The organism is Paragemmobacter kunshanensis, from assembly GCF_011059185.1.
Classification (GTDB): Bacteria; Pseudomonadota; Alphaproteobacteria; order Rhodobacterales; family Rhodobacteraceae; genus Paragemmobacter; species Paragemmobacter kunshanensis.
Genome location: NZ_JAALFE010000011.1, coordinates 111380 through 153869, shown reverse-complemented (window position 1 = coordinate 153869; position 42490 = coordinate 111380). Strand labels below are relative to the sequence as shown.

Annotated in this window: 32 protein-coding genes (1 of these 32 only partly in view); 17 read left to right on the top strand and 15 right to left on the bottom strand. The window is 66.9% G+C overall.

Annotation, left to right across the window (positions count from 1 at the left end; translation table 11 throughout):
* Positions 1-54: 54 nt before the first annotated feature.
* Entirely contained in the window at positions 55-486 is a 432-nt protein-coding gene (locus tag G5V65_RS12760; protein WP_165050665.1) for a 2-oxoglutarate and iron-dependent oxygenase domain-containing protein, read from the bottom strand.
* Positions 487-602: 116 nt separating this feature from the next.
* On the bottom strand, positions 603-2168 hold the full coding sequence (locus tag G5V65_RS12755) for a trimethylamine methyltransferase family protein (protein ID WP_165050662.1): 1566 nt from the start codon (positions 2166-2168) through the stop codon (positions 603-605).
* A 92-nt stretch (positions 2169-2260) separates the two neighbouring features.
* Between G5V65_RS12755 and G5V65_RS12750 the strand changes: the two genes are divergently transcribed.
* Entirely contained in the window at positions 2261-3169 is a 909-nt protein-coding gene (locus tag G5V65_RS12750; protein WP_165050661.1) for a LysR substrate-binding domain-containing protein, read from the top strand.
* Here the strand turns inward: G5V65_RS12750 and G5V65_RS12745 are convergent.
* Both G5V65_RS12745 and G5V65_RS12740 read right to left on the bottom strand, forming a co-directional pair.
* The gene (locus G5V65_RS12745) at positions 3166-4227 is read right to left on the bottom strand and encodes a hybrid-cluster NAD(P)-dependent oxidoreductase (RefSeq protein WP_165050659.1); all 1062 of its coding nucleotides are present in this window, start codon (positions 4225-4227) and stop codon (positions 3166-3168) included. The two genes, G5V65_RS12750 and G5V65_RS12745, sit on opposite strands and share 4 nt — an antisense overlap.
* A 5-nt stretch (positions 4228-4232) precedes the next feature.
* The gene (locus tag G5V65_RS12740) at positions 4233-5468 is read right to left on the bottom strand and encodes an aromatic ring-hydroxylating oxygenase subunit alpha (protein WP_165050657.1); all 1236 of its coding nucleotides are present in this window, start codon (positions 5466-5468) and stop codon (positions 4233-4235) included.
* 155 nt (positions 5469-5623) lie between these two features.
* Between G5V65_RS12740 and G5V65_RS12735 the strand changes: the two genes are divergently transcribed.
* From G5V65_RS12735 to G5V65_RS12715, 5 genes are all read left to right on the top strand, one after another.
* The gene (locus tag G5V65_RS12735) at positions 5624-6550 is read left to right on the top strand and encodes a LysR substrate-binding domain-containing protein (protein WP_165050655.1); all 927 of its coding nucleotides are present in this window, start codon (positions 5624-5626) and stop codon (positions 6548-6550) included.
* A 134-nt stretch (positions 6551-6684) separates the two neighbouring features.
* Positions 6685-8238 (top strand): trimethylamine methyltransferase family protein, encoded by a 1554-nt coding sequence (locus G5V65_RS12730; protein ID WP_165050653.1) that lies wholly within the window; start codon positions 6685-6687, stop codon positions 8236-8238.
* Between the two features lie 64 nt (positions 8239-8302).
* A complete protein-coding gene (locus G5V65_RS12725; protein WP_165050650.1) occupies positions 8303-9409 on the top strand; it encodes a mandelate racemase/muconate lactonizing enzyme family protein in 1107 nt (368 codons plus the stop codon).
* A gap of 9 nt (positions 9410-9418) precedes the next feature.
* Positions 9419-10153 (top strand): SDR family NAD(P)-dependent oxidoreductase, encoded by a 735-nt coding sequence (locus G5V65_RS12720; protein ID WP_165050648.1) that lies wholly within the window; start codon positions 9419-9421, stop codon positions 10151-10153.
* Complete coding sequence (locus G5V65_RS12715; RefSeq protein ID WP_165050646.1) at positions 10150-10884, top strand: SDR family NAD(P)-dependent oxidoreductase; 735 nt, start codon at positions 10150-10152, stop codon at positions 10882-10884. Before G5V65_RS12720 ends, G5V65_RS12715 begins: the two co-directional genes overlap by 4 nt.
* 15 nt (positions 10885-10899) lie before the next feature.
* Here G5V65_RS12715 and G5V65_RS12710 read toward each other — a convergent pair whose 3' ends face one another.
* Genes G5V65_RS12710 through G5V65_RS12685 form a run of 6 tightly spaced genes read right to left on the bottom strand, consistent with a single transcriptional unit; the run spans position 10900 to position 17159 of the window.
* Positions 10900-11928, bottom strand: coding sequence for a trans-3-hydroxy-L-proline dehydratase (locus tag G5V65_RS12710; RefSeq protein WP_165050644.1), 1029 nt, complete (start codon positions 11926-11928; stop codon positions 10900-10902).
* A 4-nt stretch (positions 11929-11932) separates the two neighbouring features.
* A complete protein-coding gene (locus tag G5V65_RS12705; RefSeq protein ID WP_165050642.1) occupies positions 11933-13273 on the bottom strand; it encodes an NAD(P)/FAD-dependent oxidoreductase in 1341 nt (446 codons plus the stop codon).
* Positions 13270-14037, bottom strand: coding sequence for an NAD(P)-binding domain-containing protein (locus G5V65_RS12700; protein WP_165050640.1), 768 nt, complete (start codon positions 14035-14037; stop codon positions 13270-13272). Before G5V65_RS12700 ends, G5V65_RS12705 begins: the two co-directional genes overlap by 4 nt.
* Positions 14037-15533 carry an aldehyde dehydrogenase gene (locus G5V65_RS12695; RefSeq protein WP_165050637.1) on the bottom strand — a complete coding sequence of 499 codons (1497 nt, stop codon included), beginning with the start codon at positions 15531-15533 and terminating at the stop codon, positions 14037-14039. The genes G5V65_RS12700 and G5V65_RS12695 overlap by 1 nt, the downstream gene beginning before the upstream one ends.
* A gap of 4 nt (positions 15534-15537) precedes the next feature.
* Complete coding sequence (locus G5V65_RS12690) at positions 15538-16440, bottom strand: dihydrodipicolinate synthase family protein (RefSeq protein WP_165050635.1); 903 nt, start codon at positions 16438-16440, stop codon at positions 15538-15540.
* Between the two features lie 14 nt (positions 16441-16454).
* The gene (locus tag G5V65_RS12685) at positions 16455-17159 is read right to left on the bottom strand and encodes a GntR family transcriptional regulator (RefSeq protein ID WP_165050632.1); all 705 of its coding nucleotides are present in this window, start codon (positions 17157-17159) and stop codon (positions 16455-16457) included.
* Positions 17160-17295: 136 nt separating this feature from the next.
* Here G5V65_RS12685 and G5V65_RS12680 point away from each other — a divergent pair, with 136 nt between their 5' ends.
* From G5V65_RS12680 to G5V65_RS12640, 9 genes are all read left to right on the top strand, one after another.
* Entirely contained in the window at positions 17296-18363 is a 1068-nt protein-coding gene (locus G5V65_RS12680) for a quaternary amine ABC transporter ATP-binding protein (RefSeq protein WP_165050630.1), read from the top strand.
* Positions 18363-19301 (top strand): ABC transporter permease, encoded by a 939-nt coding sequence (locus tag G5V65_RS12675; protein WP_165050627.1) that lies wholly within the window; start codon positions 18363-18365, stop codon positions 19299-19301. Before G5V65_RS12680 ends, G5V65_RS12675 begins: the two co-directional genes overlap by 1 nt.
* A 52-nt stretch (positions 19302-19353) precedes the next feature.
* Positions 19354-20337, top strand: a complete 984-nt coding sequence (gene proX / locus G5V65_RS12670; RefSeq protein WP_165050625.1) for a glycine betaine/L-proline ABC transporter substrate-binding protein ProX — start codon at positions 19354-19356, stop codon at positions 20335-20337.
* 67 nt (positions 20338-20404) lie between these two features.
* Entirely contained in the window at positions 20405-21355 is a 951-nt protein-coding gene (locus tag G5V65_RS12665) for a GlxA family transcriptional regulator (RefSeq protein ID WP_165050622.1), read from the top strand.
* A 247-nt stretch (positions 21356-21602) separates the two neighbouring features.
* Positions 21603-31019 (top strand): peroxidase family protein, encoded by a 9417-nt coding sequence (locus tag G5V65_RS12660; protein WP_165050620.1) that lies wholly within the window; start codon positions 21603-21605, stop codon positions 31017-31019.
* Positions 31020-31256: 237 nt separating this feature from the next.
* Positions 31257-33080: a type I secretion system permease/ATPase gene (locus G5V65_RS12655; RefSeq protein ID WP_165050618.1), complete on the top strand. Its 1824-nt coding sequence runs from the start codon at positions 31257-31259 to the stop codon at positions 33078-33080.
* Positions 33081-33084: 4 nt separating this feature from the next.
* Complete coding sequence (locus tag G5V65_RS12650) at positions 33085-34041, top strand: hypothetical protein (protein ID WP_165050615.1); 957 nt, start codon at positions 33085-33087, stop codon at positions 34039-34041.
* Between the two features lie 64 nt (positions 34042-34105).
* Entirely contained in the window at positions 34106-35431 is a 1326-nt protein-coding gene (locus G5V65_RS12645; RefSeq protein ID WP_165050613.1) for an HlyD family type I secretion periplasmic adaptor subunit, read from the top strand.
* A gap of 211 nt (positions 35432-35642) precedes the next feature.
* Positions 35643-37118 carry a sensor histidine kinase gene (locus tag G5V65_RS12640; RefSeq protein ID WP_165050611.1) on the top strand — a complete coding sequence of 492 codons (1476 nt, stop codon included), beginning with the start codon at positions 35643-35645 and terminating at the stop codon, positions 37116-37118.
* Between the two features lie 101 nt (positions 37119-37219).
* Here G5V65_RS12640 and G5V65_RS12635 read toward each other — a convergent pair whose 3' ends face one another.
* Positions 37220-37867: a response regulator gene (locus tag G5V65_RS12635; protein ID WP_165050609.1), complete on the bottom strand. Its 648-nt coding sequence runs from the start codon at positions 37865-37867 to the stop codon at positions 37220-37222.
* Positions 37868-38374: 507 nt separating this feature from the next.
* On the opposite strand from G5V65_RS12635, the gene G5V65_RS12630 reads away from it, so the two are divergent.
* The gene (locus G5V65_RS12630) at positions 38375-39232 is read left to right on the top strand and encodes a hypothetical protein (RefSeq protein WP_165050607.1); all 858 of its coding nucleotides are present in this window, start codon (positions 38375-38377) and stop codon (positions 39230-39232) included.
* A gap of 9 nt (positions 39233-39241) precedes the next feature.
* Here the strand turns inward: G5V65_RS12630 and G5V65_RS12625 are convergent, their stop codons facing one another.
* Positions 39242-40384: an alpha-D-ribose 1-methylphosphonate 5-triphosphate diphosphatase gene (locus G5V65_RS12625; protein WP_165050604.1), complete on the bottom strand. Its 1143-nt coding sequence runs from the start codon at positions 40382-40384 to the stop codon at positions 39242-39244.
* An 86-nt stretch (positions 40385-40470) separates the two neighbouring features.
* On the opposite strand from G5V65_RS12625, the gene G5V65_RS12620 reads away from it, so the two are divergent.
* Positions 40471-41163, top strand: a complete 693-nt coding sequence (locus G5V65_RS12620) for a DUF1045 domain-containing protein (protein ID WP_165050602.1) — start codon at positions 40471-40473, stop codon at positions 41161-41163.
* On the opposite strand, the gene phnN is transcribed toward G5V65_RS12620, so the two are convergent.
* The 3 genes in view from phnN to phnK are tightly spaced (at most 1 nt apart) and all read right to left on the bottom strand, a layout consistent with a single transcriptional unit that may run on beyond the window.
* Entirely contained in the window at positions 41145-41693 is a 549-nt protein-coding gene (gene phnN / locus G5V65_RS12615) for a phosphonate metabolism protein/1,5-bisphosphokinase (PRPP-forming) PhnN (RefSeq protein WP_165050600.1), read from the bottom strand. The two genes, G5V65_RS12620 and phnN, sit on opposite strands and share 19 nt — an antisense overlap.
* A complete protein-coding gene (phnL, locus tag G5V65_RS12610; RefSeq protein ID WP_165050597.1) occupies positions 41690-42373 on the bottom strand; it encodes a phosphonate C-P lyase system protein PhnL in 684 nt (227 codons plus the stop codon). The genes phnN and phnL overlap by 4 nt, the downstream gene beginning before the upstream one ends.
* Position 42374: 1 nt before the next feature.
* Positions 42375-42490, bottom strand: the end of a protein-coding gene (gene phnK, locus G5V65_RS12605; protein ID WP_165050695.1) for a phosphonate C-P lyase system protein PhnK. 661 nt of this gene lie beyond the right edge of the window; the window shows 116 of its 777 coding nt (coding positions 662-777); its start codon lies beyond the right edge, outside the window; the stop codon is at positions 42375-42377.

Here is a 42490-nt window from a genome sequence, read left to right as displayed (position 1 = left end):
TCGGGGAAGGGTCACATGGGTCAAATCTCAATGGAAATCTTCAGCCCAACCGGGTCAGCTCTCAGCGCAAATCAACAGGTTCGGGCCGAAGAAGGGCCCTTCAAGGGCCGCGCGTTCGGGGCCGATGTCGAAGCCTTCCGTCAGGTCGCGGATGCGGCCGGGATCCGTGGCCCTGTCGAAAGGCCCGGTATAGCCCCGCATTGCCGGGCCGGACTTGCCAAGATGCAGCGCCATCTTGTCGGATCCGGGCAGATCGAAGAAGCGGCGTGTCACATCGAAAAGGTCTTCCACCATGGCCTGCGGGATGCCGTGATTGCGGACCTGCATGAAACCCGCATTGGACAGCGCCCAGCGGATCGCCCGGGCGACGGCCATCTTGTCGGATCCGTCCAGCAGCGGGGCCAGGTCGATGACAGGGATCCGGTCAAAGCTTTCGCGCCTGTCGCGCAGCCTGTCATCCAGTCGGGCGATCAGGTCCTGGCTCATCTCGATGCTCTCCCTTGGGCGTGGCGTGGGAACATGTCACAGGGCCGCAACCCGGCCGTGTCGGGCGTCAGCAGGATAGAGACGGGGGAAGGGGCGGGCTTAGCCCGCCCGCGCGATCAGTACCACATGTCGGCCATCTGGGCCTTGCGGCGGGCCATGAAATCCAGCAGTGCCTCGTCCACCCCCGCATCCAGCGGCGGGGCCTCGTAGTCGCGCAGGATCTTCTTCCAGCGGGCATTGGCGCGCTGGGCATAGTCGATGCCGCCCTGTTCATCCCAGGTTTCCCAGGGCTGGTTGTCATCCAGCGCGCTGTCCCAATAGGCGGTTTCGTAATGCCGCAGCGTGTGCTGGGTGGAAAACAGATGCTGGCCGGGGCCGAGTTCGGCCAGCGCGTCGAAGGCCAGCGTATCCTCGTTCACGGCCATCCCGTCGAGATAGGCATGCAGCGCGCCGCACATGTCGGTGTCCATCACCAGCTTTTCGTAGGACATGGACAGAAGGCCATCGAGGAAGCCCGCCGAATGCAGCACATAGTTCGCGCCCCCCTGCACGGCGGACATCATCGACATCATGCTTTGCTGCATCGCCTGCCCGTCGGGCAGTTTCGAGGTGGAGAAGTTCCCCGCGCAGCGCAGGGGCAGGTTCAGGCGGCGCGCAAGCTGACCCATGGCGAGCGAGCCGATCGCCGGTTCGGGCGTGCCGAAGGTGGGCGAGCCGGAACGCAGCGACATGGAGGAAAAGAACGAGGCAAGGATCGCGGGCGATCCGGGCCGGACAAGCTGTGTCAGCGCGCAGGAGGCCATGGATTCCGCCAGACCCTGCGCCACCATGCCCGCGATTGTCAGCGGGGCCACCGCGCCGCCCAGCAGGAAGGGCAGGTGGATGGATCCCTGGTTCGCCGCGGCATAGGTGCGGATGCCCGCCGCCGTGACCCCGTCGATCACCAGGGGCGAGGTGGTGTTGAAATTGCCCATCACCACGCAATTGGCATCGGTGAAGGCCTCGCCGAACAGGATGCGCGCCATCTCCACGCTGTCGGCCGCCCGTTCCGGCGCGGTGATGGAGCCGAGGAACCCCCGGTCGGAATAGCGGATATGGGAATAGACCATGTCCAGATGGCGCTTGTTCACCGGCACGTCGGTCGGTTCGCAGACCGTGCCGCCGGAATGGTGCAGCCAGGGCGAGGATTGCGACAGCTTGATGAAGTTGCGGAAGTCCTCGATCGTGCCGTAGCGGCGGCCCCGGTCCAGATCCATCACGAAGGGCGATCCGTACGAGGGCGCGAAGACCACGTTCCGCCCGCCGATCCGCACGCTGTTGGCGGGGTTGCGGGCGTGCTGGGTGAATTCGGCGGGGGCCGTCTTCAGCACCTCGCGCAGCATTCCGGGTTCAAAGCGGATGCGCCAGATGCCTTCGGTCTGTTCGGTGACCTCCGCCCCGGCCTGCCTGTAAAGCCGCATCGCTTCGGCATCTTCGCGCAGTTCGATCCCGATCTCGGCAAGGATGCGGTCGGCGGTCGCCTCGATCGCGGTCAGGCTTTCGTCGGACAGGATGTCATAGGTGGGAATGCCGCGCTGGATATAGGGGCGGTGGGTGCCCTGTTCGACGCCGACCCGCGCCTCGCGCCGCTGCGACCGCCCGCCCCGCTGGCGCCGCGTGTCCTGTTGTTCCCCATCCGCCATGACCGGCCCTTTCGATAACCTGGCAGCAGGTTACGGCCATGGTGCCTTGCTGTGACGCTGGAAAGTTCTGATAGACTTGATAAACTGTGTTTATGGAAACCCTGCGCAGCCTGATCCCCTCGATCAACAGCCTTGTCGTGTTCGAAGCGGCGGGGCGGTTGTCCAGCTTTACCGCCGCCGCGCGCGAGCTTGGGATGACGCAGGCCGCCGTCAGCTATGCCATCGCCCGGCTGGAGGATCATCTGGGAACCCCGCTCTTCCTGCGCGAATACCGCCGCGTGCGGCTGAGCGAGGCGGGCGAGCAGTTCCATGCCGATGTCGCCATCGGGCTGTCGCATATCCGCCGCTCGGCGCGCGATCTGCGGGCGGTGGCGACGGGCAGCCATGTCACCCTGTCCTGTTCCACGGCCTTTGCCGCGTTCTGGATGGTGCCGCGCATGGCGCGGTTCCGGGCCGAACTGCCCGAGATCGACCTGCGCATCCAGACATCGGACCGGGATCTGGATCTGGTGGGCGAGGGGATTCCGCTGGCCGTGCGCGGCGGCGATCCGGCCGACTGGCCGCAGTATCACGCCGAGCCGCTGGCCCCGGAAGAGATCTATCCCGTCTGCGGGGCAAGTTACCTGAGCCAGGTGGCGCGGCCCGGCCGGGCCGGGGATCTGCTGTCCTGCCAGTTGATCCATCTGGAAGAGCCGTTCCGCACCGCCGCGACCTGGGCCGACTGGTTCGCCTCGGCCGGGATTTCCGGGCGACTGGCACCGAAGGGATTGCAGATCAACGATTACGTGCTGGTCGTGCAATCGGTGATCGAAGGGCAGGGGGTGGCGCTGGGCTGGCGCCATCTGGTCGAGGGGCTGGTGGAAAAGGGCGTTCTGGTGCGGCTGACCGATCACGCCCTGGCGACGGGGCTGAACTTCCACGTCATCTGGCCGCGCGACGGGGCGCTTGCGCCCCCCGCCATTGCCGTGCGCGACTGGCTGCTGGCCCAGTCGCGCCCCTAGACCGCCAGGCTGACCTTGCCCTGCGGGCGCGAACAGCAGGCCAGGATCAGGCCGGACTCGATTTCCTCGTCCGAGATGCCGCCGTTATGGACCATGACCACCTCGCCGCCGGTCTTCTGCACCTTGCAGGTGCCGCAGAGGCCGAAATTGCAGCTTGAGGGGATGTTCAGCCCCGCGCGCCGCGCCACGGCGAGGACGGTTTCCGCCCCGTCGCAGGAGACCGTCTTGCCCGCGCCTTCGAAGGTGATCTCGGCCGCGCCGGTGGGGGCGGCGGTCTCGACCGGCACTTCCTCCAGCGCGGGGGCGGCGAAGCTTTCCTCGTGATAGCGCGCCATGTCATAGCCGAGCGAGGCCAGCATTTCCCGCACCGAACGCATGAAGGGTTCGGGGCCGCAGCAGAACACCTCGCGCTCCAGATAGTCAGGCGCCATGAGGCCCAGCATGATCTGGCTCAGCCGCCCCCTGAACCCGGACCAGACTTCGAACGGGTCCACCTCTTCGACGGTGAAGCGCAGTTGCAGCCCCGGCACGCGGGCGGCGAACTGTTCCAGGCGGCGCTTGAAGATGATGTCGGCAGGCTTGCGCGCGGCATGGACGAAGGCGATGTCGGGCATCTCGCCGGAATCCCAGGCCCACATCGTCATCGACATCATGGGCGTGATGCCGGAACCGGCGGAAATGAACAGGTATTTCTTCGCCGGATGGCGGTGGAAGGTGAACTGTCCCGCCGGGCCATGCGCCTTGATCCGCATGCCGGGTTTCAGGTTGTCAAGCATCCAGCGGGTGCCGATGGAGCCGGGCTGCGCCTTGACGGTGATCGAGATCGACAGCGGCCGCGAAGGCGAGGAGGAGATGGTATAGGTCCGCGACAAGGGCCCGCCCGGAACGGGCAGGTCCAGCGTCAGGAACTGGCCCGGCTGATAGTCGAACCAGGCGCCCGAGGGCGCGCGGAAGGCGATGGTCACGGTATCGGCCGTTTCCGGGATGACCATGGCGACTTCCAGCTCTTCGCGGTCGTCCCAGGGGGCGGCGGTCCAGTTCTGGCGCTGCTTGCCCATGCGCGTCACTCCGCCGCCATGGCCTGCCCCTTGGGGGCGAGGCTGCGGATCATGCTGCGGACATACCAGTCGACGAACTGGATCACGCCGCTTTCCTGTTTCACCGAATAGGGCCCTGGTTCATAGGCGGGCGAGTTGATGCCCATCTGGTTTTCCTCGACCACGCGGCGATCCTCGTCATTCGTGGCTTCCCAGACTTCGGTCAGGCGCGTCAGATCGTAATCGCGCCCCTCGACCGCATCCTTGTGGACCAGCCATGTCGTGGTGACTTCGGTTTCCGTCGCGCTGATCGGCAGGACGCGGAAGTTCAGCACGTGGTCCGACAGGAAGTGGTTCCAGGTGTTGGGATAGTGGAAGAAGAGCAGCGTTCCCGCATTGGCAAAGGGCATCCCGGGGATCAGGGGGGCGGCGGCCTTGCCATCCATTGTGTAGCTGACGGCATCGCCCACGAAGGGGATGCGGACCAGCCGCCATTGCTCATCGCCGCCGATGACATAGCGCGAGGGCAGCCCCGCCTCTTCGCAGCGGTTCACATGGGCGGCCCCGGCGGGCGAGGAGAGGCTGTCATCGGCCCCCACAAGATCGGGATTGTCGTCGAAGGTGCGGCAGAGCGAGGGGTGCGATCCCGCGCAGTGATAGCATTCGCGGTTGTTCTCCAGCACCAGCTTCCAGTTGCCGTTCTCAATGATGCGCGACTGGTGGGCGACCTTCAGATCGGCCATGCGATGGGGGGCGGCATAACGGTCGGCGGCGGCCTTGACTTCGGCGAAATCGGGCGCGGTCTCGGCCAGGCAGACAAAGACCATGCCCGCCGCCTGCGTGCAGTGGACGGGCTTCAGCCCGTGTTTCGAGGCGTCGAATTCCGGCCCCATGTCGCGCGCCCACAGAAGGCGGCCATCGGTTTCATAGGTCCATTGGTGATAGGGGCAGACGAGTTTCACCGTATTGCCCGATGCCTTGGGGCAAAGCCGCTGGCCCCGGTGGCGGCAGACATTGTGAAAGGCGCGGATCTCGCCATCCGCGCCGCGCACGATCACCACGGGATATTTGCCCAGTTGCAGCGTGACATAGGCCCCCGGTTTGGCCAGCTCGGCGATGGAGGCGGCGAAGATCCATTCCCGGTGCCAGATCCTGTCCAGATCGGCCTCGAACAAAGCGGGGTCGGTGTAGAAGGGGCGTGCCAGCGACATGCCGGAACGCTGGGCCGAAAGAAGCGGAAGAAGATCGCTCTGGCTGGTCATCTGAAGGGTCTCCGATGGGCTGCCCGGATCGCGCCGGGCGGTGGTGCTGGCGTGAAGCTGCCCAAGCTGCGGGCGCGCTTCAACGGCATAAATCCTCGACAAAACCATAAGTCATGCTAATGCTACTTGCGGCCTTCATCAAAAAGCGACCCTCCATGGCACCCTTGCGCCGCAGCCTGCCCACCTTGAACCTGCTGTCCACCTTCGAAAGTGCTGCGCGGCTGGGAAGCTTTACGCTGGCCGCCGGGGAACTGGGCGTCACGCAGGCCGCCGTCAGCCAGCAAATCAAGGCGCTTGAACAGGAATTGAACAAGACGCTGTTCCTGCGGGCGCATCGCCGGGTGATCCTGACCCCGGCCGGGGCGGCGCTGGCCTCGACCGTGGGGGTGGCCTTTGCCCGCATGGCCGAGATGATCGAAACCCTGCGCCAGCCCGAGGTGCCCGATACCGTGGCCATCGGGGTGACGCTGGCCTTCAATCAGTTCTGGCTTATGCCAAGACTGCCCGATTTCCGGGCACGTTTTCCGCATGTCCGCCTCAGATTGGTCGCCGATGACATGCCGATGGACCTGCGGCAGGCGCGGCTTGACGTGGCGATCCGCTATGGCCTTGCGCCCTTCGAGGATGCCGTCAGCCATGCCGACAGGCCCGAATGCGCCTTTCCCGTCGCCAGCCCCGCGCTGCTGGCGCGTCTGGGCATCGAACCTGCCCGCGCCGATATCCTGCACATGCCGCTGATCGCGTCCGATATCGTGAACCCGGCCTGGATGCCCTGGCGGCAATGGGCGCGGGCGCTGCGGCTTGGCCCCGCGCTGGGGCGGGCCTCGGACATGAGCAGGCTGCGCTTCAACCACTATTCCGACACGGTGCAGGCCGCGCTGAACGGTGAAGGCGTAACGATGGGCTGGGAGGTGCTGCTGGAGGACACGCTGCGCGAGGGGCGCCTTGTGCGGCTTGGCAGCGACAGCGTGGTGCCGGAAGAGCGGTATCACCTCGTCACGCCCATCGGCCGCCAGCCCAATCCGGCGGCGCGGATCTTTCTGGACTGGATGATCGAACGGCTGGTGCCGCAGGCGGCCTGAGCGCCCCTGAAGCCTTGGGAAAACGACAGGCCGGGCGGCGATGTCGCTTTTCGGGCGGATTGCTTCGCGCCGCTTGCTGTGGCCGGGGGCCTTCGCGGCCTTTGATCCGGGCATCAGGCAGCGGGGATCATGGCATGAATGACGGGCAGGGCAGGGTGGCGCGGGCAGGCGGGCGCGGGGCGCGGCGCGCGATGCGCGCGGCCCCGGATTTCGAGATGTTGCCCGCGCTGAAGCGCGGCCTGCCGGAATGCGAACCGATGACGCCGGAACAGGTGGCGCGGATCGACGATGCGTCGATGTCGATCCTGGAAGAGGTGGGGGTGATCTTCCGCGACGACATCGCCCTTGCCGACTGGCGGCGCGCGGGGGCAAGGGTCGTGGGCGACCGGGTCTACCTGGACCGCGAGATGGTGCGCGACCTGATCTCAACCATCCCTTCGGGCTGGACCTATCGCGCGCGCAACGCCGACCGCAGCCTTCCCTTCGGAGGCAGGCATTCGATCTTTGTCCCGATGACCGGCGCGCCTTTCCTGCGCGATCTGGATGATGTGCGCCGCTGGCCCACGATTGGCGATCTGAACATGTTCCACAAACTCTCGCACATGTCGCCCGCGCTGCATTCCAGCGCGCATCACATCGTGGAGCCGATGGATGTGAAGGTCAGCCACCGCCACCTGCACATCACCTATTCCTCGATGAAATATTCCGACAAGACCTTCATGGGCATGACCACGAGCGGCAAGAACGCCGAGGACGTCATGGCCATGTGCGAGATCCTTTTCGGGCGCGAGGTGATGGAAGAAACCCCCGTCACCACCGGCAATTGCAACGGCAACTCGCCGCTTGTGTGGGATGAGACGATGCTGTCCGCCATGCGCGCCTTCATCCGGCGCAACCAGCCGGTCCTCTGCTCTCCCTTCGTGCTTGGCGGGGCGAACACGCCCGCATCTGTTGCCCCCGCCGTGGCGCAACTGAATGCCGAGGCGCTGTCGGCGCTGGCCTATACGCAGGTCATCCGCAAGGGGGCGCCTGCGATCTATGGGCATTACCTGTCGACGGTTTCCATGAAATCCGGCGCGCCGATGGCGGGGACGCCGGAGATTTCCCTGATGAACTTCATGATCGGGCAGATGGCGCGCTTCTATGGCGTGCCGTGGCGGACAAGCAACCTGCTGGGCGGGGCCAAGACCTTTGACGCGCAGGCGGGCTATGAATCGGCGATGACGATGAACGCCGTCCTGCATGCGGGGGCGAATTACATCTGGCATTCGGCGGGCTGGAACGAGGCGGGCATGCATTGTTCGGTCGCCAAGTTCGTGGTGGATGCCGAAATCTGCGCCATGGGCTATCGCATGGCCGAAGGCCCGCGCTGGGACGATTTCGAGGCAGGCCTGGCGGCGGTGCGCGATATCGGCCCCGGCGGGCATTACCTTGGCCATCCCCATACGCTGGAGAATTTCGAGCGGGCCTTCTTCATGCCCAGGCTCTTTGACAACAACTCCATCGAGCAATGGCAGGCGGAGGGATCGGTCGAGATCACCGCCCGTGCGCTGGCGCATGCCAGGGCCCTGCTGCGCGACTATGAGGAACCGAAGCTGGATGCGGGCGTGGATGAGGCGCTGCGCGATTTCATCGCCCGGCGCGAGCGCGAGATCCCGGCCGAAGACGCGCTGAATACCGAATACTGACCCCTCTCCCCACTGGCCGCCCTGCGGGGCGGCCGCTCTTTTCCCTTCAGAACACGGACTTCCCATGAAGATCGTCGAAATCCACATCCATGCCCATGATCTGCCGGTGCAGAACGGCCCCTATCGCATGTCGATGACCGAAGTCTGGACCCTGCCCACGACGCTGGTGAAGCTTGTGTCGGATACGGGCCATGTCGGCTGGGGCGAAACCTGCCCGGTGGGCGCGACCTATGCCGAGATGCATGTCGGTGGCGCACGGGCGGCGCTGGCCGCGATGGGCGAAGGCCTGATCGGCTGCGAGGTTGCCCCCCTGCCGCTGCACCGGCGTATGGACAGCCTGCTGAACGGCCACAACTATGCCAAGGCCGCCATCGACATCGCCGCGCATGATCTGATGGGCCGCGCGCTGGGCGTGCCGGTGGCCACCCTGCTGGGCGGGGCGCTGACGGATCGGATTCCGTCCTATTATTCCACCATCGTGGACAGCCCTGATGAGACCGCCCGCCTGGCCGCCGAAAAGGCGGATGAGGGCTATCCGCGCCTGCAGATCAAGGTGGGCGGCCGCCCGGTCGAGATCGACATCGAGGCCGTCCGCAAGGTGTGGGAGCGGATCCGGGGAAGGGGCATCCGCATGGCGGTGGATGGCAACCGCAGCCTGACCACGCGGGATGCGCTGACGCTGTCGCGCGAATGCCCCGACATCCCCTTCGTCATGGAACAGCCCTGCAACACGGTCGAGGATCTGCAGAAGATCCGCCCGATGCTGCGCCACGCGATCTATATGGACGAGAACAGCGTGAACCTGAACACGGTCCTCTCGGCGGTGGGAACCGGGCTGGTGGATGGGTTCGGTATGAAGGTCACGCGGATCGGTGGCCTGCAGCCGATGCGCGCCTTCCGCGACATCTGCGCCGCGCGCAACCTGCCCCATACCTGCGATGACAGTTGGGGCGGCGACATCATCGCCGCCGCCTGCGCCCATGTCGGCGCGACGGTCACCCCCCGCCTGATGGAGGGGGCATGGCTGGCCCAGCCCTATATCGAGGGGCATTACGACGACAGGAACGGGATTCGGATCGTCGGGGGACATATCGCCCTGCCCGAGGGGCCGGGTCTGGGGATCGTCCCCGATGAGGGGCTGTTCGGCGCGCCTGTGGCTTCCTACGGATAAGGGGATCGGATGATGGAATTTGCAGGAAAGACAGCGCTGGTCACGGGGGCTGCGGGCGGGATCGGGGCGGCGGTGGTGCGCGCGCTTCGGGCGCAAGGGGCCCGCGTGGCCGTGGCCGACCGCGACACCGCCGGGATCGAGGCCGAGGCGCATCTGGATGGCAACCTGCTGGACGCGGGTTATGCCGACGGGCTGGCCGCGGCGGCGGCACGGGCGCTGGGGCGGCTGGACATCGTCGTGAACAATGCGGGCGTCATCACGCGCGGCACGGTCACCGAGACCGGCGATGACGACTGGGATCTGTCGGTCGGCGTCAATGTCCAGGCCCCCTTCCGCATCAGCCGCGCGGCCATCCCGATCATGGCGGGGCAGGGCGGCGGGGCCATCATCAATGTCGCCTCCTGCTGGGGGCTGCGCCCCGGCCCGGGTCATGCCGTCTATTGCATGACGAAGGCGGCCATCGCCTCGCTCACGCAATGCATGGGGATGGATCATGCGCATCAGGGCATCCGCATCAATGCCGTCGCCCCGAACGAGGTGAACACCCCGATGCTGCGCACGGGCTTTGCGCGGCGCGGCTTCGATCCCGATACGGCGGTGGCGGAACTGGGCCGGACCGTGCCCCTGGGGCGCATCGCAGAGCCCGAGGATATCGCCGATGTGATCCTCTTCCTCGCCTCTGACGCCGCGCGCTACATGGTGGGGGCGGTGGTCGAGGTGAATGGCGGGAAGCCCGTCAAATGACGCGCTTTTCGGGAAAGGTCGCGCTGGTCACCGGTGGGCGCAGCGGCATCGGGCAGGCCATCGCGCGGCGGCTGGCGGAGGAGGGCGCGCGCGTCTTTACCGCGCAGCGCGGCAGGGATGCGGGCTTTGAGGCGATCGAGGCCGATTTCACCGATACCGCCAGCCCGGCGCAGGTGGTGGCCACGGTCATCGCCCGCGCAGGGCGGCTGGATCTGCTGGTGAACAATGCGGGCGTCATGCAGGAGGCGCGGGCGGAGGACATGCCGCTTGCCGATTGGGAACGGACGATCACCGTCAACCTGACCGCGCCCTTCCTGCTGATCCGGGCGGCGCTGCCGCATCTGCGGGCGGTGCGCGGGGCCATCGTCAATATCGGCTCCATCGAGGGGCTGGGATCGAACCCGCAACACGCGGCCTATTGCGCGTCAAAGGCCGGGTTGCACGGGCTGACGCGGGCCATTGCGGTGGATCACGGCGGCGAAGGGATCCGCTGCAATGCCGTGGCGCCGGGCTGGATCGACACGGATCTGAATGTCGGCTTCATCGAGGCGATGCCCGATCCCGTGGCCTTTCGCCGCGATATCGGCCGCATACACCCGGTCGGCCGGACGGGGCGGCCGGAAGAGGTGGCGGCGCTGGTGGCCTGGCTTGGATCGGAGGAGGCGGGCTTCGTGACAGGCCAGGTCTGGACGGTGGATGGCGGGCGCATGGCCAAGCTGAGCCTGCCCTGAAGGCGCGCCGCCGCCCTATCGCGCGCCCCATGTATCGGACAGGCGATAGCCTTCGGGCCAGGGATCGGTCGGGTCCAGCATGTGCTGATGGATGCCGGTGATCCAGCCCCGCCCGCTGATCTCGGGCAGGATGGCGGGAAGATCGCCCAGCATCGTGGTGCCAAGGATGCGCCCGGTGAAGGTGGAGCCGATGAGCGAGACCTGTGTCAGCCGGTCATCCAGCCCCATCAGCCCCCTGGCATGCAACAGCGCCATCCGCGCCGAAAGGGCCGTGCCGGTGGGCGAGCGGTCGATCTTGCCCGGCTGGATCGCCACGGCAGAACCCATGCGCAGGCCCTCTGGCCCGCGTTCCAACGGCCCGGCGAACTGGCAGAAGGAGAAATGCCGCCAGTCGGGATTGGTGGGGTGGTGGAAACCCAGCGCCTCGGTCCCCGCCTTCGCGATCCGCGCGCCCAGCACGGCCAGATCATGCGCCTCGTCCGGGGTGAGCGAAAAGCCAAGCGCCTGCGCATCCACCATCACGAAACTGTCGCCGCCAAAGGCCGTGTCCACGCTCAGCGTGCCCAGGCCTTCCACTTCAAGCGGGACGCCGATCTTCTGGGCGAAGCTGGGCAGGTTCTGCACGAAGATCCGCCGTGCCTTGCCGCCCGCGCATTCGGCACGCACCTTCACAAGGCCGCCGGGGGCCTCCAGCAGGAATTCGGTCACGGGTTCCTGCATGGGCAGGATGCCTGCATCCAGCAGGACGGTGGCCACGCAGATGGAGTTGGAGCCGGACATGGGCGGCGTGTCTTCGGGTTCCATTATGATGAAGGCCGCCGCCGCATCGGGATGTTTCGGCGGCACCAGCAGGTTCACATGGCGAAAGACCCCGCCGCGCGGTTCGTTCAGCACGAAGTTCCGAAGCCTGCCGTCGCGGGCGATGAAGCGCGACTGGTCCCAGAGCGTGGCCCCGGGCGGCGGGGCCACGCCACCCACGATCACATCGCCGACCTCGCCCTCGGCATGGGCCGAGATGACATGGATGATCCTGCCGGTCTGCATGCCCCTATTCCCGTCCCGCGCGCCATTCCTTCCAGCGCAGATAAAGGGTCGCGCCCAGGGTGGAAAGCGGTTCCGGCGGCAGGCGGGCGGGGTCCGGCTCGGACAGGAAATGCGCCGTCAGCGCGCTTTGCCGGCCGCTGGCAAGTTCGGCGGCGGCGATCCCGGTCAGCGTGCTGCGCGCGGTGCCAAGCCCGTTGCAGACGGCGGCGGCATAGAGGCCCGGTTCAAGTTCGCGCATGAGAGAGACCGCGTTCTTCGTCAGGCACAGATGCCCGGCCCAGGTGTATTCCATCGCCATGCCGCGCAGTTGCGGAAAACGGTCCGCGAATTTGCGGCGATGCACGGCGGCGGCGCGCTTCAGGGTGGCGCCTGTCGGCTCCATCCCCGGCTCGAAGCTGGCGCAGGTGCGGGTGATGATGCGGTGGCCGCCCTGGCCTGTGTCGATCCGGCGCATGGTGGTTCCCATCGGATCCGCGGGCGTGACCCCCCATCGCGGCTGTCCGCCAAGGGCCCTTTGCGCCGAGGCATCCAGTTCGCCCGTCATCGAGGCATAGAGGAAAACATGCATCAGCCGGTTGCGGGCAAAGCCAAAGCTTTCCAGATGGCCGTTATTGGCAAGGATCACCCGCCCGGCGCTGACGCGCCCCGCGGGGGTGGCGATCTGCCAGCCCGCGCCCTGACGGCTGATCGCGGTGACGGGGGTTCGTTCGCAGACCACGACCCCCGCGCGGCGCAGCCCTTCGCCCAGGCCCCGGATATATCCCGCCGGTTGCAGCATCACCGTGCCGGGCGTGTAAAGCCCCGAGACATAATGCCTGCTGCCCGTCACCTCGGCCATGGCCTGCGCGTCAAGGTGCTGGCTGGCTTCGCCCAGCCCTGCCAGATGCCGGGCATAGGAGCGGTTCAGCGCATCCGCCGCCTCGCTGGCCGCGCCATTGATCTTGCCAGCCGGATCAAAGAAGTTCGGGTCGATCCCGAATTCCTCGACCGCGCGGGCGGCAAAGGCGATGGCCTGACGGTTCAGCGCGATCATCGCGCGATCGTCGCCATGGCCGGCATAATCGTCCGAGGTCAGTTCGTGTGGCAGGTCGATCATGAAGCCGGAATTGCGCCCTGATGCCCCTTCGGCCAGTCGGCCCGCCTCCAGCACCGCGATCCGCGCGCCGGGGTTCAGCGCGCGCAGGGCCTGCGCGGCGGACAGGCCCGCAAAACCGCCGCCGATGATGGCGAAATCGGCGGTCATGTCGCCCTGCAACGGGATCGGGGCGGGCTGCCCGGGCAGGATGGCCGACCAGGCGGCCGTGCCCTTCTGCGAAGGTGTCCTGCGGGCCTGATGCAGGGTCATTCCGGATCCCCGGTGCCGCGGGTCAGGCCAAGCCGCGGGCGAAAGCTGTCCAGCCCGCGGATCAGGTCGGCCTTGGCGGGCGCCATCGCGGCCCGCAGCGTGGCGTTCAATCCGCCCTCGGTCGAAAGCTTGCGCAGCGCCTCGGCCAATTCGCCGCCCTGCGCGCGGGCGGGAAGATAGCAGCGGATCATGGCGGCGACATGGGCCTCGGCCCCGGCCGGATCGCCGGTGAAACCCGCCAGCCATCCCGCTGCGGCCTGCAACTGGTCAAGGATCGGCGAGCAGAGGGCCGATACCCCCAGATGGGCCTGAAGTGCCTCTTCGTCCGGCACGGCAAGGACGGGGTTGCGCGCGCCGAACAGCGCCTCAAGCACGGGGGAGGGCGGATAGACGGGCAGGGGGCAGCCCCCATCGACGATGGGGGGCAGCGGAATGGTGATCGCGATGTCGGTGGCAGGCGCGCAGAGGCGGCGAAGCATGGCAAGGGGCGCGTCCACCATCACCGAAATCACGCTCTGGCCTTGGCGGAAGGGCAGGCCGGGCAGCACGTCCTCCGCGACACGCGCCAGCAGGCAGAGGAAGACGATATCCGATCCCTCCACCACCCTTTCGTTGGGGGCGATGCGCACCTCCGGCAGTTCGGCCAGCGCCGCCGCCACCGCCGCATTGCGGGGCGAGATCAGGAAGCTGTGCCCCTGGCCCTGCAAGGCCCGCAGCAGGGCCGAGGCGATCTCTCCCGTGCCGAGAAAGCCGATCCGTGCCATCAGGCCACCGCCGCGTCGCCGTCATCGGCCAGATCGACCCAGATGGTCTTGATCTGGGTATACTGGTCATGCGCATGGATGCCATTGTCGCGGCCCCCGAAGCCCGAGGCCTTGAACCCGCCGAAGGGGGTGGAGATGTCGCCTTCGCCGAAGCTGTTCACGGTGACGGTTCCGGCGCGGATCGCCCGCGCGCCACGGATGGCACGTTTGACATTCGCCGTGAAGATCGAGGCGGCGAGGCCGTATTCCGTGTCATTGGCCAGCGCGATGGCCTCGTCAAGGCTGTCCACGGTCAGGACTGACAGGACGGGGCCGAAGATTTCCTCGCGCGCCTGTTTCGCCGCGCGGTCGGTGACGTCGAGGATGGTGGGTTCAACGAAACCGCCTTCGGCCTTGCCGCCCATGACGACCTTGGGCCCTTTCGACAGGTAGGAGGCCACCTTGTCGAAATGCGCCCGGCTGACCAGCGCGCCCACGCGGTTGACGGGATCCAGCGGGTCGCCCATCGGCCATTCGCGCAGGTGCGCCTTGATGCGGTCCAGAAGCGCGTCCTTCACGCCCCGCTGCACGATCAGGCGGGAGGTGGCCGAGCAGTTCTCGCCCATGTTCCAGAAGGCCCCGTTCACGATATGGGCGGCGACGCGATCCAGGTTCTCGGCATCGTCCAGAACCACGGCGGGGTTCTTGCCGCCCATTTCCAGCGTGACTTCCTTCATGTTGGACTCGGCTGCATAGCGCAGGAAGCGGCGGCCCGTCGCGGTGGACCCGGTGAAGGAAACCGCGTCAATGTCCATGTGCCGGCCGATGGGTTCGCCCACCTCGGCCCCGCCGCCCGGCAACACGTTGAACACGCCCGCCGGGATCCCTGCCTCCATCGCCAGTTCGGCGACGCGCAGCGTGGTGAGCGAGGTTTCCAGCGCCGGCTTCACGATCACCGAACAGCCCGCCGCCAATGCAGGGCCGATTTTCCATGCAAGCATCAGAAGTGGAAAGTTCCACGGCAGGACGAGGCCCACCACACCCACGGGTTCACGCAGGATCATGGCGATGTGGTTGTCCGAGGCGGGGGCGACCTGATCATAGATCTTGTCGATCAGTTCCGCATGCCATGTCAGGCAGTGGATGGTTTCGGGAAGGTCCACCTGTTCGCAGTCAAAGATGGTCTTGCCACTGTCGAGGCTTTCCATGACGGCGAGTTCGCGGGCGTTGCGCTTGATCAGCTTTGCCAGCCTGATCAGCACCTCTTTCCGGTCGCGCGGGTGCAGGCGGGACCAGCGGCCATCCTCGAAGGCGTCGCGGGCCTTCTGCGCGGCAAGGTCCACGTCCGCGGCGTCGCAGGATGCGACACGCGCCAGCACCTCGCCCGTGGCGGGATTGACCGTGTCGAAGGTCTTGCCGGAAAGGGCAGGGCGGAAGCTGCCGTCGATGAAGGCTTGCGTCGGGAAGGTCAGACCCTTGGCGATGGCCTTGTATTCTTCGGTTGTCAGAAGGGTCATCGTCTTACTCCGCCTCGATCTCGGCCACGGTGCGTTGCAGCACGCGCACCACCTGTTCCAGTTGCCGCTTGTCGTCCTTGTTCAGCCCCTTCAGGGGCGGGCGCGGCGGGCCTGCGTATTGGCCCCGCATCTCGCAGCCGTGCTTGATGCACTGGATGAACTTGCCGCCCTGTTCCAGCACCCGCATCAGGGGCATCATGGCCGACATGATGCGCCGCCCCTTGGCGAAATCGCCCTCCACCGCGCAAGCGCGCCAGAGGGCCAGGTGTTCCTTCGCCAGGAAATTCGACCCGCCGCAGACCCAGCTTCGCGCGCCCCAGGCGAAGAATTCCAGCGCCTGATCGTCCATCCCGCAGGACATCTGGACATGCGGATAGTCGCGCGCCAGCAGATGCACGCGGTTGATGTCGCCCGAGCTTTCCTTGATGGCGCAGAAGTTGCGCGACCTGCCGACGCGGTCGAGGAAGTCCTCGCCCATGTTGATGCCCATGCGGCCGGGATAGTTGTAAAGCATGATGGGAAGGTCCGCCGCGCGGTCGATCGCCAGCGCGTTCAGCGCGTTTTCCTGTTCCGTCGGCACCGAATAGGGCGGCGACCCGACAAGGATGCTGTCCGCCCCGATCCTGGCCGCATGTTCCGCCATGGTGAGGGAATCCTCCAGCCGGATCGCCACCGTGCCCACCATCAGATGCACCCGGCCCCGCGTCAGTTCGCGGGCGAGGGTGGCCATCTCAAGCCGCTCTTCCATCGACTGGGCATAGTATTCCCCGGTCGATCCGCCATTGATCAGGCCATGCACGCCTGCTTCGATCAGCCAGTCGATCTGGGCCGCAAAGGCATCGCGGTCGATGGAGCCGTCTTCCCGGTGGGGGGTGATGACGGGCGTGTAGATGCCTTCGAACCTCATGGCGTTCCTTGTTCCTATCTGGCCCCGGGCGCACGGCCGAGGGGGATCTGCATGCTTTCCGGCGCGACGTAGCTTTCGATCTGCGCGCGCGACAATTCCCAATGCGCCACGGCAAGATCGGCCGCGGCATCGGCATCGCCCGCCTCGATCAGGGCGATGAATTCGTCATGCTGATCGGCGGCGATGGACTGGGTTTCCGCCAGATGTGCGCGGCGGGGATTGTAGAAGGTCATGCCGATGCGGGTATGGTCGATCAGCAGCCGCCGCAGGCTGGGCATGAGGAATTCGTTGTCGGCCATCTCGCCGATGACGGAATGGAAACGCTCGTTCTCCAGCGCGCGGTCGGCGGCATTGCCGGTGCGGATCGCGGCGCGGAAGGCCATCTGCACCTGCTTCAGCCGGTCCAACTGGGCGGTGGTCGCATGTTCGGCGGCCAGCCGCGTGACGCCCGCATAGATCATCGGGGCCGCGACAAAGAAGTTGCGCAGGGTCTTGTGCGTCATCGGTGCGACCTGGGCGCCGCGATTCTCGATCAGGAGGACATAGCCTTCGCCCGCCAGCTGCCGCAGCACCTCACGCAGGGGGGGGCGGGAAATGCCATAGGATTCAGACAGTTCCGTCTCGTCCAGATAGGTGCCCGGCTCAAGGTGCTGCGTCAGGATCTTGCGGCGCAAGTCCTCGGCACAGATCGTTTTCCTGCTGCGGCTCTCGGCTTCCAAGACGGCTCTCCTGTCCCTGACACAAACGGCTTTCGCGCTGTGAATCAGGTAGCGTGTCTTCTGTGTAGGCGAATAAAATACATATTGTCTACTATGAAGTTTTATGTTTGTAGTCTGTTAACAGGGGAGAATCCGAATGACCGACCAAGAGGACGTCATCCGTTGCGAAGGGATCTGGAAGATCTTCGGCGACAAGTCGCGTCAGGCGATGGAAGCCGTGCGCAGGGATGGTCTTTCCAAGAAGGACATCCGTGAAAAGTTCGACTGCGTGGTGGGCGTGCAGGATGCCAGCTTCAGCGTGGGTCGGGGCGAGATCTTCTGCATCATGGGCCTGTCCGGTTCGGGCAAGTCGACGCTGATCCGCCACATCAACCGGCTGATCGAGCCGACCTCGGGCGCGGTCTTCATCGAAGGCCAGAACGTCAATGCCATGAACCCCGAGGCGCTGCGCCGCCTGCGGGCGGAAAAGATCGGCATGGTGTTCCAGTCCATGGCGCTGATGCCGCATCGGACGGTGCGCGATAACGTGGCCTTTTCGCTGGAAGTGCGCGGCGTGGCCGAGGCCGAGAGGGCAAGGGTCGCCGCCCGTGCCATCGACATGGTGGATCTGACGGGCTGGGACCGGAAGTATCCCGACGAACTGTCGGGCGGCATGCAGCAGCGCGTGGGGCTGGCGCGTGCGCTCGCGGCGGATCCGACGATCCTTCTGATGGATGAACCCTTTTCCGCCCTCGATCCGCTGATCCGGCGGCAGTTGCAGGGCACGTTCATGGAATTGTCGGCGGAACTGCACAAGACGACCGTCTTCATCACCCATGACCTCGATGAGGCGATCCGCATCGGCGACCGCATCGCCATCATGAAGGACGGGGTTCTGGTGCAGATCGGCACGCCCGAAGAGATCGTCACCCGGCCTGCGGATGACTATGTGGCCGATTTCGTGGCTGGCATCTCGAAGCTGGACCTCGTAACCGCAGCGCGCATCATGCAGCCGCTGGCCGCCTATGTGCAGGCGCACGGGCCGCAGGACACCTCTGCATGGCCTGTCGGCAAGCCGGGCTGCAAGCTGAACGAACTGGTCGACCTCGCCGTCGGCACCGATCACCCGATCCTGATCGCCGCCGATGGCGCAGCCGTGGGCGTGGTGACCAAGCGCGCGCTTCTGCGCGGCATCCAGGGACGCGACGAGGAAAGGGCTGCCTGATGGCCGATACCGCATTCGACTGGCTCAACCCCTTTGCCTCGGTCGATCTGGGCATCGCCACCTGGGCGGACGGGATCAAGCAATGGGCGATTTCCAACCGTGAACTGATCCAGCCGATCAAGCGCTTCTTCGAAACGGTGATCGTGGGCATCGAACATGCGCTGCAATCCATCCCGCCCCTGGTGATGCTGGCGATCCTGGTGCTGATCGCCTGGCAGGCTGCCGGGCGGCGCGGTGCCATCGTCGTGGGGATCTGCCTTGGCATCCTCGGCCTTCTGGCACCCGAGGCCTGGGGCCTTGCGATGACGACGCTGGCCATCGTCACCGCCTCGGTCATCCTCTGCGTGGCCATCGGCCTGCCGCTGGGCGTGCTGGCGGGCAAGAACGACAGGTTCGAGGCGATCATCCGGCCCGTTCTCGACACGATGCAGACGATCCCCGCCTTCGTCTATCTCGTTCCCGTGGTGATGATGATCGGCATCGGCAACGTCTCGGGCGTGATCGTGACGATCATCTTCGCCTTGCCGCCGCTGGTGCGGCTGACCTCGCTTGGCATCCGGGGGGTGAACCCTTCGGTGGTCGAAGCCGCGCGCGCCTTTGGCGCCTCGCCGGGCCAGATCCTGCGCAAGGTCGAACTGCCGCTGGCGACGCCCACGATCCTTGCCGGGCTGAACCAGACCATCATGCTCAGCCTGTCGATGGTGGTGATCGCCTCGATGATCTCGGTCAAGGGACTGGGCAACGAGGTGCTGCGCGCCATGGGGCGGCTGGATGCGGGCAAGGCCATCGTGGGCGGCCTTGGCATCGTGATGCTGGCCATCGTGCTGGACCGCATCACCCAGGGGCTTGGCCGGTCGGGCCGGGACCGGGGGCACCTCATGTGGTGGCAGACGGGCCCTGTCGGGCTGATCACCGCGCTGTTCAAAAAGCAGACCTGAAAACAACCAGAAACCACCTCAAGACCACCTCATAACCAACTGGGAGCAAAAGATGAAACTCTTCATGACCACGGCGATGACCCTGGCCCTTGCCCTGCCGGCCTTCGCGCAGGACAAGCCCGGCGAAGGCGTCACCGTCCGCCCGATCCTGTCGACGCAGATCGAGGAGCATATGCAGCACCTCGTCCTGTTCAAGGCGCTGGAGGATCTGGGCTATACCATCGCCGAACCGAACGAGGCCGAATACCAGACCATGCACCTTGCCGTGGGTGCGGGGGATGCGGATTTCATGGCCGTCAGCTGGGAAGTGCTGCATGACGCCTTTTTCCAGGAAGCCGGCGGCGAGGCGGTGATGACCAAGGTCGGCACCTATATCGACGGCGCGATCCAGGGCTACATGGTGGACAAGGCCAGCTATGACGCAGGCGTGACCGATCTGTCGATGCTGAAGGATCCGGCCGTGGCCGCGCGCTTTGATGCCGATGGCGATGGCAAGGCCGATCTGGCCGGCTGCATTCCGGGCTGGGGCTGCGAAAGGGTGATCGAGACCCATCTCGATGCGCTGGGTCTGCGCGACACCGTCACCCACAACCAGGGCGCCTATCCGGCCATCATCGGCGACGCGATGGCACGCAAGGACAATGGCGGGTCGATCCTTTACTACACCTGGGTTCCCTACTGGGTGGCGGGCGAACTGGTTCCCGGCACCGATGCCGAATGGCTTTCGGTTCCCGCAGGCACCCCGCTGCCCGATGGCGCGACGGCCAATACCGAGTTCAACGGCAAGAATCTGGGCTTTGCCGTGGATTCGATCCGTGTCGTGGCCCGCAACGACTTCCTCGAGGCCAACCCGGCAGCCCGCGCCCTTTTCGAAGCGGCGAGGATGGACATCAATGACGTCTCGGCCGAGGCGCTGCGCATCTCCAACGGCGAGGACAAGCCCGAAGACCTGCAGCGCCATGCCGAGGAATGGATCGCCGCGCATCAGGCCGATTATGATGCCTGGCTGGCAGCCGCCCGCGCCGCAGCACAATAAGCGAAACGGGAAGGGGGGCACTGCTGCCCCCCTTCTTCACCCAGCCAGGCCCGCCGCCCGCATCGCCATGTCCCGCGCCACGCATTTCGTCTTTCTCCTGCTGGAGAATTTCTCGCATCTCGCATTCTCTTGCGCGCTGGAGCCGCTCCGGATTGCCAATCTCGTCTCGGGCCGCGACTTGTATCGCTGGTCGCTGGCCAGCGTCGATGGCATATCGGCGCGCTGTTCGAACGGATCGGTGACGCTGGTCGATCGCGGCCTGCAACCCATGGGCCATGCCGACCGGCTGTTCGTCCTCTCGGGGATCCATGTGCAGCAATCGACGACGCCTGCCGTGCTGAACTACCTGCGGCGCGAGAAATCGACGGGCACAGCCATGGGGGCGATCTGCTCGGCCGCCTATGTGCTGGCAAGGGCGGGGTTCCTCGACGGGGTGAGAACCGCCATCCATTGGGAATACCACGATCTCTTCGCCGAGGAATTCCCCGAGGTGGACCTGGTCCGCAGCATCTTTGTGGCCAATCAGAAATACATCACCGCCTCGGGCGGGACGGCGGCGGCGGATCTGATGCTGCACCTGATCGCCCGGCAGCATGGCAATGACCTGTCCACCGCCGTGGCCGACCAGATGTGCTACAACGCCGTCCGCGAAGGCACCGCCGCGCAGCGCGTGTCGATCCAGTCGCGCCACGGCATGCGCAACGATCATCTCGCGCGTGCCATCGCCATCGTCCAGGCGCGGATGGAAGACCCGCTCGCCCCCTGCGAACTGGCCGATCTTCTGGGCATCTCCACCCGCCAGCTGGAGCGGCTGTTCGGCCGCTATCTGAACACCTCGCCCAAGCGCTATATCACCGAGATGCGCCTGCACCGCGCCCGCAACCTGATCGTGCAGAGCGAACAGTCGATCACCGAAATCGCCATGGCCTGCGGTTTCAACTCCACGTCGCATTTCTCGAAGGTGTTCCGCAGCCATTACGGCATCTCGCCCCTCGCGCAGCGGACGACCCTGGGCTAGCCACAGGTCTGGCCACAGGTCTGGCCACAGGTCTGGCCACCGGCCCGGTCGCCGTCGCGAACCCGCATTCCACGGCCTTGTTCCGACCCGCGCCTTTCAGACCTTGGTCCGATGGTTTTCGGACCAAATGCAGCATTCCCCCGGACCGTCGGCCTTTGTCGACCCCGCCGCCGAACCCCGATGATCGGGCGATAAGGGGCAGATCTGCGCTGTCCCATCGATTCTGTTCAACACAGGGACAACTGCCATGGTCACGCTCAATTTGAACGATCTCGCCCATATCCTCGACCAGATCCGCATCGCCGAGGAGCATAATCGTCTGATCGAAGGCGGCATGGATGCGCGTGAGGCGCTGGCCTCGCTGATCGCCAGCCCGCTGGTGCCCGATGGCCTGCGCACCGTGACGGGCGCGTTGAACAATTACCAGATCGGCTATACCCAGAGCGGCGCCTCGGACAATCTGATGGACCGCCTGCTGGATCCGGTCTGGATCGCGGCGCAGACCAATCCGCGCAGCGGGCAGCCCACGAGCTATGCGCAGACTGCCGGTTCCGTCTATGACGCGCGGCCGCGCACCATCTCGAATCTCGTGGCGGATCAGACGCTGGGCAATATCGCGGCGATCTCGGCCGCGCTGACCATCGCCGGGGTGACCGGCGCGCAGAACCTTGCCCTGTCGCAGCAGATCCACGCCGCCTATCAGGCCGCGCAAGAGGGCCTTGGCGATCTGGCGGGCCTGCCGCCGCGCGCCGTCCTCGAGGCGGCGCTGGCCGCCGAACAGGCCGAACTCGCCGCCGCCAATGCCGCCGTGATGACGGCGGGCGCGGCCCTTGGCGATGCAACCGCCGCCGTGACGGCGGCCCAGGCGGCCCTTGCCGCCGCCGAGGCGGCGCTGGCCGCCCTTTCCCAGGACGTGGTCGCGGCAGAGGCAGATCTTGCCGCGGCGACTGCGGCGCTTTCGCTGGCCCAACAGGCCGATGCGGATGCGGCCGCGGCGGCGGCCGGCGCAGCAGCAGCGCTGGCCGTCGCACAGGGGGATCTGGCCACGGCCGAGGCCACCCTCGCCGATGCCCAGCTTGCGCTGACGGCGGCCGAGGATGCCGCCCTCCTGACCGAAGCCGCCCGCCTGCAGGCGCAGGCCGATTTCGATGCCGCCTTCGCGGCCGAGCGGGCGGCCAATGTCGCGCTGCTGATCGAACTGGCCGATGGCGATTCTTCCGACAATCAGGCGGCGCTTGATGCCTATAACGCGGCCTTCGCCGCGCTGGCTGCCGCGCAGGCGACGCTGGATGCGGCCAATGCCGCCGATCTCGCCGCGGATGCAGTGCTGGCCGATGCCGCCGCCGCCCTTGCCGCCGCCCAATCCGCGCGCGATGCCGCGGCTGCCCTTGTCGCCCCGGCCCAGGCCGCCAGCGACAGCGCCGCCGCAAGTGCCGCCGCCGCCGCCGCCGATCTGGCCGCCGCCGAATCCGATCTGGCCGCGGCCCAGGCCGCGCTGGATGCCGCCAACGCTGCCGTGGCGGGCGATCTCGGGGCGGCGCAGCAGGCCGTCACCGACGCCGAGGGTGACCTGGCAGATGCCGTATCGGTGCGCGACGCCGCGCAGGCCACGCTTGACGCGGCCGAGGCCGCCGTGCTGGACGAAGTGGCCGATGTCACCGCCGCGCAAGAGGCGCTTGCGCCCTATGATCAGGCCGCGCTCGCCGATGCCGAGGTGCAGGCCCTGCTCACCGCCAACGGGATCGAGATGGACGGCGTCAACCTGGCCCTGGGCAACGTCTCGGCCGATCTGGGCGATACGGCGCCCTTCAACAGCTTCTTCACCATCTTCGGCCAGTTCTTCGACCACGGCCTCGACCTGACGCAGAAGGGCGGCAACGGCACGGTCTATATCCCGCTGATGCCGGATGATCCGCTCTATGAACCCGGCAGCCCGACCAATTTCATGGTGCTGACCCGCGCCACGAACCAGCCGGGGCCGGATGGCGTGCTGGGCACGGCGGACGACGTCCGCGAGAATGCCAACGAAACCACACCCTGGATCGACCTGAACCAGGTCTATACCTCGAACCCGTCGCATCAGGTCTTCCTGCGCGAATACATGCTGCATGAAGGCCGCCCCGTCGCCACGGGCCGCATGCTGGAAAGCGCCACCGGCGGACCGCCCACCTGGGCCGACATCAAGGCGCAGGCGCGCACCATGCTGGGGATCGAGCTGTCTGATCTGAACGTGCATTCCGTGCCGGCCGTGCTGACCGATCTCTATGGGCGTTTCATGGCCGATCCGGCGACGGGGATGCCGCAATTCGTGCTGGCGGGTGGCGGCACCGTGGTGGGCAGCATCGCCGCGCCGGTCGATGCGCTGACGCTGGCCTCGGCGGGCCGGGCCTTCCTCAACGACATCGCGCATGACGCGGCCCCCGGTGCGGTCGACCTCGATCCCACCGATGGCGTGACGACGCTTGTGCTGAAGACCGCCGACGAGGACGGGCTGACCGCGAACCGCCAGCCGGTGAACATGTTCGGCGTGGCCTCGACCTATGACAACGAATTGCTGGATCGTCACTTCATCGTGGGCGACGGGCGCGGCAACGAAAACATCGCCCTGACGGCGGTTCACACCATCTTCCACGGCGAACACAACCGCCAGATCGAGGCGGTTCAGGAGATGCTGCTCGCCTCGGGCGATCTGGGCATGCTGAACGAATACCTGCTGGTGCCCGTCACCGCAATGCCCGCCTCCGGCGCGGATCTGGTGTGGAACGGCGAACGCCTGTTCCAGACGGGCCGCTTCTCTACCGAGATGGTCTATCAGCATCTGGTGTTTGAGGAATTCGTCCGCGCCATCGCCCCGCAGATTGATCCTTTCGTCTTCTCGAACTCGGTCGAGATTCCGGTCGGCATCAGCCAGGAATTTGCGCAGGTCGTCTATCGTTTCGGCCATTCCATGCTGAACGAGACGGTCGACATGCTGGGCATGCTGGATGCCACCGGCGCGCTGGGTGAAACCGGCACTGTCGGGCTGACCACGGTCGAGCTGTTCGATGCCTTCCTCAACCCGGTGATGTTCGATGCGCAAGGCGGCGATGCCCATGCGGCGGCAGGGGCCATCCTGCGCGGCATGACGCGCCAGCACGGCAACGAGATCGACGAATTCCTGACCGATGCCCTGCGCAACAACCTTGTGGGCCTGCCGCTTGACCTTGCCGCGCTGAACATGACGCGGGCGCGGGATGTCGGCATCCCCTCGCTGAACGAGGCGCGCCGCCAGTTCTTCGAGCAGACGCAGAACAGCTATCTGCGCCCCTATGAAAGCTGGTCGGATTTCGCGGCCGCAATCAAGAACCCGCTTTCGGTGGTGAACTTCATCGCCGCCTACGGCACCCATGACACCATCACCTCTGCCACCACGACCGAGGCAAAGCGCGACGCGGCCATGCTGCTGGTGCTGGGCGGGGCAGGGGCGCCCGCCGACCGGCTGGCCTTCCTGAACGCGACCGGCGCCTTCGCGGGCGGATCGCTGGGCGGCCTGAACAATGTCGATTTCTGGATCGGCGGCCTGGCCGAGGCGAAGATGTCCTTCGGCGGCATGCTGGGATCGACCTTCACCTTCGTCTTCGAGGCGCAGATGGAGATGCTGCAGAACGGCGACCGGTTCTACTACCTCTCTCGCACGCAGGGGATGAACCTGCTCAGCCAGCTGGAAAGCGACAGCTTCGCCGATCTGATCCAGCGCAATACCGATGGCGAACATCTGGGCCTGTCGATCAACGGCGCGGCCTTCCAGACCGCCGACTGGGTGCTGGAGATCGACCAGTCCCGCCAGTGGAACCCGGGCATCGGCAGCGCCGACCCGACGCGCGAGGCGGACGTTCTGACCGCGATGCTGGGCACGACCAGCCTGGTGGAGCGGGGGGCGAACTACATCCGCTATCTGGGCGGCGAACATGTCGTGCTGGGCGGCACCTCCGGGGATGACACGATCATCGGCGGCGATGGCGATGACGGGCTCTGGGGCTATGGCGGCCATGACGTGATCGAAGGCGGCTTTGGCGTCGATCACATCCATGGCGGCGCGGGCAACGACATCATCACCGACCGCGGCACCGATATCGGCGATGCCGATGTCATCAAGGGCGAAGAGGGCGATGACGTCATCAATGGCGGCATGGGTCTTGACCTGATCTTCGGCGGTGCCGGGCGCGACGTGATTTCCGGCGGGGACGAGGCCAAGGACATCTTCGGCGGTCAGGGCGACGATTTCATCCGCTCGCCCACGGGCGGCGGCGGCGTCGTCTTCGGCAACGAAGGCAATGACTGGATGGAAGGCCAGGGGAACATGAACACCCTGACCGGCGACAATTCGGAACTGTTCTTCAACAGCCGTGTCATCGGCCATGACGTGATGACCGCGGGCGAGAACGACACCGATTTCGACGCGGAATCCGGCGATGACATCATGTTCCAGGGCATCGGCATCAACCGCAACAACGGCATGGCGGGCTTTGACTGGGTGGCCTACAAGGGCAACGCCTATGATGTCGAAGCCGACATGAACCTCGGCATCTTCCAGAACCAGCAGGCCAATATCCTGCGCGACCGCTTCGATCTGGTCGAGGGTCTGTCGGGCTGGACCGGGGATGACCGGCTGACCGGGCGTGAGGTGGTGACCGGGGCCTATGATGCCCAGGGCAATGCGGCGCAGGTCTCGCCCACCTCGCCGATCCAGTCCTATTCCAACGCGCTGCTGGAACAGAACATCGACCTGATCGACGGGCTGCGCGATCTGGTGGCGCATCTGGGCACCTTCGACATCGTCCAGCCCAATACCGGCGAAAGACTGCCGGCAAGGATGGACACCTCGACCGGGGCCGACATCCTTCTGGGCGGCGCGGGCAGCGACACCATCCGCGGCATGTCGGGCGATGACATCATCGACGGCGACAGATGGCTGAACGCGCGGATCGAGGTGCGCGTCCCCGGCCAGCCCGTCGGCACCGCCGATGGCCTGACGCATCAGATCGTGGATGTTGCGACCGGCGCGGTGATGTTCGGCGGCATGACGCTGGAACGCGCGCTCTTTGCCCGCGTCATCAGCCCCAGCGAACTGGAGGTGGTGCGCGAGATCCTCGATGGCGGACAGGCGGGCGATGTCGATACCGCGCGCTATTGGGACCTGCGCGAGAACTATACCATCACGAACAATGCCGACGGCTCCATCACCGTCACCCACAACACGGCCAGCCTTGAACTGATCGACCCCGTCACCGGGGTGGACCGGACGCTGGATCCGCTGACGGGCCGCAGGCTGGAGCTTGAAGGCTCCGACCGGCTGCGCAACATCGAGGTGCTGAGCTTCGCCGATCAGGATATCCTTCTGGTCAACCTGCCCGCCACCGGCGCGCCGGTGATCAGCGACACCTCCCCGACCGAGGGGCAGGCGCTCAGCGTCGATCTGACGGGCATCGCCGATCCCAATGGTCTGGGCGCAGGCGGGCTGTCGGTCCAGTGGCAGCGCTCGCCCGATGGCGGGGCGACCTGGGTGAATATCGGCGGCGCGACGGGGACAGGCTTCACGCCTGCCCAGGCCCAGGTGGGCCAGGCGCTGCGGGTGCAGGTGCAGTTCACCGATGGCCTGGGCACAGTGGAAACCGTCGTTTCGGCACCGACCACCGTCGTGGGCGATGTGCTGAACGGGACCGGCGGGGCGAATACCCTTACCGGCACGGCCGGGGATGATGTCATCAACGGTCAGGGCGGGGCGGATACGATCAACGCGCTGGCGGGGAACGACACGATCACCGGCGGCACCGGCAACGATGCGATCAATGCAGGCGCGGGCGACGATATCATCTCCTGGGGCGTCACCGATCCGGTCACCTTCCTCGGCTTTACCATCGTGGCGGCGCAGCCCGACGGGCGCGACGTGATCAATGGCGGCGACAATGGCGCGGGTGGTGATACCTTCATCATCAACGGCAACAACCAGGCCGAAACCTACCGCATCTATGCAAGGGCGGATTTCCTCGTCGCCAATCCGGGGGCTTCGCTTGCCGCCGCGACAGAGATCGTGGTCACCCGCAACGGCACCAACGCGGCCAGCGTGATCGCGGAACTGGCGGGGATCGAAGAGATCATCGTCAATACCGGCCCCGGCGCGGACACCGTCACCCCCATCGGCAGCTTCGCCGGAACCAGCCTGCGCATCAACACGATCCGCGTGAACGGCTCGGAAGGCGATGACACGGTGGATATCTCGGCGCTCGACTCGGCGCACCGGATCGTCTTCCGCACCGGCGGCGGCAATGACATGGTGGTGGGCACCCTGCGCCCGCAGGATGTGATCGAAGTGCCCGCAGGCAACGATCCCGCCGCCTATGTCACCACCGAAAACGGCAACGGCACGGTGACCATGTCCAATGGCAGCCATTCCGTCACCTTCACCGGATCGGCATCTGCGGCGCCTACTCTGGTGGCATCCGGCGCAGGCGAAGACCATGAGGACGGTTCCACCGAGGGCGGCAACGAGACGCCCGCGCCTGTCCTGACCGCGAACGATGCGGCGGGCCTGCTGGCGCTGGTGCGTGGGGTCAGCGCGGACGGCAACGATGACGGGGCCAATGCGCTGGGCGTGCGGACGCTGACGGGGGTGGGCAACAACCCGGCCAACCCGACGCAGGGCGCGCAGGGCGAGGCCTTCATCCGCATCACCGAAAACCGTTCGGGCGACTATGACGCCGCCACGGGCAACAATGCGATCAACCCGATCTTCGACGGGCTGGATACGCGGACGATCTCGGACATCCTTGGTGCGCAGGCACCGGGGACGGCGCCGAGCGCGACTGCCAATGCCTTCTTCACCGCCTTTGCCCAGTATTTCGACCACGGGCTGAGCTTCATTCCGAAGGGCGGCAATGGCACCGTGCAGATCGGGGCTCCGGGCGCGGGGGCGCGGGCGGAAAATCCGGCCGACCTGACGCGGGCCAGCGTGATGGGCTTTGACGCCGATGGCGCGGCGCAGCATCGCAACCTGACTTCGCCCTTCGTGGACCAGAACCAGGTCTATGGGTCGACCAACCTGATCGGTCAGCTTCTGCGCGAAAGCGATGGGGCGGGCGGTCTCGGGGCGCGGGTGCTGATGGGGGCAGAGGACCCCTCTGCCGCAGGGTTCGAACTGCTGCCCACGCTGCGCGATGTGCTGATGCACCATATCGAGGCGGGGACTGTCTTCCGTGCTGCCCATCTGGCGGGCGGGGCGCAGACCTTGGTGGAGTTCTATCCCGATCTCTTGAATGCCGACGGGTCCATCAATGCGGCGGTCCTGCCGGGGCTGGTGTCGAACTTCATGGGCGAGGGGCAACCCCTGCTTCTGGATACCAACCCCTTCATCAACCTGCTGGATCACGTGGTGGCGGGCGACGGGCGCGTGAACGAGAACATCACGCTGACCTCGATGCACACGATCTTTGCCCGCAACCACAACTTCCATGTCGATCAGCTTGCGGCCAGCTATGCGGCATCGGGCACGGTGCTGACGCTGGAGGAGCTGTTCCAGGCGGCCAAGATCGTGAACGAGGCCGAATATCAGCGCGTCGTCTTCACCGAATTCGCCGAGACGCTGCTGGGTGGCGCGGGTATCCGGGGCGAGGGGGATCACGGCTTTGCCGAGTGGAACCCGGAAACCGATGCCTCGATCAGCCAGGAATTCGCCTCGGCCGTCTATCGCTTTGGCCATACGATGGTGGCGCAGACGGTTTCGGTGACGAACCCGGACGGGACGGTGTCGCAGGTGTCGCTCTTCGATGCCTTCCTGAACCCGACCAATGCCGAAGGGGCCTTTACGCAAAGCCTCGCGACGCTGGCGCAGTATGGCTATGTGCCGCAGCCGGGCTATGCCCAGCTTGGCGCGGGGGCGGTGCTGTCGGGCATCGCCGGGCAGGCGGCGGAGCAGGTCGACACGATGGTGGTCGATGGCATCCGCAATGACCTTGTCCGCGTCAGCGCCGACCTCTTCGCCTTCAACGTGGCGCGGGGCCGGGATGTGGGCATCGGCACGCTGAACCAGGTCAAGGCGTCGCTTCTGGCCTCGACCAACCCCTATATCCGCGAGGCGCTGAGCTTCGTCGATCCGGTCCTGCTGCAACCCTATGCAAGCTGGGAGGATTTCGGGGCACGGAACGGGCTGTCGGCGGCGATGCTGGACCAGTTCCGCGCGGCCTATCCCGATCTGGTTCTGGCAGATCAGGCGGCGGCGGATGCCTTCGGCGCGCTGAACCCGGATATCGGGCTGATCGCCAATGCCGACGGCAGTTTTACCGTGCGGGGGATCGACCGTGTCGATCTCTGGGTCGGCGGGCTGGCCGAGGCCAAGGTGAATGGCGGGCTTGTCGGGTCCACCTTCTGGGTGGTGATCCACGAACAGCTTGACCGCCTGCAGGAAGGCGACCGCTTCTACTATGTCGACCGGCTGGAGAACTTCGACCTCTATGCCAACTTCGTGGAAGGCCAGAGCTTTGCCGATATCGTGATGCGCAATACCGGGCTCGTGGGCCTTGATGAGCGTATCTTCGAACTGTCGGACGAGGATGGGGCGGCCGGGGTCGACCAGGGCGACGACGACACGGATGCCGATGATGATGGCATCGGTGCCGGCGGCGATGACGGCGCGGCCACGGACGATGACGAAGACAGTGCCACGGATGACGACGAAGACAGCGCCACGGACGACGACGATGCCAGCACCGGCACGGATGATGAGGACGAGGGCGGCGACGAGTCTGACACTGGCACTGGCTCGGACGAGGAGGATGATGAAGAGGCCGGAAACGGCCCGGGCAATGGCACCGGGACGGGCGGCGGTGGCGGAGTGCCCCAAACTCCCCCGGTCGTCGAAGGCGCAGTCCTCATGCCGGGTTCGGGCAGCGGCATGGTGGCGGGCGGGGCAGGGGCGGATGTCCTTGTCGGTGGTGCCACGGCGGATGCCCTGGCGGGCAAGGCCGGGGATGACATCCTCATGGGCCATGGCGGCGACGATGTCCTGACCGGCGGTGCGGGGGATGACCTGCTCTCGGGCGGGCAGGGGGCCGATGTGCTGATGGGCGAAGAGGGCGATGACCGCTTCACCTTCGCGGCCGATGACGGTGCCGACATGATCTTCGGCGGCGCAGGCAGCGACACGATCGACCTGTCGGCCATCCTCGGCGGTGCAGCGATCGACCTTGGTGCCGCCACGGCCATCGGCACGGTGCGCATCGGTGGCGTGACCGACAGCCTGGTGGGCATCGAGAACGTCATCGGCAGCCAGGGCGCGGATGTCATCAAGGCCTCGCTCTCGGTGAACGTGCTGACGGGTGGCGATGGCGCGGATGTCTTCGTCTTCACCTCGGCCGGGGCGGCGGATGGCGATGTCATCACCGACTTCCAGCCGGGTGACCGGATCGACCTTTCGGGGATCGACGCCGGGGTCGGCCTGAACGGCAACCAGAGCTTCACGCTTGCCGAACAGGGGGCCGCTGGCCCGGGCAGCCTGGTGATCCGCGAGGTGGCCACGGCCGATGGCGTGGACACGATCATCGAAGGCTACACCAACGGCGATGACGAGGCCGATTTCAGCCTCACGCTGCGCGGGGCGCACAACCTCGACGCATCGTCCTTCAACCTCTGAACCAGGGCGCAACCCGGCCGGTCCCCCCGGCCGGGTTGCCTTTCGCACGGTCGGGCATCCCATCGGACCTTTGTCCAACGAAATGCCGGACCCATTCCCGTAACGGGCCAGGCTGCGCGGGTCTAGCCTTGGCCCAGCGCCCCCGGACGACGACGCGGAAACCCACGCGAAGCCAGACCGGGACGGCACGGAACAGGCCGGATGACCGGCGCAGGATCAAGGCAGGCAGCAACGGCCATGGCACAACCGAATTCCCCCTCCGATCCCCTTGCCCTGAAGAAGGCGCGCGATCTTTTGAACGCCGATCTTCGCCGCTTCGGCTGGGCGCTTTTCGCCATTTCCGGGCTGATCAGCGTGCTGGCGCTGACCGGCTCCTTCTACATGCTGCAGGTCTATGACCGCGCGCTGACCTCCGGCTCGGTGCAGACGCTGGTCTTCCTCTCCATCCTCGCGCTGGCGCTTTACCTGGTGCAGGGCGGTTTCGACACGATCCGCGCGCAGCTTCTGGTGCGCATCGGGGCGCGGCTCGACCGCCGCCTTGCGCCGCTGTCGCATCGCGTGGCCATCGACATGCCGCGCTACGGCTTTTCCCCGACCGAGGCGCAAGAGCGCAGCCGCGGCGTCGATACCCTGCGCAACTTCCTCGGCTCGCAGGCGCCCGGGGCGATCTTCGATCTGCCCTTCGTGCCGGTCTTCCTGATCTTCGTCTATCTGCTGCACCCGGTTCTGGGCGCGGTCACGCTGGCCGGGCTGGTGACGCTGGCCCTGCTCACCGTCATCGCCGAGGTGAAGTCGCGCGACCTTGCGAAATCGGCGCATCGCGCGCTGGTGCTGCGCAACACCATCTCGGATTCCAACACCCGCAATTCCGAGGTGCTGATCGCCATGGGGGCGACGGGCCGCGCGGTGGAACGCTTTGCCCAGGCCAACCATGACCATCTGTCGCTGAACACCCGCGCCTCCGACATCACCGGCACCATGGCCGCCATGTCGCGCGTGCTGCGGATGCTGCTGCAATCGGGGCTGCTGGGGCTGGGGGCCTATTTCACCATCAAGGGCGAGTTGTCCGCAGGCGCGATCATCGCCGTCTCGGTGGCTTCGGGGCGGGCCATGGCGCCGATCGACCAGATCATCGGCAACTGGAAGGGCATCGTCGGCGCCCGTCAGGCCTGGGGCCAGTTGCGCGACACGCTGGTTGCGCTTTCGGTCGAACGCACGCCCCTGATGCTGCCCAGCCCCAGCCGCTCGCTGCGGGTGGAGAATGTCACCATCGCCTCGCCCGCCAATGGCCGCGTGCTTCTGTCGGATGTCAGCTTCGAACTGAAGGCCGGGCAGGCGCTGGCCGTGCTGGGGCCGTCGGGCGGGGGGAAATCCACGCTGATCCGCGCGCTGGCCGGCGTCTGGCCGGTGCTGCGCGGCGCGATCCGCTTTGATGATGTGGAACTGACCCAGTGGGATCCGGCCCGCGCGGGCGAAATCATCGGCTATCTGCCGCAGGAAGTGGGCCTGTTCAACGGCACGGTGCGCGACAATATCAGCCGCTTCGACAGCGACCGCACCAGCGACGCCATCTTCAAGGCGGCCTCGGCGGCCAATGTCCACAAGATGATCTCGCAACTGCCCGAGGGCTATGACACCGAGGTGGGCGCGCTGGGCACTGCCCTTTCGGCAGGCCAGCGCCAGCGTATCGGGCTGGCCCGCGCGCTCTATCGCGATCCCTTTGTCGTGCTGCTGGATGAACCCAATGCCGCGCTGGATGCAGCGGGCGAACGCGCGCTGAACGACACCATCCGCAGCATCCGTGACCGGGGCGGCATCGCCGTCATCGTGGCCCACAGGCCCAGCGTGCTTGCGGCGGTTGACATGGTGGCCGCGATTCATGCGGGCAAGCTGGTGGCCTTCGGCACCAAGGAAGAGGTGCTGTCCAACCGCGACGGGCAGGTCGTCGCCCCGTCCACCGTTTCGGGCAGCGATGACATCGCGCTGGAAGCCACGGCCCCGCAGCCGGGCGAGGACAAGGCCCGCGACCGGAAATCCCGCAACGCGATGGCGCGGGGATAGGCCCATGCAGATCCAGACCCGCAACCGCAAATCCGCCGCCGACCGCCAGCCCAAGGGGCGCGCGCTCTTTGCCCTGGCCGACCGGCGCGAAGCCCCCTTCGCCGCAATCTTCGCCGGTGTGATGATCGGCATGGCGGCCTGGGTGAAATCGGCTTTCGGCGCGGCGGAACTCTCTGCCCCCGAAGGGCCGGGCGCGCCCGCAGCACCGGATCAGGCGACGGCGGCCCGTGCCGACATGGCCCCCGCGCCGGTCAAGCCCCTGCTGGCCCAGACCCCTGTCCTGGAAGAGCCGCCCGCGCCGGGCGACCTGCCCGAGGCCGGGATGGTGGCCGATCTGGGCCGCATAGGCCGTGGCCCGGGCGCGCTCGATCTGTCGCGTTTCTTTCCGCAGGCCGAGCCCGTGCCGGATCTGCCCGCCCTTCCAGGCGGGGATCCGGGCGCGGGCCGGCCGGGGGCGCGGGGGCCCGGCCCCCTGCCGGACGGTGCCGCGTTCCCGGGGGCGGGCGCGGCGCCGGGTCCGGCAGAGGGGCCGGGCAGCCGGGGCGGGAGCCCCGGAACTGGCCCCGGAACGGGCGCGGGCACGGCCCCCGACAACCCTGCCGAAACCGATCCCGGCCCGATCGCCTTTGAACAGCTGTTCGCCCGCCTGGCCCAGGTTGTGGCCCCCTTCGGCCCCGAAACCCTGCGCGACATCGGCACACTCGCCATCGGCGACTGGATCAGCCAGCACGAACTGCGCCGCCTGAGGGGGGAAGAGACCGCCGATCCCGGCCTTGCCGCCCTCCGCCTGCGCGAGGATCGCAGCCATGACCTGCTGTCCAACCCCGACTCGCGCGAGGCGTTCCTGCAGTCGCATTTCCCGGCCGCCGATGCCGACGCCCCGCCACCCGTCGCCCTGACCGAGACCGGGGCCGAGGCGACCTCTTCCCTTGTGCCGGACAGCCCGGCGGGCCTCTTGTGACGGGCCGCATGACAGCCGGTCTGGCGGGATGCCCCCGCCTGACCCAGACAGAACGGGTGACAGCATGATGATGACCGCCGCACAAAGCCCCAGCCGCCCTTCCGCCGAGGATGCCGGCCTCTTTTCCCTGCGCGGACGACTGGTCGCCGCCGCCGCCCTGTCGGCACTGCTCTTTGGTGGCATCGGATTATGGGCCGCGACGGCGCGGCTCGATTCCGTCGTCATCGGATCCGGCTCGGTCCTCGTGCGGTCCGATCTGCAGACGGTGCAGCATCTGGATGGCGGCACGCTGGCCGCGATCCATGTCACCCGCGGCCAGACGGTTGCGGCGGGCCAGCCTGTCCTGACCCTCGACACCTTCGAGATCGAAAGCCGGATCGCCATGCTCGCCTCGCAACTGCGCGAGGCCGAGGCCCGCGCCGCCCGCCTTGCCGCCGAACGCAGCGGTGGCGAGATGGTGCTGTCCTCGCGCCATGCCGCCGACGATCCCGACTGGCTGCGTATCGTCCAGGGCGAGAACCGCCTGATGCAGGAGGCCCGCCGCAACCGCGAGGCCCAGCTTGCCGCATTGGCGCTGCAGGCCGATCAACTGCGTTTCGACAGCGATGCGCTGATGGCCCGCCAAACCTCGCTGACCGAGGAACTGGCTCTGGTCGAGGCCGCCCATGCCCGCTTTGAAAAACTGCTGAAGGGCGGCGCGGTGGAACAGACCCGGCTGGACGAGATCCTGCGCGACCTGACGCGCATGCAGGGCGAGATGGGCCAGATCGCGGCCAACCTTGCGCGCAACGAAATCCGTCAGGCCGAAATCGCGCTGGAGCGCGAACGCCTTGTCACCACCGCGCGGACGGATGCCCATCGCGACCTGCGCAGTCTCGAACCCCAGATCGTCGATCTGGATCTGCAACTGCGCGCCGCGCGCGAAAGGCTGGCCCGCGCCGTCCTGCGCGCCCCGGTCGCGGGCACGGTGAACGAGGTGAAGGTCACCACGCTGGGCGAAGTGGTCCCCCCGGGCAAGACGCTGGTTTCCATCGTTCCGGGGGCCGAGGACATGGTGATCGAATTCCGCATCGCGCCCACCGATATCGACGCCATCGCCCCCGGCCAGGCCGCGCGCCTGCGCTTTCCGGCCTTCAACCAGCGCCTGACCCCGGAAATCGACGCCGTCGTCGAAACCGTCTCGGCCGCCGCCGTGATCGACCCTGCCACCGGCCAGCCGCATTTCATCGCCCGCGCCCGTCCGACCGGCGACATGGCGGCGCTCGGCAATCGGGGCCTCGTGCCCGGCATGCCGGTCGAGGTCTTCGTGCCCACCGCCGAACGGCTGGCGATTTCCTACATTGTCCAGCCTGTCATGGATCAGATGCAACGGGCCATGCGCGAGGAATAGCCGCCCCCGCCCCGCGCCGCGATCAACGGCTTTGCGGATGACGCGGGAACATGTTCATACTCACCGGAAGAAGGCCATGACGCGCGACAGCTTGCCCGATGCCCATAGACCGGAACTGCGAGGGACGAATGACAGGACATCCGGCGCATCCCGCCCGCGGCGCTGGACCGGGCCTTTGGATCCGTCCCCTTCCGGCCTTGTCGGCGACTCCATGACACAGTTTTCCACGTTCCTGCGCTCCATCGGCCTGACGGGCCAGTTCCTGCTTCTGGCCGCGATCCTCTTTACCGGACTGGCCGTTCTTACCGGCAAGCTGCAGAACCAGGTCATTGCCGGGCGCATGGTCGAAGGTTCGCTCGAGATCGAACAGGCCCTTGCGCGCGGTGTGCTGATCGCGGCGCTGGGCAACGAAGCCGTGCGCGGCCCTCTCTCGGCGGAAACCCAGCGCCGCGTGCAGGAAGCCGTCACCGGCCAGATCGACCCGGCCTATATCGACCGCGTGAAGCTGTGGGATCTGCACGGCGCGCTGGTCTACAACTCGCGCGGGGCGGTCGAACACCAGGGCCGGCCCGAACCCGCCGTCCTGCGTGCCCTGCATGGCGAGACGGTGATCGTCGAGGCCGACGGCTCCACGCCGGAAAACCTCTGGGATGGCGCGCTGGGCACCGTCGTCTATGAAGTCTATATCCCGCTGGTGAACCGCGACGGACAGGTGATCGCCGTCGGGGAAATCTATTGCAGCGTGGAACTCCTGCTCGCCCGCATCTCGCGGATGCTCGAGGATACCGATGCCATCCGTCTCGGCTCGCTCGTCCTGGGCATCGTGGGGCTGGCCGTCCTCGTGGCCTTCGCCCAGCGTCGCATCACCGCACAAGAGGCCGCCCTGGGCGAAAGCCTGCGCAAGGCCGATGCGCTGGCGCTGGCCAATCAGCGGCTGTTCCAGGAATCCGAAGAGCTGCGCCGCCAGGCCGGCCAGATCTCCGAGGCGGTGCTGAACCGCATCGGCTCGGATCTGCATGATGGCCCGATCCAGCTGCTCAGCATCGCGGCCCTCTATCGCAGCCAGCTTGCCCATGCCGAAGCCGACAGCCCGATTGCCGCCAAGGCCAGCGACCTGCTCGATCAGGCCATCGCGGAACTGCGCGTCATCTCCACCGGGCTTGTGCTGCCGACGCTCGAAGGGCTGGACGTGGGGCAGACCGTGCGCCGCGCGGTCGAGAATTTCCGCACCGAATTCGATTCCGAGGTCCGCGTGGACATCGGCCCGATCCGCGCCTTCCCGGATGACGAGATGCGCACCGCCATCTACCGCGTGGTCTGCGAGGCGCTGCACAATGCCCAGGCCCATGCCGGGGGGCAGGGGCTGGCCGTGACGGCAGAGGAAGGCAACGGCATCCTGCGCATCGCGGTTTCCGACAGGGGGCCAGGCCTTGGTGGTGAAGAGGCCGCCGAAGGCGATCACGTGGCACTGGGTCTTGCCGGGATGCGCAACCGCGCGCGCAGCATCGGGGCCGATCTGCGCCTGACCAGCCGCCCGGGCCGGGGAACCGAGGTTGCCCTGCTGATCGACCTCGATCAACTGGAGAACAACCCCCGCCCCGATGCAGGGGAAGGCCCGGCTGACAGGATGCACTCTCCGGCCGCCTCTGGCAGCGACGCGCTGCATGCGTTGCGGGGCAAGGGTTAGGGCAGGCCGCGCGCAGCCGCACCGCCCCTTGCGAAAAGGGGCGGTGCCTGCGCCCCGCCCCCCTGCCTTCCGTCATGCGCCACCCGTGCGGGGCGCGGCCGTCACTGGCGCATCTGATGCCCGCTCAGCCGCTGCGCCTCGAGGATCACCTCGACGCGGTTGCGCGCGTTGTATTTCTGCATGATCTGGGTCATGTAATGCTTCACCGTCTTGTCCGACAGGTTCAGCTTCGTCGCGATTTCCTTGTTGGACGCGCCGCTCATCAATTCGCGCACGACCTGATCTTCCCGCGCATTCAACGCGACCGAGGCCCGTTCCGCCTTGCGCTGCTGGGCCTGGCGCATCTCGCGCACCATCTTGGTGGCCATGGCCGAGGACACGTATTCCTTGCCCGCCGCCACCTCTTCCAGCGCATAGAACAGATCCCCGCCGGAACTGCCCTTCAGCACATAGCCCGTGGCCCCTGCCGCCAGCAGCTGCATGCAGCATTCGACATTGCCATTGGCCGTGAAGGCGAGGATGCGGACCGAGGGCCGGTCGATGCGGATCTGACGGATGGTTTCCACCATGTCCCCGGGCAGGTTCAGATCGGCGACCAGAACGTCGCAGTCATGGGTCCGGACCAGATGCAGCGCGGCATCGGCGGTGGCCCCGGTGGCGACGATTTCGTATTTCCCTTGCGATGTCAGGATGTCCACCAGACCGGCAAGAACGATCGGGTGGTCATCAATCAGGATGAGCTTGGTCATTGGTCTCCCACTGGCAGCATGTGACCGGCAGGACCGGTCACCCCCCTTCGTCCCCCATCTGTAAATCTATCTTAATTGCTGGCTCGGTCTAAACGAAAGTTTGGAAAAAGCCGGAATCCGGACATCAAAAAGCCCCAATTCACACGGTTCGCAGCGATAAGGGCGCCTTTGCCCCCCCGACTGTTTCCGTCCCGGCAACCAGAAGGCGTAACCCTTTCGCAAACTGCGCGCGATTGTGGCGAAGGGGCCATGTGAAATCGGTTAGGTTACCATACAAGATTGTTCAATCTCATAAGAATCAATCAAGGGTTACGGATCACGCAAGAATGATTCGCCCCTCCGATCCGCCCTGCAACCCGGCCATGGGTCTGATCGCTGCCGCCTCGGCGGTTCCTTGCCAGCCGCGCCAAGGGGGGCGGTGTCATCCCCCTGTCGCCGGACCGTAACCACAATGTCATGTGTTTCGGCTAGGCACTGCCCCATCATCCAGATGAAGGGCGCGCCTCGATGGACCAGACAGCCCCCGGCTTTACCTATTCCCATCCCGGCCAATCCGCCTTTCGGCGCGCGCTGATCCGCAGCGTCGAACGGGCAACCGGCCAGCCGATGCTGCGCAATCTCTATCTCGACTGGGCCGCCGCCCCGCCACCGGGCGAGACGGTCTTCGACGCAGCACTTCGCCTTCTGCGGATCGGGGCAGAGCCTGTCTGGCACGCCCCCGCCGGGGCGATCCGGGCCTCTGGCGGCCTTCTTCTCGTGGCCAATCACCCCTTTGGCATCGTCGATGGGCTGCTTTTGGGCCAGTTGGGGATGCGCCTGCGCGGCAATGTCCAGATCCTGACGAACAGTGTCCTTTGCCAGCCGCCCGAGATCGGCCCCCATCTTCTGCCCATTGATTTCTCGGGCAGCGCCGAGGCCCGCCGCGCCTCGGCCCGCAGCCGCAGGCTGGCCGTCGATCTGCTGGCGGCGGGCAAGGTCGTCGCGGTCTTTCCTGCCGGGGGGATTGCCACCGCCAACGCCCCCCTGCGCGGCCCGGCCCTTGATGCGCCCTGGCATGGCTTCGTCGGTCGTCTGGCGACAGAGCCGGGCGTCACCACGCTGCCGGTCTTCTTCGAAGGCCGCAATTCGCGCCTGTTCCAGATCGCAAGCCACCTGTCCTATCCGCTGCGCATCGCGATGATCTTTCACGAAACCCGCCGCCTGATGGGCGCGCGGATCGCCATGCACATTGGCGCGCCGCTTGACCCCGAAGATCTGGCCCGCCTGCCGAAGGACGAGGTCGCGCCGCATCTGCGGCGGCAGGTGATGCATCTGGGCGGGCAGGGGGACGAGGTGTTCCGCTGGCCCGCCCATGTGACGTGGTAGCCCGGCGCGTCAGGCCACGCGCTGCCCCGCCACCCATGTCGCCCGCAGCATCCCCGCCGTCCCGAAACGGCGCACGCGGATCAGATCGGCCCGCTTGCCCGGCGCAATCTCGCCCCGGTCGTGCAACTGCGCGGCCATGGCCGGCGCGCGCGTGACGGTGGCCAGCCCGCGCGGCAGATCCCCCCAGAGATCGCCCAGCATCAGCGCCCCCGACAAAAGCGAGGAGGGCACGTAATCCGATGACAGGATGTCCAGCAGATCCGCCTCGGCCAGCGCCTGTGCCGCGACATTGCCCGAATGCGATCCGCCCCGCACCAGATTGGGCGCCCCCATCATCACCGCGATGCCATGGTCGCGGCAGGCGCGGGCAGCCTCGGGCGTGGTGGGAAACTCGGCCAGGCGGGCGCCATGCAGGGCGGACCGCGCCACCTGATCCCCGGTCGTGTCGTCATGGCTGGCCAGCACCGCGCCCAGACGGCGCGCCCCGCTGACGGTGGCCGCCTCATGCACCGCACCAAAGCGCGCCGACAGATCCTTCTGCCCGGCGACGTGATCGGCGAATTCCGCTTCTGAAAACCCGTGCTTGCCGCAGACATAGTTCCGCAGCTGCGTCAGGTCGCGGAACTGCCGCTGTCCCGGCGTGTGGTCCATCAGGCTGACGATCCCCACCCCGTCCTCGGGGCCGAACTTCGCCAGTTCCTCGACCAGCGTCTCGGAACAGACCTCGGCCCGCAGATGCAGGGCATGGCTGATCCGCAGCGCCCCCACCCGGCGCAGCGCCGCGATTTCGCAGGCCAGCGCGCGGGCATATTCGCCATAGTTCGATTTCGCCCGCGACGTCACCGATCCGACGCGCAGCGCATCGAAGACGGTGGTGATCCCGACAGAGGCCAATTCCGCATCATGTGCGATGATCGCCGCGGCATGCGGCCAGTCCACCTTGGGGCGCGGCTCGATATGGCGCTCCAGATTGTCGGTGTGCAATTCGATCAGGCCGGGCAGCAGCAGATCGCCCTCCAGATCCTCGGCCCCCGCCGCCGCCGTGGGGCCGGCCTCGACCGCGGCGATCCTTCCGTCGCGGATCAGCAGGCAGCCGTGCAGGATCCGGTCGGCCAGAAGGATGCGGGCATTGGACAGCAGGGTTTCGGTCATGTCAGGATTCCGCAAGGGTCAGGAGAAGACGGGGATGCCCCGCTTTCGTCACATGCATGTGACAGAGCGGCGCTAGGGCAGGGCGCATGGAACAGGATCGACGTTACGCCATCTATTACGCCCCGCGCGAGGGGGCCTTCGCCCGCGCCATGGCGGGCTGGCTGGGCTGGGATCCCCGGGCCGGTCGGGCCATCGCCCCCCCGCCCGATCTGCCGCGCCTGCCTGCGCCCCTGGCCGATCTGATCCGCGCGCCCCGGCGCTATGGCTTTCACGGCACGCTCAAGGCGCCGTTCCGCCTTGCCCCCGGCCTGACGCGGGCCGATCTCGATGCCGCGCTCGCCCGCCTTGCGGCACAGCTTCAGCCGCCTGTCCTTCCGGGCCTTGCCCTGCGTCCCATCGACGGCTTCCTCGCGCTTTGCCCCGCAGGGGATGAGGCCCCCCTCCGCGCCTTCGCGGCCGAGGTCGTCACCCGCCTCGACCCGCTCCGCGCGCCCCTGACCGAAGCCGAGATCGCACGCCGCAACCCCGCAACCCTCAGCCCGCGCCAGCGCGACCTGCTGGCGGCATGGGGCTATCCGCATGTGATGGAGGAATTCCGCTTCCACCTCACCCTGACGGACCGGCTCTCGCCCAACCTGGCCGAGGGCGTCGCCGTGGCCCTCGGGCCCTGGCTCGCGCCCCTGCTGCCGCGCCCCTTCGTGATCGAGGATCTCTGCCTGTTCGCCGAGGATACCGCGCAGCGCTTCCATCTTCTGTCCCGTCATGCCCTGACCGGCTGAAGCGCCGCCAGGAACCGGTCTATCCCCGTGGCCAGCGCCCCGCCATTCACCACATCCATCACCGCCAGCGCCGCCGGCACCTCGATCGCCGCCCGGCTGATGCGGGCTTCGATATCGGCGGCACTCTCGCGCCCCCGCGCCATCAGCCGCTCGCGCAGCACCTCTGACGGGGCCGAGACGCGGATCACCCGCAAGTCGGGAAACAGCTGCACCGCCGCCTCCAGCGCGGCGCGCGATCCGTTGAACAGCACGTCCCGCCCCGCCTGCCGTTCGGCGATCTGCGCTTCGGGCAGGCCATAGCGCAACCCATGCGCCCGCCAGTCCAGCGCGAATTCCCCCCGCCGCCTGCGGCGCGCGAATTCCTCTTCCGTCACCCCTTCGAAATCCTCGCCGCCCCGGGCTGCGGGCCGGGTGATGACACGGCGGACGATCACCAGATCGGGCCGCGCCTTTCGCGCCGCCTCGATCAGCGTGTCCTTGCCCGCCCCCGATGGCCCGACCACCGCGAAGATCCGCCCAAGGGCGCTCATGCCACGCCCCTTGGCGCAAAGGCGGTCACATCCACCAGCCGGTCGCAGACCTGCGCCCGCGCCCCCTCGTCGTGAAAGATCCCCAGGATCGCCGCACCGCGCGCCTTGGCCTCGGCGATCATCTCCAGCACCACCGCCCGGTTGGCGGCATCGAGGCTTGCCGTCGGTTCGTCCAGCAGCAGCGCGGGATAGGGATGGGCAAAGCCGCGCGCGATGTTCACCCGCTGCTGCTCGCCGCCCGAAAAGGTCGTGGGTGACAGCGACCAGAGCCGGGAGGGCAGGTTCAGCCGCTCCAACAGGCCCGCCGCCACCGCCCGGGCCTCTTCGGCGGGGCGGCCCAGCACGCGCAGCGGCTCGGCCACCACATCCAGCACCGGCACCCGCGGCACCACGCGCAGGAACTGGCTCACATAGCCCAGCGTCGCCCGGCGCAGCGCGATGATCTCGCGCGGCGCGGCGCGGACGATGTCCAGATCGCCCACCTCGATCCGGCCGCCATCGGCCAGGTAGTTGCCCCAGATCAGGCGCATCAGCGTGGATTTCCCCGCGCCCGATGCCCCCACCAGCCCCACGCATTCCCCCGCCGCCACCTGCAGACTCGCCCCCGCCATGACGGGGATCCGCGCGCGGCCCTGATTGTGCAGGGTGAAGGTCTTGGAAAGGTCAGAAATCCGGATCATGTCACACCTGCAGCACGGAAGAGACGAGAAGTTGCGTATAGCCATGCTGCGGATCGTCCAGCACCTGATCCGTCAGCCCCTGTTCCACCACCCGGCCCGATTTCATCACCATCAGCC

What these genes read in the sequence shown, in the direction of transcription:
- G5V65_RS12760 (WP_165050665.1), bottom strand. Translation starts at nt 486, where the DNA reads ATGAGCCAGGACCTGATCGCCCGACTGGATGACAGGCTGCGCGACAGG.
- G5V65_RS12755 (WP_165050662.1), bottom strand. Translation starts at nt 2,168, where the DNA reads ATGGCGGATGGGGAACAACAGGACACGCGGCGCCAGCGGGGCGGGCGG.
- G5V65_RS12750 (WP_165050661.1), top strand. Translation starts at nt 2,261, where the DNA reads ATGGAAACCCTGCGCAGCCTGATCCCCTCGATCAACAGCCTTGTCGTG.
- G5V65_RS12745 (WP_165050659.1), bottom strand. Translation starts at nt 4,227, where the DNA reads ATGGGCAAGCAGCGCCAGAACTGGACCGCCGCCCCCTGGGACGACCGC.
- G5V65_RS12740 (WP_165050657.1), bottom strand. Translation starts at nt 5,468, where the DNA reads ATGACCAGCCAGAGCGATCTTCTTCCGCTTCTTTCGGCCCAGCGTTCC.
- G5V65_RS12735 (WP_165050655.1), top strand. Translation starts at nt 5,624, where the DNA reads ATGGCACCCTTGCGCCGCAGCCTGCCCACCTTGAACCTGCTGTCCACC.
- G5V65_RS12730 (WP_165050653.1), top strand. Translation starts at nt 6,685, where the DNA reads ATGAATGACGGGCAGGGCAGGGTGGCGCGGGCAGGCGGGCGCGGGGCG.
- G5V65_RS12725 (WP_165050650.1), top strand. Translation starts at nt 8,303, where the DNA reads ATGAAGATCGTCGAAATCCACATCCATGCCCATGATCTGCCGGTGCAG.
- G5V65_RS12720 (WP_165050648.1), top strand. Translation starts at nt 9,419, where the DNA reads ATGATGGAATTTGCAGGAAAGACAGCGCTGGTCACGGGGGCTGCGGGC.
- G5V65_RS12715 (WP_165050646.1), top strand. Translation starts at nt 10,150, where the DNA reads ATGACGCGCTTTTCGGGAAAGGTCGCGCTGGTCACCGGTGGGCGCAGC.
- G5V65_RS12710 (WP_165050644.1), bottom strand. Translation starts at nt 11,928, where the DNA reads ATGCAGACCGGCAGGATCATCCATGTCATCTCGGCCCATGCCGAGGGC.
- G5V65_RS12705 (WP_165050642.1), bottom strand. Translation starts at nt 13,273, where the DNA reads ATGACCCTGCATCAGGCCCGCAGGACACCTTCGCAGAAGGGCACGGCC.
- G5V65_RS12700 (WP_165050640.1), bottom strand. Translation starts at nt 14,037, where the DNA reads ATGGCACGGATCGGCTTTCTCGGCACGGGAGAGATCGCCTCGGCCCTG.
- G5V65_RS12695 (WP_165050637.1), bottom strand. Translation starts at nt 15,533, where the DNA reads ATGACCCTTCTGACAACCGAAGAATACAAGGCCATCGCCAAGGGTCTG.
- G5V65_RS12690 (WP_165050635.1), bottom strand. Translation starts at nt 16,440, where the DNA reads ATGAGGTTCGAAGGCATCTACACGCCCGTCATCACCCCCCACCGGGAA.
- G5V65_RS12680 (WP_165050630.1), top strand. Translation starts at nt 17,296, where the DNA reads ATGACCGACCAAGAGGACGTCATCCGTTGCGAAGGGATCTGGAAGATC.
- G5V65_RS12675 (WP_165050627.1), top strand. Translation starts at nt 18,363, where the DNA reads ATGGCCGATACCGCATTCGACTGGCTCAACCCCTTTGCCTCGGTCGAT.
- proX (WP_165050625.1), top strand. Translation starts at nt 19,354, where the DNA reads ATGAAACTCTTCATGACCACGGCGATGACCCTGGCCCTTGCCCTGCCG.
- G5V65_RS12665 (WP_165050622.1), top strand. Translation starts at nt 20,405, where the DNA reads ATGTCCCGCGCCACGCATTTCGTCTTTCTCCTGCTGGAGAATTTCTCG.
- G5V65_RS12660 (WP_165050620.1), top strand. Translation starts at nt 21,603, where the DNA reads ATGGTCACGCTCAATTTGAACGATCTCGCCCATATCCTCGACCAGATC.
- G5V65_RS12655 (WP_165050618.1), top strand. Translation starts at nt 31,257, where the DNA reads ATGGCACAACCGAATTCCCCCTCCGATCCCCTTGCCCTGAAGAAGGCG.
- G5V65_RS12650 (WP_165050615.1), top strand. Translation starts at nt 33,085, where the DNA reads ATGCAGATCCAGACCCGCAACCGCAAATCCGCCGCCGACCGCCAGCCC.
- G5V65_RS12645 (WP_165050613.1), top strand. Translation starts at nt 34,106, where the DNA reads ATGATGATGACCGCCGCACAAAGCCCCAGCCGCCCTTCCGCCGAGGAT.
- G5V65_RS12640 (WP_165050611.1), top strand. Translation starts at nt 35,643, where the DNA reads ATGACACAGTTTTCCACGTTCCTGCGCTCCATCGGCCTGACGGGCCAG.
- G5V65_RS12635 (WP_165050609.1), bottom strand. Translation starts at nt 37,867, where the DNA reads ATGACCAAGCTCATCCTGATTGATGACCACCCGATCGTTCTTGCCGGT.
- G5V65_RS12630 (WP_165050607.1), top strand. Translation starts at nt 38,375, where the DNA reads ATGGACCAGACAGCCCCCGGCTTTACCTATTCCCATCCCGGCCAATCC.
- G5V65_RS12625 (WP_165050604.1), bottom strand. Translation starts at nt 40,384, where the DNA reads ATGACCGAAACCCTGCTGTCCAATGCCCGCATCCTTCTGGCCGACCGG.
- G5V65_RS12620 (WP_165050602.1), top strand. Translation starts at nt 40,471, where the DNA reads ATGGAACAGGATCGACGTTACGCCATCTATTACGCCCCGCGCGAGGGG.
- phnN (WP_165050600.1), bottom strand. Translation starts at nt 41,693, where the DNA reads ATGAGCGCCCTTGGGCGGATCTTCGCGGTGGTCGGGCCATCGGGGGCG.
- phnL (WP_165050597.1), bottom strand. Translation starts at nt 42,373, where the DNA reads ATGATCCGGATTTCTGACCTTTCCAAGACCTTCACCCTGCACAATCAG.